This is a genomic window from Paenarthrobacter sp. 2TAF44 (genome assembly GCF_052114885.1).
Lineage (GTDB): Bacteria > Actinomycetota > Actinomycetes > Actinomycetales > Micrococcaceae > Arthrobacter.
In genome coordinates this window covers 56,405-114,075 of the sequence record NZ_JBFRFP010000008.1, presented here as the reverse complement: position 1 = coordinate 114,075, position 57,671 = coordinate 56,405, and the positions used below count along the sequence as shown (strand labels likewise).

At 61.9% G+C, this 57,671-nt stretch carries 47 protein-coding genes, 5 tRNA genes and 1 pseudogene (2 of these 53 running past the window's edge); 25 read left to right on the top strand and 28 right to left on the bottom strand.

Annotated elements, in window-relative coordinates:
• The 10 genes from AB4Z15_RS10040 to AB4Z15_RS09995 all read right to left on the bottom strand — a co-directional run.
• Positions 1-905 carry the 5' portion of a GTPase gene (locus AB4Z15_RS10040; RefSeq protein ID WP_442017141.1) on the bottom strand. The gene continues 715 nt to the left of window position 1, outside the view, so 905 of the gene's 1,620 nt are visible here — the first part of the coding sequence; its start codon is at positions 903-905; the stop codon falls past the left edge of the window.
• The gene (locus AB4Z15_RS10035) at positions 902-2,701 is read right to left on the bottom strand and encodes a dynamin family protein (RefSeq protein ID WP_442017140.1); all 1,800 of its coding nucleotides are present in this window, start codon (positions 2,699-2,701) and stop codon (positions 902-904) included. Before AB4Z15_RS10035 ends, AB4Z15_RS10040 begins: the two co-directional genes overlap by 4 nt.
• Before the next feature lie 133 nt (positions 2,702-2,834).
• A tRNA-Glu gene (locus AB4Z15_RS10030) sits at positions 2,835-2,907 on the bottom strand.
• A 127-nt stretch (positions 2,908-3,034) separates the two neighbouring features.
• A tRNA-Gln gene (locus AB4Z15_RS10025) sits at positions 3,035-3,106 on the bottom strand.
• A gap of 137 nt (positions 3,107-3,243) precedes the next feature.
• Complete coding sequence (locus AB4Z15_RS10020; RefSeq protein WP_442017139.1) at positions 3,244-3,972, bottom strand: HAD family hydrolase; 729 nt, start codon at positions 3,970-3,972, stop codon at positions 3,244-3,246.
• A gap of 12 nt (positions 3,973-3,984) precedes the next feature.
• A complete protein-coding gene (gene gltX / locus AB4Z15_RS10015; RefSeq protein WP_442017138.1) occupies positions 3,985-5,505 on the bottom strand; it encodes a glutamate--tRNA ligase in 1,521 nt (506 codons plus the stop codon).
• Between the two features lie 121 nt (positions 5,506-5,626).
• Complete coding sequence (locus AB4Z15_RS10010; protein ID WP_442003923.1) at positions 5,627-6,403, bottom strand: fumarylacetoacetate hydrolase family protein; 777 nt, start codon at positions 6,401-6,403, stop codon at positions 5,627-5,629.
• A 39-nt stretch (positions 6,404-6,442) separates the two neighbouring features.
• Positions 6,443-7,264, bottom strand: coding sequence for an MBL fold metallo-hydrolase (locus tag AB4Z15_RS10005; RefSeq protein WP_442017175.1), 822 nt, complete (start codon positions 7,262-7,264; stop codon positions 6,443-6,445).
• 344 nt (positions 7,265-7,608) lie between these two features.
• Positions 7,609-8,721 carry a branched-chain amino acid aminotransferase gene (locus tag AB4Z15_RS10000; RefSeq protein WP_442017137.1) on the bottom strand — a complete coding sequence of 371 codons (1,113 nt, stop codon included), beginning with the start codon at positions 8,719-8,721 and terminating at the stop codon, positions 7,609-7,611.
• Positions 8,722-8,838: 117 nt separating this feature from the next.
• Positions 8,839-9,891 (bottom strand): 3-isopropylmalate dehydrogenase, encoded by a 1,053-nt coding sequence (locus AB4Z15_RS09995; protein WP_442017136.1) that lies wholly within the window; start codon positions 9,889-9,891, stop codon positions 8,839-8,841.
• A gap of 123 nt (positions 9,892-10,014) precedes the next feature.
• On the opposite strand from AB4Z15_RS09995, the gene AB4Z15_RS09990 reads away from it, so the two are divergent.
• The 4 genes and pseudogenes from AB4Z15_RS09990 (at position 10,015) to AB4Z15_RS09975 (ending at position 15,301) form a co-directional block, all read left to right on the top strand.
• Positions 10,015-11,199 carry a sensor histidine kinase gene (locus AB4Z15_RS09990; RefSeq protein ID WP_442017135.1) on the top strand — a complete coding sequence of 395 codons (1,185 nt, stop codon included), beginning with the start codon at positions 10,015-10,017 and terminating at the stop codon, positions 11,197-11,199.
• 3 nt (positions 11,200-11,202) lie between these two features.
• On the top strand, positions 11,203-11,916 hold the full coding sequence (locus tag AB4Z15_RS09985; RefSeq protein ID WP_442017134.1) for a response regulator: 714 nt from the start codon (positions 11,203-11,205) through the stop codon (positions 11,914-11,916).
• Positions 11,917-12,021: 105 nt separating this feature from the next.
• A complete protein-coding gene (locus AB4Z15_RS09980; protein WP_442017133.1) occupies positions 12,022-12,816 on the top strand; it encodes an ABC transporter ATP-binding protein in 795 nt (264 codons plus the stop codon).
• Between the two features lie 3 nt (positions 12,817-12,819).
• Positions 12,820-15,301 (top strand): annotated as a pseudogene (locus tag AB4Z15_RS09975) (ABC transporter permease).
• Between the two features lie 119 nt (positions 15,302-15,420).
• Here the strand turns inward: AB4Z15_RS09975 and metG are convergent.
• From metG to ilvD, 8 genes are all read right to left on the bottom strand, one after another.
• Positions 15,421-16,980: a methionine--tRNA ligase gene (metG, locus tag AB4Z15_RS09970; RefSeq protein WP_442017132.1), complete on the bottom strand. Its 1,560-nt coding sequence runs from the start codon at positions 16,978-16,980 to the stop codon at positions 15,421-15,423.
• Positions 16,981-17,018: 38 nt separating this feature from the next.
• Positions 17,019-17,774 (bottom strand): ABC transporter ATP-binding protein, encoded by a 756-nt coding sequence (locus AB4Z15_RS09965; protein WP_224090846.1) that lies wholly within the window; start codon positions 17,772-17,774, stop codon positions 17,019-17,021.
• On the bottom strand, positions 17,771-20,581 hold the full coding sequence (locus AB4Z15_RS09960; RefSeq protein WP_442003914.1) for an FtsX-like permease family protein: 2,811 nt from the start codon (positions 20,579-20,581) through the stop codon (positions 17,771-17,773). Before AB4Z15_RS09960 ends, AB4Z15_RS09965 begins: the two co-directional genes overlap by 4 nt.
• A gap of 210 nt (positions 20,582-20,791) precedes the next feature.
• On the bottom strand, positions 20,792-22,387 hold the full coding sequence (gene serA / locus AB4Z15_RS09955) for a phosphoglycerate dehydrogenase (RefSeq protein ID WP_442017131.1): 1,596 nt from the start codon (positions 22,385-22,387) through the stop codon (positions 20,792-20,794).
• A 267-nt stretch (positions 22,388-22,654) separates the two neighbouring features.
• Positions 22,655-23,680, bottom strand: coding sequence for a ketol-acid reductoisomerase (gene ilvC, locus AB4Z15_RS09950; RefSeq protein ID WP_442017130.1), 1,026 nt, complete (start codon positions 23,678-23,680; stop codon positions 22,655-22,657).
• Between the two features lie 99 nt (positions 23,681-23,779).
• Positions 23,780-24,292 carry an acetolactate synthase small subunit gene (gene ilvN / locus AB4Z15_RS09945; protein WP_216923893.1) on the bottom strand — a complete coding sequence of 171 codons (513 nt, stop codon included), beginning with the start codon at positions 24,290-24,292 and terminating at the stop codon, positions 23,780-23,782.
• A gap of 2 nt (positions 24,293-24,294) precedes the next feature.
• Positions 24,295-26,199, bottom strand: a complete 1,905-nt coding sequence (locus AB4Z15_RS09940) for an acetolactate synthase large subunit (protein WP_442003911.1) — start codon at positions 26,197-26,199, stop codon at positions 24,295-24,297.
• 290 nt (positions 26,200-26,489) lie between these two features.
• Positions 26,490-28,211: a dihydroxy-acid dehydratase gene (gene ilvD, locus AB4Z15_RS09935; protein WP_442017129.1), complete on the bottom strand. Its 1,722-nt coding sequence runs from the start codon at positions 28,209-28,211 to the stop codon at positions 26,490-26,492.
• Positions 28,212-28,442: 231 nt separating this feature from the next.
• Here ilvD and AB4Z15_RS09930 point away from each other — a divergent pair, with 231 nt between their 5' ends.
• From AB4Z15_RS09930 to AB4Z15_RS09915, 4 genes are all read left to right on the top strand, one after another.
• A complete protein-coding gene (locus AB4Z15_RS09930) occupies positions 28,443-29,399 on the top strand; it encodes a sunset domain-containing protein (protein ID WP_442017128.1) in 957 nt (318 codons plus the stop codon).
• Between the two features lie 71 nt (positions 29,400-29,470).
• On the top strand, positions 29,471-30,616 hold the full coding sequence (locus tag AB4Z15_RS09925) for a PQQ-dependent sugar dehydrogenase (RefSeq protein WP_442017127.1): 1,146 nt from the start codon (positions 29,471-29,473) through the stop codon (positions 30,614-30,616).
• Between the two features lie 119 nt (positions 30,617-30,735).
• Positions 30,736-30,811, top strand: a tRNA-Lys gene (locus AB4Z15_RS09920).
• Between the two features lie 194 nt (positions 30,812-31,005).
• Positions 31,006-31,078, top strand: a tRNA-Lys gene (locus AB4Z15_RS09915).
• A gap of 51 nt (positions 31,079-31,129) precedes the next feature.
• Here the strand turns inward: AB4Z15_RS09915 and AB4Z15_RS09910 are convergent.
• A complete protein-coding gene (locus AB4Z15_RS09910) occupies positions 31,130-31,588 on the bottom strand; it encodes a MarR family winged helix-turn-helix transcriptional regulator (protein ID WP_442003908.1) in 459 nt (152 codons plus the stop codon).
• Positions 31,589-31,673: 85 nt separating this feature from the next.
• Here AB4Z15_RS09910 and bcp point away from each other — a divergent pair, with 85 nt between their 5' ends.
• The 7 genes from bcp (at position 31,674) to AB4Z15_RS09875 (ending at position 40,808) form a co-directional block, all read left to right on the top strand.
• Positions 31,674-32,147 carry a thioredoxin-dependent thiol peroxidase gene (bcp, locus tag AB4Z15_RS09905; protein WP_442017126.1) on the top strand — a complete coding sequence of 158 codons (474 nt, stop codon included), beginning with the start codon at positions 31,674-31,676 and terminating at the stop codon, positions 32,145-32,147.
• A gap of 63 nt (positions 32,148-32,210) precedes the next feature.
• Positions 32,211-32,292, top strand: a tRNA-Leu gene (locus AB4Z15_RS09900).
• A gap of 243 nt (positions 32,293-32,535) precedes the next feature.
• A complete protein-coding gene (locus tag AB4Z15_RS09895) occupies positions 32,536-34,203 on the top strand; it encodes an ABC transporter substrate-binding protein (RefSeq protein ID WP_442017125.1) in 1,668 nt (555 codons plus the stop codon).
• Positions 34,204-34,282: 79 nt separating this feature from the next.
• Positions 34,283-35,788 (top strand): malate:quinone oxidoreductase, encoded by a 1,506-nt coding sequence (locus tag AB4Z15_RS09890; RefSeq protein ID WP_442017124.1) that lies wholly within the window; start codon positions 34,283-34,285, stop codon positions 35,786-35,788.
• Positions 35,789-35,854: 66 nt separating this feature from the next.
• Positions 35,855-39,070: an efflux RND transporter permease subunit gene (locus AB4Z15_RS09885; RefSeq protein ID WP_442017123.1), complete on the top strand. Its 3,216-nt coding sequence runs from the start codon at positions 35,855-35,857 to the stop codon at positions 39,068-39,070.
• A gap of 137 nt (positions 39,071-39,207) precedes the next feature.
• Positions 39,208-40,332, top strand: a complete 1,125-nt coding sequence (locus AB4Z15_RS09880; protein WP_224164618.1) for an LLM class flavin-dependent oxidoreductase — start codon at positions 39,208-39,210, stop codon at positions 40,330-40,332.
• On the top strand, positions 40,332-40,808 hold the full coding sequence (locus AB4Z15_RS09875) for a MarR family winged helix-turn-helix transcriptional regulator (protein WP_442017122.1): 477 nt from the start codon (positions 40,332-40,334) through the stop codon (positions 40,806-40,808). Before AB4Z15_RS09880 ends, AB4Z15_RS09875 begins: the two co-directional genes overlap by 1 nt.
• Positions 40,809-40,858: 50 nt before the next feature.
• Here the strand turns inward: AB4Z15_RS09875 and AB4Z15_RS09870 are convergent, their stop codons facing one another.
• Both AB4Z15_RS09870 and AB4Z15_RS09865 read right to left on the bottom strand, forming a co-directional pair.
• Entirely contained in the window at positions 40,859-41,665 is an 807-nt protein-coding gene (locus AB4Z15_RS09870; RefSeq protein ID WP_442017121.1) for a transglutaminase-like domain-containing protein, read from the bottom strand.
• 69 nt (positions 41,666-41,734) lie between these two features.
• Positions 41,735-42,598 (bottom strand): hypothetical protein, encoded by an 864-nt coding sequence (locus AB4Z15_RS09865; protein ID WP_442017120.1) that lies wholly within the window; start codon positions 42,596-42,598, stop codon positions 41,735-41,737.
• 62 nt (positions 42,599-42,660) lie between these two features.
• Between AB4Z15_RS09865 and AB4Z15_RS09860 the strand changes: the two genes are divergently transcribed.
• From AB4Z15_RS09860 to AB4Z15_RS09845, 4 genes are all read left to right on the top strand, one after another.
• On the top strand, positions 42,661-43,335 hold the full coding sequence (locus tag AB4Z15_RS09860) for a DUF1684 domain-containing protein (RefSeq protein ID WP_442017119.1): 675 nt from the start codon (positions 42,661-42,663) through the stop codon (positions 43,333-43,335).
• 90 nt (positions 43,336-43,425) lie between these two features.
• Positions 43,426-44,028: a DM13 domain-containing protein gene (locus AB4Z15_RS09855; RefSeq protein ID WP_442017118.1), complete on the top strand. Its 603-nt coding sequence runs from the start codon at positions 43,426-43,428 to the stop codon at positions 44,026-44,028.
• 25 nt (positions 44,029-44,053) lie between these two features.
• A complete protein-coding gene (locus AB4Z15_RS09850; protein WP_442017117.1) occupies positions 44,054-44,902 on the top strand; it encodes a fumarylacetoacetate hydrolase family protein in 849 nt (282 codons plus the stop codon).
• Between the two features lie 18 nt (positions 44,903-44,920).
• Positions 44,921-45,406 carry a GtrA family protein gene (locus AB4Z15_RS09845; RefSeq protein ID WP_442017116.1) on the top strand — a complete coding sequence of 162 codons (486 nt, stop codon included), beginning with the start codon at positions 44,921-44,923 and terminating at the stop codon, positions 45,404-45,406.
• Positions 45,407-45,424: 18 nt separating this feature from the next.
• Here the strand turns inward: AB4Z15_RS09845 and AB4Z15_RS09840 are convergent, their stop codons facing one another.
• The 6 genes from AB4Z15_RS09840 to AB4Z15_RS09815 form a co-directional block, all read right to left on the bottom strand.
• Positions 45,425-46,591 (bottom strand): cysteine desulfurase family protein, encoded by a 1,167-nt coding sequence (locus AB4Z15_RS09840; RefSeq protein WP_442017115.1) that lies wholly within the window; start codon positions 46,589-46,591, stop codon positions 45,425-45,427.
• A gap of 5 nt (positions 46,592-46,596) precedes the next feature.
• Complete coding sequence (nadC, locus tag AB4Z15_RS09835) at positions 46,597-47,505, bottom strand: carboxylating nicotinate-nucleotide diphosphorylase (RefSeq protein ID WP_442017174.1); 909 nt, start codon at positions 47,503-47,505, stop codon at positions 46,597-46,599.
• Positions 47,506-47,515: 10 nt separating this feature from the next.
• A complete protein-coding gene (nadB, locus tag AB4Z15_RS09830) occupies positions 47,516-49,261 on the bottom strand; it encodes an L-aspartate oxidase (protein ID WP_442017114.1) in 1,746 nt (581 codons plus the stop codon).
• 45 nt (positions 49,262-49,306) lie between these two features.
• On the bottom strand, positions 49,307-50,614 hold the full coding sequence (gene nadA / locus AB4Z15_RS09825; protein ID WP_442017113.1) for a quinolinate synthase NadA: 1,308 nt from the start codon (positions 50,612-50,614) through the stop codon (positions 49,307-49,309).
• Positions 50,611-51,330 (bottom strand): NUDIX hydrolase, encoded by a 720-nt coding sequence (locus AB4Z15_RS09820; protein WP_431115590.1) that lies wholly within the window; start codon positions 51,328-51,330, stop codon positions 50,611-50,613. The genes nadA and AB4Z15_RS09820 overlap by 4 nt, the downstream gene beginning before the upstream one ends.
• 112 nt (positions 51,331-51,442) lie before the next feature.
• A complete protein-coding gene (locus tag AB4Z15_RS09815; RefSeq protein ID WP_216923913.1) occupies positions 51,443-51,916 on the bottom strand; it encodes an Lrp/AsnC family transcriptional regulator in 474 nt (157 codons plus the stop codon).
• 176 nt (positions 51,917-52,092) lie between these two features.
• Here AB4Z15_RS09815 and AB4Z15_RS09810 point away from each other — a divergent pair, with 176 nt between their 5' ends.
• The 5 genes from AB4Z15_RS09810 (at position 52,093) to AB4Z15_RS09790 (ending at position 56,901) form a co-directional block, all read left to right on the top strand.
• The gene (locus AB4Z15_RS09810; protein ID WP_442017112.1) at positions 52,093-53,478 is read left to right on the top strand and encodes an amino acid permease; all 1,386 of its coding nucleotides are present in this window, start codon (positions 52,093-52,095) and stop codon (positions 53,476-53,478) included.
• A 138-nt stretch (positions 53,479-53,616) separates the two neighbouring features.
• Complete coding sequence (locus AB4Z15_RS09805) at positions 53,617-54,669, top strand: thiamine pyrophosphate-dependent enzyme (RefSeq protein ID WP_442017111.1); 1,053 nt, start codon at positions 53,617-53,619, stop codon at positions 54,667-54,669.
• Positions 54,662-55,747, top strand: a complete 1,086-nt coding sequence (locus tag AB4Z15_RS09800) for an alpha-ketoacid dehydrogenase subunit beta (RefSeq protein WP_442017110.1) — start codon at positions 54,662-54,664, stop codon at positions 55,745-55,747. The genes AB4Z15_RS09805 and AB4Z15_RS09800 overlap by 8 nt, the downstream gene beginning before the upstream one ends.
• A complete protein-coding gene (locus tag AB4Z15_RS09795) occupies positions 55,740-56,069 on the top strand; it encodes a biotin/lipoyl-containing protein (RefSeq protein ID WP_442017109.1) in 330 nt (109 codons plus the stop codon). The genes AB4Z15_RS09800 and AB4Z15_RS09795 overlap by 8 nt, the downstream gene beginning before the upstream one ends.
• Before the next feature lies 1 nt (position 56,070).
• Complete coding sequence (locus AB4Z15_RS09790; protein ID WP_442017108.1) at positions 56,071-56,901, top strand: alpha/beta fold hydrolase; 831 nt, start codon at positions 56,071-56,073, stop codon at positions 56,899-56,901.
• 18 nt (positions 56,902-56,919) lie between these two features.
• On the opposite strand, the gene AB4Z15_RS09785 is transcribed toward AB4Z15_RS09790, so the two are convergent.
• Entirely contained in the window at positions 56,920-57,333 is a 414-nt protein-coding gene (locus AB4Z15_RS09785) for a MarR family transcriptional regulator (protein WP_442017107.1), read from the bottom strand.
• 69 nt (positions 57,334-57,402) lie between these two features.
• Between AB4Z15_RS09785 and AB4Z15_RS09780 the strand changes: the two genes are divergently transcribed.
• Positions 57,403-57,671: the start of a phosphoribosyltransferase gene (locus AB4Z15_RS09780; RefSeq protein ID WP_442017106.1), read on the top strand. Its footprint extends 415 nt past the window's final position; only the first 269 of its 684 coding nucleotides appear in the window; its start codon is at positions 57,403-57,405; its stop codon lies off the right edge, out of view.

Here is a 57,671-nt window from a genome sequence, read left to right as displayed (position 1 = left end):
ACCAGAGGTACGTTGGCCGCCGTCGACAATTCATTCGCGAGTTTGGCTTTGGTGTTTGCCTTGACGCCGCGGGCCTCGCCGTTGCCTGACACCTGGGCCAGTTCCGCAGCAGACTTGGCGACGTCGGCAGCCAGGCGCTTAGTGGCGGCCTCCCGCTGGACCACGACGTCCCTGATAGCACTACGGACGGCGTCGACGCCGTCGCCAGTCAGTGCTGAGGCGCCCAGGACCCGAACATTATCCAGACCGTCGCGCTGCAGGATGCCTTTCAGGGAATGAAGCACATCAGCGGTGTCGGCGTGATTGAGCTTATCTATTTGGTTCAAGACAACAAGGGTGACTGCTCCATGGGTGGCCATCGGGCGCAGAAAGTCGTTGTGCACGGCGGCATCTGCATACTTCTGTGGGTCCAGCACCCAGACCAGGACGTCCACCATCCCGACCATTCGCTGGACTACCTCCCGGTTCTCCAGTTTCGTTGAGTCAAAGTCGGGAAGGTCCAGCAGGATCAGGCCGCTCTCCGCAGCGGCCAGGCCGGGCATCCCAGGCAGGCTGTGCCGCTCCTGCACACCGAGCCAGTCCAGCAACGGCCCGCTGCCTTCCTCGCCCCAGATTCCTGCCAACGGCGCGGACGTCGTGGGACGACGGGCTGCCGCGGTTGCGAGATTGCTGCTGGAAACGGCATTGAACAAGGATGACTTGCCACTTCCTGTGGCCCCGAAAAAGCCCACCACAGTGTGCCCTGCCGACAACGAGCGTCTGGACGTGGCCCGTTCAAGGACTTCATACACCGAATCCAGTTCCTGCTCGGGCAGCACCCCTTCGGCCAGTTCGCGTGCTGTATTCAGCGCTTCAAGCCGCCGCTGGAGTTGAGACGATTCCCGGATTTGGCTGTGCCGGCTCATGCGGCCCCAGCCAAGCGGCGGAGGGACTTGGCGTGGAGGGCGAGGTCCATGCCGCTATGCACGGTGTCAGCGTCCAGACCAGTGGCCTCCAGCCGGCCAAGGAACCTGTCCCGCTCCTCGTCGAGAAGGCGCTGGCAGTACGTATGGAGATCGGCCCTGGCCTGCTGGGCCAGCCGACGCACGGCATCTTCACCGAAGACAGCTTCAAGCAGCTTCTGTCCAACAACGGCCGTTCCACCGGCAATGCCTAGCTCCAATCCGGTCAAACCGGCAGTCATGGAGAAAACCACCACCATCAGCGCTGCGCCGAGCCCGTTCACGCCGAAGGAGAGCCAACGGGCCTGGGTGCGTTTTTCCTGGCCCTGGGTGCGGATCAGTTCCATGAGTCCCTCCTGCCAGGAACGGATGGCGGCAGCGGCCTTCGCGTCAAAGCCAGGACTGGTGCCGGAAAGGTCTGCCACACCCAGGAGCTGGCGGCCTGCCGTATCCGAGCGCCAGCGCCGGTCCACGTTTTCTGCGGCATTGGCGGCCTCATCAAGAATCACGGCTTGCAAACCTGTTTCGATCGCGGTCTCGACTTTCACAGCCGGGGCTGGTTCACCTCTGAAGAATGCCCCCATCCGGTCCCGCATGCGCCCTATGTTTTGCTCCAGCGCACGGAAGAATTCACCCGTGCCCACAAAATCCTGCCATCGAGCGAGCACTTCCCCGCGGAGCAGCGCACCGTCCTTGGTTGCTTCCAGAATGCGGAGTAGGGCGCCGTCGTATTCGTGAACGCAGACGGAGCGCAGCTCGTGGGCCGCAGCATCCTGGGCCGCAGCCGCAACTGCAATACGTTCAAACCGGTTACTCACGGCGTTAACTGCACCATTGAGCGTGCGGCGCGCGACCTCCGCCCGCCCGGCGGCATCCGCCGCCAGGTTCGCAAGCCAAAGACGCAAGCCGCTGACAGCTTCGGCCGGCAGCATTCCCAAATCGTCCAAATCGCTTTCCTGCACCACGAAGAGTTCCGCACCAGCCAGTCCCTGGCGGTCCAACATTGCCTTAAGGTCCGTCCTGACTTCTTCCTCCGCTGCCGGTGGCACGCGGTCCAGCACCACGGCTACCGTGATGTCCCGCGACGCCGCATCCACGAGCAGGCGCCAAGGCACGGCGTCGGCGTATCTGTTGGCCGTGGTCACGAACACCCAAAGGTCGGCCGCGGCCAGCAACTGGCCCGCGAGCCTTCGGTTGTCATCTGAAATCGAGTCAACGTCGGGCGCATCCAGAATCGCGATGCCCCGGGGGACCTGATCGTGTGCCAGGAGCACCAGCGAGGCAATCGACTGGGCATCCGGTGTGACACCGGCTTGACGTGCAGGCAGCGGATCCGCGGACACTCGGCCCCTGACCCGGTCCAGGTTGGGAAGTATGCGCTGGCCCTCAAACCACTCCGCGTCCTGCGGGTGGTGAAGGAGGATGGGCTGGCGCGTCGTGGGTCTGATGGCCCCGGCGCGTGTCACCGGGTAACCCACAAGGGCATTGACCAGCGTCGACTTACCGGCACCAGTGGAACCGCCGACGACGGCCAACAGTGGAGCGTCCAGGCTGCGGTACCGGGGAATCACGTAGTCGTCGAGCTGTGCCAGGGTCTCCCTGATCCAGTGGCGCCCCTCTTCGGCGTCGGGCAGGGCGAGGGGCAACGCAACGCCGGCAAGTTCCGTCCGCGCAGCTTCAAGGGTGTTGACAGCGTCAGCCTGGGCTTTACTGGTGACAGGACTGACCCCTGCTCTTGGCGGCTCTTCATGTGCGGTCACAGCATCATCATGCCAGCCCAAAGAGTGTCAGCGGGTCAGCCGGGGGTCGACTTAATGTGAATGTCGGGTTATAGGACAAAATGCGCTGAAACCAAGAATTCCCCCGGAACCGAAGTTCCGGGGGAATTGTTTGTGACCCCAGCGGGATTCGAACCCGCGTTACCGCCGTGAGAGGGCGGCGTACTAGGCCGCTATACGATGGGGCCTTGCACTTTTTTGTCGCCGTTTCCGGCGAACAAGCTGAATGAGTATTTCATACTTTCAGCTCTCTTCCAAATCGACTATGCGATGTGAAATTCCGATTTTCCGCTGCAATAATGCGGAATTTCAGAGCTGGGATACCAGGACTCGAACCTAGAATGACGGTACCAGAAACCGTAGTGTTGCCAATTACACCATATCCCAAAGTGACTTTCGGACCGGAGTTCGTCGCCGTGGTTTCCCTTGGCTTTTTCCTCCGTGCCCCTCAGCACGAGTAATGACTCTACCGGAGTCTTGTCACCTGCACAAATCGCTGGGCCGTTACCTGCATCACATGGATATCAGGCTGCCGAAGGTGCCGTAACGAGCAGTCTCGACAACGAATCCACCTGACGCCCATCGAACCCTTCGACCTCTTCGCCGGTCCTGTTCAGCCAGACGCCAATCAGGCCGGCCGCCGTCGCGCCATCGGCGTCAAGAAGCCGGTTGTCCCCGACATAGAGTGTTTCGCCGGGTTCTGTCCCCAGCAGCCGCACGCCCTCCAGGTAGATGGCAGGATCCGGCTTCGGCACGCCCACCGTATCCGTTCCTACCAGGATCTTGATCCTGGACAAGCCCGCCCCATCCAACTTTGCCCGCTGGTAGTCATGAACGTTATTGCTGACAGCGCCATACGGAATGTCCGCATCGTCAAGCGCATCGAGCACGCCAGCGACGTCGTCGAAAGCGCGCACGTAGGCCGTTTGCCGCTGATGGTACTCAGCAACCCACGACTGCGATTCCTCACCGTCTCCGAGCTCCACGCCAAAGTGGCCCAGGGCAGCCCGGCCCCTCAAAAGGCGCTGCTCATTGAAGGTCAGTTCGCCAGCAAGGTAGCGGTCATAGAAATGCGTTGTTTCGTGGGTGAAGATACGGCCGAACTTCACCCACCCGGCCTGGTCAAGGCCGGGCAGGAGATGTTCGCTGACATCACGCAGAGCCGTTGTCATGGCGTACTCAAGGTCCACCAAGGTGTCGTCGATGTCGAACAGCACACCGCGGATGATTCCGAAAGAGCTTGCAATAGCCATGACCGTTGCCGCTTAGCCGCGGAAGGCGCGAACGCGGGCCAACGAGGAATCCTTGCCAAGGATCACCATTGACTCGAACAGCGGCGGAGAAATGCGTCGGCCCGAAATAGCGGTGCGCACCGGCCCAAAGGCAGCGCGGGGCTTGATGCCAAGGTCCTCGACCAATGCCTGCTTAAGTGCCGTCTGAATGTTCTCAGCGGTCCAATCCTCGATGGGCTCCAACGCAGCAAGTGCCGCGTCAAGCACTTCCTGCAGGTTCTCCGGGAGCCCCTTACGGGCGTCGTCAGCAACATCGATCGCGTCGTCGGCCTTGAAGAGGAAGGCCAACATCTCAGGAGCTTCGCCCAACAGGGTAATACGTTCCTGAACCAGCGGAGCCGCCTCCGCGAGGATCTCCTCCTGGCGGGCGGTAAGGATCTCCCCCACGAAGCCTGCGGCACGGAGGTAGGGGACGAGCCGCTGCTTGAAATCCTCCGGCTCGAGCAGGCGGACATGGGTCCCGTTGATGGCCTCGGCTTTCTTGAGGTCGAAGCGCGCGGGGTTACCCAGGACATCGTGGATGTCGAAGTTGGCCACAAGCTGCTCCACGGTGAAGATGTCTTCGTCCGCGCTCAGTGACCAGCCCAGCAGGGAAAGGTAGTTCAGCAGGCCTTCAGGGATGAAGCCACGCTCGCGGTGCAGGAAGAGGCTGGATTCCGGATCCCGCTTGGAAAGCTTCTTGTTTCCCTGGCCCATGACGTAGGGCAGGTGGCCGAACTCCGGCATGTACTCCGCCACGCCGATGGCGTAGAGCGCCCGATACAGCGCGATCTGCCGGGGAGTGGAACTCAGGAGGTCCTCGCCACGCAAGACATGGGTGATCCCCATGAGGGCGTCATCCACCGGGTTCACCAGCGTGTACAGCGGAGCACCGTTGGCGCGAACCACGGCAAAGTCGGGAACGGAGCCGGCCTTGAACGTGATCTCGCCGCGGACGAGGTCGTTGAAAGTCAGGTCCTCATCCGGCATGCGAAGACGCAGCACGGCTTCGCGGCCTTCGGCCTTGAACTGGGCAAGCTGTTCCTCGGTCAGGTGGCGGTCGAAGCCGTCATAGCCAAGTTTGGGGTCGCGGCCAGCTGCCCGGTGGCGGGCTTCGATCTCGTCCGGCGTGGAGTAGGACTCGTAGACGTGTCCCCCGGCCTTGAGCTTGGCAATGACGTCCTGGTAGATATCTCCGCGCTGTGACTGGCGGTATGGCTCGTGCGGTCCGCCTACCTCGACACCCTCATCCCAGTCGATGCCGAGCCACTTGAGGGCATCCAGCAGCTGGTGGTAGCTCTCCTCGCTGTCGCGGGCAGAGTCCGTGTCCTCAATGCGGAAGATCAGCTTGCCACCGGTGTGGCGCGCGTAAGCCCAGTTGAACAGGGCGGTGCGGATCAGGCCAACGTGCGGCGTTCCCGTAGGCGACGGGCAGAAGCGGACGCGGACTGGAGTCTCGGCGTTGACGGCAGGGATGGCGCTGGAGGCAGCGCTGGACGCAGAAGCAGTAGTCATAGTGCTTCAACTTTACCGCTTGATATCGGCCCGGTTCCCCGTCGGAAAGGCTCGACGACGGCCCGCACCTTTCGTGCGAAAGGCTCGTGCCGCCGTCGGGCCTTATGCTCTGGCCCCGCAGCTAGCGGCGAACCACCGGGTTGGACAAACGCCCGATGCCTTCGATCTCCACTTCAAAGCGGTCGCCCTCGCTGACCAGGCCGACACCGGCCGGGGTTCCCGTCATAATGACGTCGCCCGGAAGCAGGGTAAACGCGTGCGAAACGATCGAGACGAGCTCGCGCACGCCCCGGATCATCTGGCTGGTGCTGCCGTCCTGACGGAGTTCACCATTCAGCCGGCCCTGGATGGACAGGTCCTCGTGGTCGAGATCGGTTTCGATCCACGGGCCCAGCGGAGCAGAGGTGTCAAAGCCCTTGGCACGGGCCCACTGAAGATCCGTTTTCTGGACGTCCCGGGCAGTGAGGTCGTTTCCGCAGGTGTAACCAAAAATGACGTCGTCAGCACGTTCCTCAGGGACGTCCTTGCAGATACGGCCGATGATGACGCAAAGCTCCGCTTCGAAGGAGACTTCATCGGAGAACTCCGGGAGGACGATCGGATCGTTTGGCCCGATGACCGAGGTGTTCGGCTTGAGGAAGAGCAATGGATGCTGCGGAACCTCGTTGCCCAGCTCAGCAGCATGCTCGGCAAAGTTACGTCCAACGCCGATCACCTTGCTCCGCGGAATGATCGGCGCAAGGAGCCGCACATCCTCAAGCTTGTGCTTCGTGTGAGTACGTTCGACGCCATTGAAGAAGGGGTCGCCGTTGATGACAGTGATTTCCTCACTGCCGGGCTCGCCTTCAACAACGCCATAAAGGGGATCAGAATCAACTACAAACCGGGCGATACGCATGGGCTCAAGCCTACCGTCCAGCGCTTGGGCGTTTGCCCGCTAGCTTCGAAGGTAATCCAACTGCGCCGCAACCGAAGTCTCAGCCGCCCATCTGACGGAAGGGTCGACGTCGGGATACACCGCATCCGTGACTGCGGCAATCGGCGGGTCCTGGCCGAGCTGTGCAAGGGCAGCCCGGATCTGGTCGAGCCGCTGGTGGCGATGTTCGCGGTACTCGCGGCATTTCGCGTCCAGGGCAGCGAGCACCGGGCCATGGGCGGGAAGGAGCGTAGCCGGGCCCAGCGATTCGAGTCGGTCCAGACTGGCGAGGTAATCGCCCAAGCGGCCATCGGGGTAGTCCAGCACCGTGGTGCCGCGGCCCAGGATGGTGTCACCGGTGAGGACGGAGCCTGCGGGACCGTCTGCTGGGAGATGGAAGCAGAGGGAATCCGATGTGTGGCCAGGCGTTGCCAGGACACGGATCTCCACTCCTCCGGCATGGAGGACTTCGCCGTCCACGAGGGGATCTCCGCCGTGGCAGTACTCCGCGGCAGCAGCCCTGACTGGAGCACCTGTCAGTTCATGGAACCTGGCTGACGCGGCTGTGTGGTCAGCGTGCCGGTGCGTAATAAGCACGACGTCCACCACGCCTGACGCTGCCAGCTCGGCCAAGTGCCCTTCGTCTTCCGGGCCAGGATCCACCACCGCAACGTGGCCGGAATCGGCGGTGCCGATGACGTACGAGTTGGTGCCATCCAGGCTCATCGGGCCGGGATTTGGTGCCAGCCGGAAGCGGGTGAGGCCGCTGCTCCGTTGCAGCGCAGAGGTGCCGGCACGTGAAGAGGTGTAGTCGCCGGCAGGTGAGTCGTTGGAAGTCTCCATTGATTCTGAAGTCACTGTCCCATCTTGCACCACTTCCGATCCTCTCTCACATCCGGGTCCTTTTCCGGCGATGTTCTCTCACATCGGAACCGTTTTCCACCGATGCCCCGTCAGTTCGAATTCGACGGCGGCCGCGCCTTTGATGTCCCCATATCAGGATGTGAGAGAAGATCCCGGTGGAACGGTCAGGATGTGAGAGAAGATCCCGGTGGGACGGTCAGCATGTGAGAGAAGATCCCGGTGGAACGGTCAGGATGTGAGAGAACATCGGGCTATGACGACGGCGGCCCTTCCGCTTGTCACCAAGCAGAAGGGCCGCCGTCGTTCGCTTCAGTTATGCCGTATTAGACCAGGCGGGTCAGCCAGCCGTGGGTGTCCTCCACGGTGCCGGTCTGGATTCCCAGGAGTTGCTGGCGGATGGCCATAGTGGTTTCGCCAGCCTTTGCGTCCTCGGATCCGATGAATTCCGTGGCGTCCTTGAGGACACCGATCGGGGTGATCACTGCTGCCGTACCGCAAGCGAAGACTTCAACAATGTCGCCTGAAGCTACCCCATCGCGCCACTCATCGAGCGTGATCTTGCGCTCGGAAACCTCGCGGTCCATGTCCTTGGCAACCTGGATCACGGAAGAACGGGTCACACCTTCCAGGATGGTGCCGGTCAGTGCGGGAGTAACCAGCGAGCCGTCCTTCATGACGAAGAAGACATTCATACCGCCGAGTTCTTCCACGGCGTCGTCGTTGAAGTGGTCCAGGAAAAGTACCTGCTTGCAGCCGTTGGCCTCAGCTTCCTGCTGGGCAATGAGGGAGGCGGCGTAGTTGCCACCGCACTTGGCTGCACCTGTTCCACCGCGGCCCGCGCGTGCATACTCACGGGAAATCCAGATGGAAACGGGCTTCAGTTCGCCACCGAAGTAGTTACCGGCGGGAGAGGCAATGACACGGAAGGACACTTCCCGGGCAGCTCGCACGCCGAGGAAGGCCTCGGTGGCAATCATGAAGGGGCGCAGGTACAGGGCTTCACCGTCGCCCGAAGGAACCCATTCCTTGTCAGCCTGCACGAGCTCGCGGATAGCACCCAGGAAGTATTCCTCGGGCAGTTCCGGGAGAGCCAGGCGGCGGGCCGATTTGTTCAGGCGTGCCGCGTTCGCTTCCGGCCGGAAGGTCCACACGGAACCGTCGGCGTGGCGGTATGCCTTAAGGCCCTCAAAGATCTCCTGGCCATAGTGCAGCACTGCAGCCGAAGGATCCAGGGAGATAGGTCCATAGGGCTCGATCCGGGCGTTCTGCCAACCGCCATTGCCATCGGCGTCAACTTTGTAGTCGACGACGGCGGTGTGGTCGGTGAAGTAATCGCCAAAGCCTGGGTTCGCCAGGACGGCTGCACGCTCCTCAGCAGACTTCGGGGTTTCCGAAAGCTGCTGGCTGAATTCGACGCCGTGGGCAGTCTGAGTCATGTTTCCTCCACAGTCAGCTACCTGGTGGCGCGAAACGGGTCCCGGAGGAAGCGGTTCGGCGGTGGACCAGGGAAGCAGGTAAATAATTCAACACAAGCTTACGCCTGAGAAATGGGCCTAAAGTGCGGCCGCAATGGCATCGCCGATGGCCGCAGTAGTGCGCGGCACGCCGGTGCGGCTTTCGACGTCGGCGACAACTGCCGCCTCGATCTTACGGGCCGCCGTGGTGTAGCCAAGGTGGTCCAGGAGGAGCACTGCGGAGAGGATGGCCGCGGTGGGATCGGCTTTCTGCTGCCCGGCGATATCCGGTGCTGAGCCGTGGACGGGTTCGAACATGGACGGTGCTGTGCGGTCCATGTTGATGTTGCCCGATGCCGCCAAGCCGATGCCGCCCGTAACGGCAGCCGCGAGGTCGGTCAGGATGTCGCCGAAAAGGTTGTCCGTGACGATGACATCGAAGCGCGAGGGATCGGTAACCATGAAGATGGTTGCAGCATCGATGTGCAGGTAGTCGTGCGTGACCTCGGGGAATTCGCTGGCCACAGCTTCAACGGTGCGCTTCCACAAGTGTCCGGCGAAGACCAGGACGTTGTGCTTGTGGACAAGAGTGACGTGCTTGCGTGGTCGTTCGCTGGCGCGGCGGAATGCATCCCGCACCACGCGCTCCACGCCGTGTGCAGTGTTAAGGGAGACTTCCGTGGCAACCTCATGCGGCGTGCCACCGCGCAGGGTGCCGCCGTTGCCGACGTAGGGACCTTCGGTGCCTTCGCGGACAACAATGAAATCGATGATGCCGGGGTTTGCCAGTGGGCTCCCGACGGTTCCGTACAAGCGTGACGGGCGCAGGTTCACGTAGTGGTCCAGGCTGAAGCGGAGCTTGAGCAGCATCTCGCGCTCGATGATGCCGGAGGGAATCCTGGTGTCACCCGGAGCGGCTCCCACTGCACCAAAGAGAATGGCATCACGCGTGCGGAGGTCTGCGAGGACCTCGTCCGGCAGGGTCTCGCCCGTCTCAAGCCAGTGCTGGGCACCGAGCTTGTAGTGGGTCTGCTCAAGGGCTACACCTTCTGCGGCGACAGCCTTTTCGAGGACCTTGACGGCTTCGGCGATGACCTCGGGGCCAATGCCGTCGCCGGGGATGACAGCGAGATTGATGGACGATGCACTCATAGGTCTATCTAGCCAAGCAATCCACATGCTGGTCAAAATCGTCTCACTCTTCGAACATTTGAACGGTGCGAATCAGACCAGGGCATGACGCCCGGGCCCATAGCCAGCACATAGAGTCTTACCGTGGATAGAAGGCACGAGATATACGAATGGTTCCGGATCAACCGCTTCAAGGTAGACATGACGGCCATGTGCTTGCTGGTCCTCTTATTCGGACCCGTCTATCTTGTGGCCGACCGCCCCTTGCTCTTTTTCATCTCCTGCGGCCTGCTGTTGCCCCTGGCGTGGCGACGCACGCGTCCCGTGGTCGCGGCCGCCGTCGTGGTTTTGGTGTGCCTGATCCAGTGGGCGATTGGCGCGGAGCCCGTGGCCGGCCAAATCGCCGTTCCCCTGGTCGTCTATGCCACCGCTGCCTATGGACCGGCATGGGCGAGCCGGACGGTCCTGCTGCTTGGTTTGCTGGGCGGCGTCATGCTCACCACGCGCGAATACTCGAGCCCCGCGGAGTCCGGCATCATGGGCCTAACGATCGGGGCCCTATACACAGTCCTCATCTGGATGCTGGTGCTGGTCAGTTGGACGCTGGGCGACCTTACCCGAGTACGGCGGCTCCAGCTCCAGGCCCTCGAGGACCGAACCCGACGCCTTGAAATCGAGCAGCAACAAGAGCGCCAATTGGCCGCAGCTGATGAACGCTCCCATATTGCTCGGGAAATGCACGACATCGTGGCGCATTCCCTGTCCGTCATCATCACCCAGGCCGATGGTGCCCGGTACGCTGCCGCCGCAAAGCCGGAACTGGCCACCGAAGCGCTGGCCACGATCGCTGCGACGGGCCGGGATTCCCTCGGTGAGATGCGACGGCTGCTCGGCGTGCTGCGCTCGGACCAGGAGGCGCCGACAAGGCCCCAACCGAGGCTTTCCGATCTTGATGAACTCCTTCTGGGCTTCCGTGCTGCCCGGCTCAAAGTCTCCTTCGAGCAACTCGGCACGCCTCGCCGGGCACTGCCGGCAGGTGCCGAACTCACGGCCTACCGGATCATCCAGGAAGCCCTCACCAACGTCGTCAAGCATGCCGGACCGCAGGCGGGCGCGAGTGTGATTCTCACATGGCAGAGTCGCGGCTTAGAGCTGAACATCGCCGACGACGGTCGCGGCGCCGCCGCTGATCCGCCCACCTCGGGTGGGGGAAACGGCCTCCGGGGCATGGCCGAGCGCATCTCGCTCTACGATGGTTCCTTGACCGCAGGCCCTTTGCAGGGCGGCGGTTTCCGTGTGTCCGCTTTCATTCCCTATTCGGAGGCCTAAGCCATGCTTGAACACCCCGCACCCATCAGGGTGGTGCTCGTCGATGACCAGCACTTGGTCCGCTCGGGGTTCGGCATGCTGATCAATTCCCAAGCCGATCTCCAGGTGGTGGCCGAGGCAGGCAACGGAATCGAAGCAGTCCAGGCCCTCAGCGCCACCACAGCGGATGTGGTCCTGATGGATGTGCGCATGCCAGGTATGGACGGCATCGAAGCCACCCGGCGCATTTTGGAACAGGCCGCCACCCAGCCATCGGGCTCCCAGCGGGCGGAGGTCAAAATCGTGGTCCTCACCACCTTCGACCTCGACGAATATGCGTTGGCTGCGATCCAGGCAGGCGCCAGCGGATTCCTGCTCAAAGACGCTCCCCCAGAGGAACTGCTGGAGGCCATCCGGACGGTCCACCGTGGCGACGCCGTCATTGCCCCACCCACTACGCGGAGATTGCTGGACCATGTCGCTCCGCTGCTCAGAAAGCAGACGTCGGAACAAAGCGGGCACGCGGCCGCAGTGGAACGCCTCACCGCTCGTGAACGCGAGGTTTTCCAACTGATCGCCCAGGGCCAGTCCAATCCGGAAATAGCCGCAGGATTGTTTCTGTCAGAGGCCACGGTGAAGACCCACGTGGGCCACATTCTGGCCAAGCTTGGAGCCCGGGACCGCGTGCAGGTGGTGGTCATCGCCTATGAGACAGGCGTGGTCGCCCCAGGAAGCTAGCGCATCGCTTTAAGCCTCGGTCTCAGACCACAGTATGAGCTGACCTTGCCTGGAATGGGTCCCTGGCCCGATCCAGCAGCGCATCCCGGCACATAGCGTGAAAACATGACAACTTTCACGCCCCTCCCCCACCCAACAGGCAACGGCCGTCCCGCTGAATCCGATGCAGCCAGGCCACGCGCAGCAGTTGAGGCTTTCGCCCTGACAAAGAGCTATGGACGCGGCGATACAGGTGTCATGGCCCTGAACGAGGTATCGGTGGGTTTCGCCGCAGGCAAATTCACCGCAATCATGGGACCTTCCGGATCAGGCAAATCCACGCTCATGCATTGCCTCGCCGGCCTTGATACGGCGGACTCCGGACGGATCGTCCTGGGCGGCACAGAGCTCACCGGGCTCAACGACCGCCAGCTCACCGCGCTTCGACGCGAGCGCATTGGCTTCGTGTTCCAGGCCTTCAATCTGGTGCCCACCCTCACAGCGGAGCAGAACATCACACTGCCGCTCGCTTTAGCGGGAACAACCGCCGACGCCGCGTGGCTGGATACCGTAGTCAGCACCCTCGGGTTGAAGGACCGGTTGAAGCACCGACCACACGAGTTGTCCGGCGGACAACAGCAGCGTGTCGCCGTAGCCCGAGCGCTGCTGACGCGTCCCGACGTCGTGTTTGGCGACGAGCCGACCGGCAACCTGGACTCCAAAGCCGGCGGCGAAGTGCTTGCGCTCCTGCGTCGCAGCAGCCAGGAGATGGGCCAGACCATCATTATGGTCACCCATGATCCCGTCGCCGCAAGCTATGCAGACCGCGTGGTGCTGATGAGCGACGGCGGCTTGGTAGGCGAGATCCAGGAGCCGACAGCAGAATCAGTTTTGACGGCCCTCGGCAAGCTGGGGGCCTAGGGCATGCTGCGCGTAGCTGTCTCCCAACTGACGACGCACTTCCGACGATTCGTCGCAATCGGGCTCGCTGTGATGCTGTCCGTTATGTTCCTCTCCGCCACTCTTATGGTGGGCGCGAGCACCAATGCTTCACTTGGCGCCAGCATCGGCGAGGCCTATCGAAACGCCGATCTTATTGCTACATCCAAGAACGGTGAGGCCTTCAGCCAGGCTGCGGTGGATGCCGCGACGTCTGCACCCGCAGTCAAGGACCACTACGCCGAACGCTCCACGTACGTGACGTTCGTCGCCGGCGGTGGTGAGCAGCAGGGCCGGCTGCGAAACACGGCACCGGCTTCCTTGGAGGGCGCCGTGTTGTCCTCGGGTTCCATGCCGTCGCAGGCCAAGGAAGCCGTCATCGACGTCAAGACCGCAGAGCATCTCGGACTCACTGTTGGAAGTACGCTTGAGCTGCACGGTGCCGGACCCGTCAAGAACGCCAAGAACGTCAAGAACGCCAAGGTGAAAGTTATCGGCCTGATTCAGGCCACGAATGATCCCTTCTCGTCCTCGGCGGCCCAGCTTGTCGCTTCCGAGTCTGTCCTGAACGCTGTGCAGGATGCCGGAGCAGGCTATTCGGGCCTGCAATTCATCCTCGAACCCGGCGAAGACGTCTCCGCAGCGAAGGAGTACATCGCGCACCGCATGGAAGCGGCAGGCGCCGATGCCCCCACCCTGGAAACCGCGCAGGAGAAGGTCACATCCACGGTCGCCATGCTGAGCGCCGGCCAGGATCAACTCACAGTGGTACTGCTCGCCTTTGCCGGCGTCGCTATCCTCGTCTCCACTCTGGTGGTGGCCAATACATTCTCGGTGCTGGTAGCCCAGCGAACAAGGGAACTTGCGCTTCTTCGGTGCCTCGGAGCGGGACGGTCCCAGATCCGCGGATCCGTCATGCTCGAGGCCCTGGTGGTCGGCTTCATTTCCTCCGTGCTGGGCGTGCTTGCCGCAACCGCCCTCATGTACGGGCTCATCGCTTGGGCGAAGACACAGCCTGAACAGGCTTTTGCCACCCTGGCTGTACCACCGTCGGCAATCATCGCGGGCCTTGTGGCCGGAACGCTGCTGACCGTCATCGCAGCCCTCGTCCCCGCCAAAGCCGCTACCGCCGTCGCTCCCCTCGCTGCCCTAAGGCCCGCCGACGACGCTGCTGTTGGCAACCGGCGCGGCAAGGTCCGCCTGATTCTGGGTCTGGTGGCTCTCCTCGGAGGCGCGTCACTGCTGATTTTCGGCAGCACCACAGTCTCACTGCTGATTGCCTTGTTCGGCGGAGCCCTCTCCTTTGTCGGGATCCTGCTGTGCTCAACCCTGTTCATCCCCACGGTGGTGGCCGTGGCAGGCCGCTTGGCCGCGCCTGTGGGTGTTCCCGGGAAGCTGGCTGCAGTCAACGCCACGCGCAACCCCGCCCGAACGTCGGCTACCGCCGCCGCACTGCTGATTGGCGTCACACTGGTGTCCCTGATGATGACCGGCGCCGCAACCTCACGGCAAGCTTTCGACGATACCCTCGCTGAAAATTATCCGGTGGACCTCGCAGCGATGACCGCGGCGGATGCCATCGGCTCCGGCGATGCGGCCGTATCCCGCATCAAGGCAATCGACGGCGTCAATACGGCAGTCCTGCTCCCGGCAGTCGGGACTCTTGCGCAGGCCACCCCTGATGGCGGAAATACCATCTATGCAATCTCCGCGGCCGATGCCGCGTCCGTGCTGCGCGACGGCGCACTGCAGCCGGGGCCCGGTACCGTCTTCCTGCCCGAGGACTCCGGAGGCGGACCCGCGAAGATCTCGACGGCGGCCGGTTTCGTATCGCTGGATGCCAAAGTCCTGCGGACGCGCCATATTCCGCCATTCGTTGAGAAGTCCAGTCTTGCTTCCACTCCCCTGCTGGAAATGCCCGGCATGGTGTGGGTGAAACTGGACGACTCGGTATCGGCGGACCGTGTCCAGGCCATTCAGAAGGAAGTGGCCACAGCCTTGGGCGTGCAGGAACGCACTGTCAGTGGCGCTGCCATCGAGCGTGTGACTTTTAACAGCATCATCGATGTCCTGTTGCTGGTGGACAGGCTTGCTGGGCGTGGCCGTGGTGATTGCGCTGATCGGCGTGGCGAACACGTTGTCCCTCTCCGTCCTTGAACGAACGCGGGAGAGCTCCTTGCTGAGGGCACTGGGCCTGACGACGGGCCAACTCCGGGGAATGCTCGCGATCGAGGCCGTGCTCGTAGCCGGTGTGGCCGCAGTCCTGGGTGCGGGCATCGGCGTCGTCTATGGTTGGCTGGGCGCCCAGGCCGCTCTTGGCGGTGTGGCTGATGTTGTGCCAGCAGTTCCGTGGCTGCAACTCGCTACGGTGTTCGGCGTAGCCGTAGTGGCGGGTTTGCTGGCCTCCGTGATTCCTGCCCATCGTGCAGCGCGGCTGTCCCCCGTGGAGGGTTTGGCCACGGCCTAATCCCTCTCCCACATCAAACCTGCCCAATGAGAAATGCTCTCTCACTTCCTTCTCCTGAACGGGAGGATGTGAGAGAGCATTTCTGCTTTAAGGCTGCTATGTGAGAGAGCGAATGGTGCCTACGCTTCCGCTGGTTCCTCGTAGCGCGGGAAGATCGGGGCCGGAGCCGGAAGTTCAGTTCCCGGGACGATCGGCGTGGCGATGGCAGCAAACTGCCTGGCATCGCCTTCGGGCTGTCCGAGCACCTCAAGGAGCTTGGCGGACGAGGAAGGCATCACCGGCTGGGCGAGGATCGCCACGATGCGGACAACTTCCAAGGTGACGTACAGCACGGTATTCATCCGCTCGACGTCGGTCTTCCGCAGCACCCACGGGGCCTGATCGGCGAAGTAGGCGTTGGTGTCGCCCAGCACCGTCCAGATAGCTTCCAGAGCGCGGCTGAACTCCTGCTTGTCAAAAGCGCCCCGGGCGGTAGCCAGCAATTCTCCGGCCTTGGCGAGCAAGGCGTGGTCCTCGGCCGTGAACTCTCCGGGGACGGGAACCTTGCCTTCACAGTTCTTCGCGACCATGGACAATGAACGCTGGGCAAGATTGCCGAAGTTGTTGGCCAGGTCCGAGTTCATGCGGCCCACGATTGCCTCATGGTTGTAGCTGCCATCGGCGCCAAACGGGACTTCCCGGAGGAAGAAGAAGCGGCACTGGTCCAGCCCGTACTGCGCCACGAAGTCCTGTGGGGCGACAACATTGCCGAGGGATTTGGACATCTTCACGCCGTTGTTGGTCAGGAAGCCGTGGATCATGACGCGCTTGGGCAATGCCAGGCCGGCGCTCATGAGGAAGGCAGGCCAGTAGATCGCGTGGAAGCGGGAGATGTCCTTGCCGATGACGTGGACATCGGCAGGCCAGAATTTCCTGAAGGACTCGGACTCCACGTCCGGGTATCCGGCACCGGTGAGGTAATTCGTCAAGGCATCCACCCAGACGTACATGACGTGCTTCTCGTCGCCGGGAACAGGAACACCCCAGTCGAAAGTGGTGCGGCTGATGGAGAGATCATCAAGTCCGCGCTTCACAAAGCTGATGACCTCGTTGAACCGGGACTGCGGCGCACCAAACTCAGGCTGGGCCTCATAGAGGGCCAGGAGTTTCTCCTGGTAAGCGGACAAGCGGAAGAAGTAGCTCTCCTCAGCAGTCCACGTGACGAGGGTGTCCGTCTCTTTCGAGTAACGTAGGCCGTCTTCCTTGACGACAGTATCGTCCTCAACGTAATACGCTTCGTCGCGGACCGAGTACCAGCCCTCGTACTTGGACAAGTAGATGTCACCGTTCGCTTCCATCTTCTTCCAGATGGCTTGCGACGCCGTGTAGTGGTCCGGGTCCGTGGTCCGGATGAAACGGTCATGGGAGATTCCCAGGTGCTGGCTCATCTGCTTGAACGCCGCGGAGTTGCGGTCGGCGAGCTGCTTGGCGGTAATGCCTTCCTTCTCGGCCGACTGCTGCATCTTGAGCCCGTGCTCGTCCGTGCCGGTCATGAAGAACACCTCATGTCCGTCGAGGCGCTTGAAGCGCGCCATGGCATCAGTCGCGATGACCTCGTAGGCGTGTCCGATGTGGGGCACGCCATTGGGGTAGCTGATAGCGGTGGTGATGTAGAACGGGGATTTCTCTGCAGACGTCACTCTAAGAAGTTACCTTTTTTTCGGATGGAATGACTGGACTAGTTCAGTTCGGTCAGCGTATCGCTGAGCCGGACCAGTTCGTGGTCGTGTGAAGCCACGAGCACAGCGATGCCATCGTTCGTGGTGTCCTTCAGGATGCCGATGATGCGGTTGGCTGCAGCACGGTCCAGGCTGGCGGTGGGCTCATCCACCACCAGTACGCGGGTTCCCAGGATGAGGGCCCTCGCGATTGCCACACGCTGGCGCTCACCGCCGGAAAGCTGGGCGGGACGGTGCCGCATGCGGCGCCCGAGGCCCACCAGGTCCAGGAGGTCCTTGGCCATTTCCGTGCGCTGTTCCACTTCCCCATCCGGGACTGCGGGCAGCAGCACGTTCTCGAGGGCGCTCATGCCGTCGATCAAGGCACCGCCCTGATCGACGTAGCCGATCAAAGCACGACGCCGGTCAGCGATCTCGTCGTCGCCCATGGATGCCAGGGACTGGCCTTCCCAAAACACGGTGCCTGACGTCGGCAGGGTCAGCCCGGCGCTGACGGTCAGGATACTGGTCTTACCCGAGCCGCTTCGGCCGGCGATGCAGTGCATCTCGCCTGCGTGCAAGGTGAGGTTGAAGTCATCCACGACGTCGACTTCCTCGGCGCCGCCCTTGTCTCCGCCGTAGTGGATAGTGACGCGGCTGAGCTCCAAGGGAGTGGCGTGGTCGGATGCCCGGACGATGGTGTTGGCACGTGTCTGCAGCGACTCGTCCGTGGATTCCGGGGTCGCCGTCAGCTCGGGGTTGAGGTTGTCAGTCATTTGACTACTTTCGTTGCAATCGGAATCCAGCAAATTACGGCCAGCAGCCCGGCCAGACCGGCCCAGAGTGCTGCGTACGGAGCAAGGAGCAGCCCCAGTCCAAGGGCACCAAGGACGCCCAAGGGAAGCGCCACGGTGCCGACAAGTGCATTTTCAAAGAAGCGGACCTGGCCCAGCATGTCCGGGTTCCAGCCCATGGCACGCAAAGTGCCAAGATACTCGCGCTTGGCATGGAGCTCGAACCGCCCGGTCACGAGTGTGAGCAGCAGACCCACAACTACGCCGAACACAGCGAGGATCACGCTGGGCAAGGCGATGCTCGCGGCGGCCAGCCCACTCAAGGCACTGGCTCCTGCTGCCCGGGGGATGTCGATCAACAGTGCGATCAAGGCTCCGACTGCGGCACCAAAGACGCCTACGGCCACGGCCAACGAAACAGAGTTGAACCGGTTGGTAGTGAGCTGCCTGTTGGCGAACGTCAAGGGCGAATCAACAGTGACGAGGCGCTCATCATGCTGCGGTTCCTGGTCTACCTCCACGCGGTGACGCAGCTGCTGGGCAGCCAGCAATGCAGCACCCACATAGATGATGAGCATGGTCACGGAAACGATGACGGTAGCAAGGTTCCAACTAAGCAGGCTCAAGATGATCCCTGCCGCGGCCAGGGCAGCCGCGCCCACGGCGAACTCTTCGAGCACCCAGGACCTGACGCGCTTCTGCGTCCAGCCCATTGCCCTCAGGATGCCTGCTTCGCTCCGGCGCTGCCGGATGTAGCTGACGGTCGAGGCACCAGTCAGGAGCGTGGCGCCAAGAAGCGTCAAGAAGAGGAGGGTGATGTTGGTGCCTGTCAGCGAACCCGAAACGGCGTCAGCCGCGTCCTGCCGAACCCAGGACTGCTGGACTGTGCCCAGCGGAGATTCCTTGCCGGCGTCGTCCTTGCTGTACCCAGGGACGAAGATGTTGGCATCTTCGCGGGCGGAACCCGCCACGACGGTCGCTTCAAGGCCCAGTTCACGGATCTGGGCGGCCAGCTTTTCAACGTCCGGCTGAGCCTGCTTCCACGTTCCGGTGGCGTTGGCGCGGACACGAATGGCATCGATGACGTCGGCATTGGTGTCATAGCCACGGGCTGCGGCCAGGCCGTAGTAGTCAGTGATGGCGCCGGCGGACTGGCTGACCAGACCTGTGGCGCTCAGTGATGGCTTCAGGACAGTGCCATTGGCGTCCTTGCCCTCGGCGTCCTTGCTCAGTGTCAAGGGAGCTGGGTCATAGCCACCCAACGGGAGCTTGTTGACGTCACCGGCCGCGGCCTGAACGTCTGCCGGGTTAAACGTGCCGTACACCATCGGCATGGGAGTCGCGGGCTTTTTTCCGGTTTCCAGGTCTTCACGGTAGGAGCGCTCGTCCACAGGCTTGCGCTGGGTCTGGTCCACGGCTGCGCCGAAGGACGACTTTTCCGGAAGCCGGTTGACTGTCACCCAGTCCCCCGGCGTTGCCGTCTTGTCCGAAGCACCATTGGAGGCTTCGTCGCCCTCCTTGTACTTCGGGGCTGCAGCAAAAGCTGTACTCCAGGTCGCCGGGTTGTAGAGCCCTTGGCTGAAGGAGGCAGTACTGCCCAGGAGTTGGCTGTGATCCGTGGAACCCGGCCATTCAAGGGCAAACGGGGCCTTGGAAACGAACGGCAGGTAGTCCTTGTCCAGGGACCGCGTTGCAGTGCCGACATCCTTGACTACTTTGCCGTTGTTGTCGATTTCCTCGATCTTGACCGAGTACTTCAAATCCAGCGACGTTCCCGAGCGGACAATCAGGGGAATGGCCTGGGAGTCATCGGTCAGCAGTCCGTCACGCTTTGCCTGCTGGTACTGCGTCATCAAGGGAGCCCAGTACTTCAGCTTCACACCGAGGAAATCAGGTCCTTCTTCAAGCTGGTTCATGCTGAGGCCGCTGGTGAAGAGGCTTTCGAAATGCCGGCCAATAGCGCCTGCATTGCGGGCGTCCGCTGGCGGAGCCTTCTCCAAGGGTGCAAGGAAATCACCTGCGGAGCCCAAGAGCGCCCGCTCGGAGGCAGGATCGACGGCGACGACGGATTCCGTCACCTCCGGCGCCAGTGGAAGCGCCACCGAAAGATTGAAGAGGTTGTGCTCCGATCCGAGTGCTGGAGCCGGGAACTTTATCCCGGTCTCGCCGTCCGGACCTGCAATCCGGACGTTCGAACCACCAGCAGCTTGTTCCTGGATCAAACGGCCCTTGCCCAGGGTGCCTTCGGCGCTGGTCTTGAAAAGGGTCTGCTGGTTGACGCCATCTGAGCTTGTGGCGGAGGCCGTCAGCCGGTACTTCTTGGGCGTGTCGGACAAAACAGATTCAGCTGCGGGCCACTTGCTGGAGTCCATGGCCGAGGGGTCGCCTGCAGTTATGCCACCGGCAAGGCCTGCGTTGTACCCAAGGTAGTCCATGGCATTGAGGCGCGGAGCCTCGAGGTTCTGAGAAACCCGCGAAACGAGGCTGATGGGGGCAGCGACAGCAGTCTGGCCCATGGTGCGGATTTTCTCCAGCTGCTCAAAGCTGATGCCGCCCTGCCCATTGGCAATTTCCGGCTGGATCAGCGCGCCGCCGTCCCCGTCCTGTGAGGGGTCCGGCTTCGCCTGGACCAGGATGTCGTAGAGTCCCCGCGAGTTCTCATCCACAGTCCTGTTCAGAGCGGCCTGTGACTGGCTCTGGACTAGGACGGACAAGCACATCGCGACGATCAAAATGGCCGCGGTCAGCAGCAGCACACGGCTTCTGATGAACCTTTGGACGGCGTTCATTGGGCTCCCTGAGACCTTGATTGCGGGCGCGCACACATGCTCCGTGAATCCTTGAAAAACACAAAGGAATCCCGGGCTCTATGTGCAAAAAGTAGTGGCCGGCCTGCTGCCGGGTCCGAATCCCGGACCAAGCCATTGTAAGCAGACCGGCCACCGTTGCGTGTCAGTGGTGTGTCTCCGGCACGCGAACTTGGCTGATGAGGAGCAGTCCTAGTCCTCCAGGTCCACCTCGCGGACCATGTCCGCGCCAATGCCCGCCTTGATGGCTTCCAGTACCTGCTGCGGAACAGAACTGTCGATTGTCAGGAGCGCAAGCACCTGGCCCCCCTCGGTCTGGCGTGCAACCTGCATGCCGCCGATGTTGATGTTGTTCATGCCCAGGATGTGGCCGATGGTGCCAATGACACCGGGACGGTCCGCGTAGGCCACCACCACCAGGTGCTCACTGATGGGGATTTCCACGTCATAGCCGTTGACGCCGACGAGCTTCTCCACTTGCTTGGGTCCGGTCAGGGTACCGGCAACGGAGATCTGGGAACCGTCGCTGAGCGCACCACGGATCGTGAGGACGTTGCGGTAGTCCTCGGCGTCCGGGGTGGTGATCAGGCGGGTATTGATACCGCGCTGCTCTGCGATGACGGGGGCGTTGACGTAGGAGACCTGCTCCGTGACGACATCGGCGAAGACGCCCTTCAAGGCAGCGAGCTCAAGCACCTTGACGTCCAGCGCGGCAATCTCGCCGGCAACCTCGACGTCGATCTGGGTCAGCGACGCATGGGTCAGCGCCGTGAAGATCCGGCCGAGCTTTTCGATCAGCGGGATGCCCGGTCGGATGTCCGGGGCGATCACACCGCCCGCAACGTTCACGGCATCCGGCACGAGCTCGCCGGCAAGGGCAAGGCGTACGGACTTGGCCACCGAGACACCAGCCTTTTCCTGGGCCTCGTCCGTGGATGCGCCGAGGTGCGGGGTGACTACCACGTTGTCCAGTTCGAAGAAAGGCAGATCCGTGCTGGGTTCCTTGACGAAGACATCCACGCCGGCACCGGCAATCTGGCCTTCCTTCAGGGCGATGTAGAGGGCTTCCTCATCAACCAGGCCGCCACGGGCAACGTTGACGACGTAGGCCGTTTCCTTCATCTTGCGGAAAGCGTCGGCGCCAAGCATGCCCACAGTCTCGGGCGTCTTGGGCATGTGGATAGTGATGAAGTCGGAGTTTTCCAGGAGTTCATCCAAGGTGACCAGCTTGACCCCGAGCTGTGCGGCACGAGCGGCCGTGATGTAGGGATCGTACGCCAGGATCTCGGTTTCGAACCCCTGCAGGCGGGCTGCCACGAGGGCGCCGATACGGCCCAGGCCGATGATGCCGATCTTCTTCTCGAAGAGTTCGATGCCGGTGTATTTGGAACGCTTCCACTCACCGTTCTTCAGCGCGGAGCTCGCCTGGGGAATGTGCCGGGCGAGGCTCAGGATGTGGCCTACCGTCAACTCGGCTGCTGAAACGATGTTGGACGTCGGTGCGTTGACCACCATGACACCGGCCTGCGTCGCGGACTTGATGTCCACGTTGTCCAGTCCCACCCCGGCACGGGCGATGACCTTAAGGTTCTTCGCAGCGGCAATGGCCTCGGCATCAACCTGGGTGGCAGAGCGAACCAGGATTGCGTCAACGTCGGCGATGGCGGACAGCAGCTGGGAACGGTCGGCGCCGTCGATTTGGCGGATTTCAAAGTCCGGGCCCAATGCCTCGACGGTGGCGGGTGAAAGTTCCTCAGCGAGGAGGACGACGGGTTTGGTGGCTGACACGGGGTGGCACCTTACTTTGGACAACTTTGGGACAGTACTGGACAAGGAGCGGATGCGGGGGGCCGGACACGACGCCGGACCAGCCCAGAATATCGAACCTGGGCAAGGATTCCGGTGCCGGTGAACGATGTTACGGCCCCGTTGAGGTTGTTGTGAAGAAATTCACAGGACGCTGTGTTGGGAGGAGCGGCTGCGAAACAGCGACGCCCGCCCGGCTTTGTTTGCCGGACGGGCGTCGGTTCAGTGCCCAGGGCACTGGGCAAAAGGTCAGCGGGCTGCGGAGCCTTCGACGTAGTCCTGGTCCTGCTGCTGCCAGGAGAACAAGGAACGCAGTTCGCGACCAACCTCTTCGATCGGGTGCTGCTCTGCCTTGGCACGCAGTTCCTTGAACTCGACGGCGCCGTTGTCCTGGTCCTCGATGAAGCGCTTGGCGAAGGCACCACTCTGGATGTCCGCGAGGACAGCCTTCATGTTTTCCTTCACCTCGGGAGTGATGACGCGGGGGCCGGAAACGTAGTCGCCGTACTCTGCGGTGTCGGAGACGCTCCAGCGCTGCTTGGCGATGCCACCTTCCCACATGAGGTCAACGATGAGCTTGAGCTCGTGAAGGACCTCGAAGTAGGCGATCTGCGGCTGGTAGCCGGCTTCGGTGAGGGTTTCGAAGCCGTACTGGACCAGCTGGGAAACGCCGCCACAAAGGACGGACTGCTCGCCGAAGAGGTCCGTTTCGGTCTCTTCGGTGAAGGTGGTCTTGATGACGCCGGCGCGCGTGCCACCGATTGCCTTGGCGTAGGACTTGGCCAACTCCCAAGCGGAACCGGATGCGTCCTGCTCAACAGCGATGATGTCCGGGATGCCTCGGCCGGCTTCGAATTCGCGGCGCACGGTGTGGCCCGGAGCCTTCGGAGCGATCAGGATGACGTCGACGCCTGCGGGCGGCTCGATGTAGCCGAAGCGGATGTTGAAGCCGTGGGCGAAGGCGAGTGCCTTGCCTTCGGTCAGCTTGTCCTTGATGGAGTCGTTGTAGATCGCGCGCTGGTGCTGGTCCGGCGCAAGGATCATGATGACATCGGCCCATTCAGCGGCGTCGGCAACGTTCTTGACCGTGAAGCCTGCGTCCTCTGCCTTGGCGGTCGACTTCGACCCTTCCTTCAGCGCGATAACAACCTCGACGCCGGAATCGCGCAGGTTCAGTGCGTGCGCGTGGCCCTGGGAACCGTAGCCGACGATGGCAACCTTGCGGCCCTGGATGATCGACAGGTCTGCATCGTCGTCGTAGAACATTTCAGTCACTTGCGTAACTCCTCTTGAGTGGTTTCTGGATATGATGTGGTGCTGCGGTACTGGACGCAACGCTCGGCATGGCATGCTAACGCAGGCCTTGCCTGTTTCCTACGCGGAGCGGAGCGCCCTGTCACTCATGGAGCGGGATCCCCGTCCAACGGCCAGGGTGCCGGACTGCACGATTTCACGGATGCCGAATGGCTCGAGCACTGAGAGCAGTGCAGCGAGCTTCTCGGGGGTACCGGTTGCCTCGATCACCAACGAGTCTGTAGACACGTCGACGACGGCGGCACGGAACAGGTCTGCAGCTTGGGTTACCTGCAGGCGTGTCGCGGCATCCGCACGTACCTTGACCAGGATGTGGTCGCGTTGTACGGAAGATTCGGAAGTCAGTTCAACGATCTTGATCACGTTGATCAACTTGTTGAGCTGCTTGGTGACCTGCTCGATGAGGTCGCCGTCGGCATCGACGACGACTGTCATGCGGGACATGCCGGGAACTTCAGTGGGTCCCACGGCCAGTGAATTGATGTTGAACGCGCGCCGGGCGAAGAGGCTGGCTACGCGGGTCAGCACGCCGGGCTTGTCTTCGACCAGAACGGACAGTGTGTGGCGGCTCATGCCTAGTCCTCCTCTTCCCATTCCGGGGTCATATTGCGGGCAACCTGGATTTGGTCATTGCTGACACCTGCGGGGACCATCGGCCACACCATCGAGTTGGGGCTGACGACGAAGTCGATCACGACAGGACGGTCATTGATTTCCAGTGCCTTTTGGATGGTGGCATCGATGTCTTCGTCCCGCTCACAACGCAGTGCAGCACAACCATATGCATCTGCCAGCTTGACGAAGTCCGGAATGCGGACGGTGTCGTGGCCGGTGTTCAGATCGGTGTTCGAGTAGCGGCCTTCGTAGAACAGTGTCTGCCATTGGCGGACCATGCCCAGCGAGGAGTTGTTGATGATAGCGACCTTGATCGGGATGTTGTTGATGGCGCAGGTGGCCAGTTCCTGATTGGTCATCTGGAAGCAGCCGTCACCGTCAATGGCCCAGACCACACGGTCCGGCTCACCAACCTTGGCACCCATTGCTGCCGGAACCGAGTATCCCATGGTTCCGGCTCCACCGGAGTTCAGCCAGGCGTGGGGACGCTCATACTTGATGAATTGCGCAGCCCACATCTGGTGCTGGCCAACGCCGGCCACATAGATACCTTCCGGACCTGTGAGCTCGCCAATGCGCTTGATCACGCGCTGCGGTGCCGTCAGTCCATCCTCGGGCTCAGTCCAACCCAAGGGGTAGGTGTCGCGCAGATTGCCCAGGAACGCCCACCATGAGTCCAGATCCGGTGCGCCGCTGAGCTCGAACTGCGTCTTCACGGCCTCAGTCAGTTCCGGGATGATCTCCTTCACGGAACCGACAATCGGGACATCGGCCGTCCGGTTCTTGGAGATCTCCGCCGGATCGATGTCCGCGTGGATCACCTTGGCAAAAGGAGCGAAGGTCTTCAACACACCGGTGACGCGGTCATCGAACCTGGCGCCGAGGGTGATGAGGAGGTCTGCCTGCTGCAGGGCGGTAACCGCAGATACCGAACCGTGCATGCCCGGCATTCCAACGTGGAGGGGATGCGAGTCCGGGAAGGCGCCGCGGGCCATCAGCGTAGTGACTACCGGCGCTCCGGTTGCCAGGGCCAATTCCATGAGTTCGGCAGAGGCATGTCCCTTGACCACACCGCCACCCACATAGAGAACGGGCTTGCGGGAGGCTGCGATCAGCTTGGCAGCTTCACGGACCTGCTTGCTGTGGCCACGGACCACAGGACGGTAGCCCGGCAAGTCAACCTTCGGCGGCCAAGAGAAGGTCATCTGGCCTACCTGGGCATCCTTGGCAATATCTACCAGGACGGGTCCCGGGCGGCCGGTAGAAGCAAGGTGGAAGGCTTCGGCCATGACATGCGGGATGTCGTTGGGATCGGTTACCAGGAAGGAGTGCTTGGTGATGGGCATGGTGATGCCCACGATGTCCGCTTCCTGGAACGCGTCCGTACCAATGACGCCACTGGCGACCTGGCCGGTAATGGCTACCATCGGCACGGAGTCCATATGGGCGTCCATGATGGCGGTAACGAGGTTGGTGGCACCGGGTCCCGAGGTGGCGATGCAAACGCCAACCCGTCCGGTAACCATGGCGTAGCCTTGCGCGGCGTGGCCGGCTCCCTGTTCGTGACGGACCAGGATGTGATTCATGCTGGAGGCCATCAAGGGGTCGTAGGTGGGCAGGATCGCGCCACCGGGCAAACCGAAAATATCGTCCACGCCGAGTTCTTCGAGCGAACGGACAATTGCTTGCGAGCCGGTCATCACCGTTGGGGGTACAACGTTGTTCGGCCCAAGTACAGGAGAGAGAGGTGCAGCAGTGTCGACGACGACGGCCTCAGCCGTTCGGTCGACCTTTTCCGGAGCCTTTGGGGCTCCAGCGGACTTTGCAGCCATCAGCGAGGGGCTGATCGGCGATCCTTTGCTCATCGGACTCTTCCTTAGTGGATCTTCAGTTGATGGGTCTTGCTTCGGGGAATAAAAAAACCCCTCAGCCTTGCGGCTTTTCGAGGGGTTGCGCGTGACAGTTCGTTACCAGTCGGGCTAAGCCACGCGCTTGGTAAGTACGACGACGCCGACGGTAACGAATGAGATCATGCGTTCAGTGTTCCCTCTAAGTGAGATACGTGTCAATTGACCATCATCGTATCTCACCATATGGACAGGGCTGTCCGCCTGCCGGACTCCCCTGCCAAGGCCGGGGAGTCCGGGGTCCGGCATCAGCCGCAGTAAGCGCCGGTCGAGGCGCTGTGGACCAGCTTTGCGTACTTGGCCAAAACACCCTTGGTGAACTTCGCTGGAAGGGGCTCCCAGCCAACCTTGCGGGCTTCAAGCTCAGCTTCCTCCACCAGGAGGTCGAATGAACGTGCCCCGATGTCCACCCGGATGCGGTCACCGTCCTGGACGAAGGCGATGGGACCGCCGTCGACCGCTTCAGGCGCAACGTGGCCGATGCACAAACCGGTGGTCCCGCCGGAGAAGCGGCCATCGGTCAGCAGCAGCACATCCTTGCCCAGTCCAGCGCCCTTGATGGCACCGGTGATCGCAAGCATTTCGCGCATGCCGGGACCACCCTTGGGTCCTTCATAGCGGATAACCACAACGTCGCCCTTGTGGATCTCGCCATTGTCCAGTGCGTTGAGGGCCCCTTGCTCGCGCTCAAAGACGCGGGCTGTGCCCTCAAAGACGTCGGCGTCGAAGCCGGCGCTCTTCACCACGGCCCCTTCCGGAGCCATGGTGCCGTGGAGGATGGTGATACCACCGGTCTTGTGGATGGGGTTGTCCAGTGCCCGAAGGATCTTTCCGTCAAGGTCCGGCGGGTTGATATAGGCAAGGTTCTCAGCAAGCGTCTTGCCGGTGACGGTAAGGCAGTCGCCGTGCAGCAGCCCGGCGTCGAGAAGTGCCTTCATGATGACCGGCACGCCGCCAATCTTGTCCACATCAGTCATGACGTAGCGGCCGAAGGGCTTTAGGTCACCGAGGTGCGGGATTTTGTCGCCAATGCGGTTGAAATCGTCCAACGTCAGTTCCACCTCGGCTTCGCGGGCAATGGCTAGCAAGTGCAGGACTGCGTTGGTGGATCCGCCGAACGCCATGGTGACCGCGATGGCATTTTCGAACGCCTTCTTGGTCATGATGTCGCGGGCGGTGATTCCGAGGCGAAGGAGGTTCACCACAGCTTCGCCGGACTTGCGTGCAAAGTCATCACGACGGCGGTCTGCCGAGGGCGGAGCGGCCGAACCCGGGAGTGACATGCCCAGCGCCTCGCCAATGCAGGCCATGGTGTTGGCCGTGTACATCCCGCCACAGGCGCCTTCGCCCGGGCAAATTGCCTTCTCGATACGGGTGAGGTCCTCCACGCTCATCTTGCCGGCGGCACAGGCGCCGACGGCCTCGAAGGCGTCAATCAGAGTGACTTCCTTCTCGGAGCCATCCTCAAGCTTGACCCAGCCGGGCATGATGGAGCCTGCATAGAGGAATACGCTGGCCAGGTCCAGGCGGGCAGCAGCCATGAGCATGCCTGGAAGGGATTTGTCGCAGCCAGCCAGGAGCACCGAGCCATCAATGCGCTCGGCCTGCATCACGGTTTCCACGGAATCGGCAATGACCTCGCGGGAAACGAGCGAGAAGTGCATGCCCTCGTGGCCCATGGAAATACCGTCCGAGACGGAGATGGTGCCGAACTGCATGGGGAATCCGCCACCGGCGTGGACGCCTTCCTTAGCGCCCTGCGCAAGTCGGTTGAGGGAAAGGTTGCAGGGCGTAATTTCATTCCACGAACTGGCGACACCAATTTGCGGTTTGGCGAAGTCGTCATCCCCCATCCCCACCGCACGGAACATGCCACGCGCGGGCGCGGCGTGAATTCCGTCGGTTACGACCCTGCTGCGGGGCTTGATGTCCGGTTTGGTATCTGTCGCAATTTGGGTGGCGTCGCTCATGGTCCAAAGTCTATGTGTCCACGGCAGCGGCCCACGACGTAATCCTTCCGGGTTAAGCACGAAGGTAAGAATATTTCCTCGTCAGCGCTGAAAACCTGAGCCCCTTTTCATGGGATCACCAACTCCATCACAACCCAGGTTGGACGGCCCCTAAACGCTGGACACCCCATTAGCAGCCACGTAACGTCGGAAATACCACTAACTGCACCCTGTGAGCAGAAGGGCTTCACCATGGACTGGTTGATTTGGGTCATTGTAATTGTGCTGATCGTCGCGATTGTTTGGTGGCTCCTGAGCCGCAACAGCGCCAGGAATTCCTCACCTGCACCATTGGGCACTGCCCCTGGCACCGGGACTCCCGGACGGACAGGCACTGCCGCACCAGCTGCCATGGAACCCAGCGACACGATGTCGATGCCCGATACAGCCGCGGCGGTGGCTGGCGTAGCGGGCCTGGCTGGGGTTACGAATATGGGGAAGGCAGCGGCTGAGGGCAGCGGCCCCGTCGAATCCAGCATGGAATCACGCGTCGAAACCGAAGCTCAGGCTGGACCGCCCGTGGACGAGCCTGTCATTGAAACGCCCGAGGTCGACGAGCCAGTGGTCGATGAACCAGTGGTGGACACCGATGCACAGGTCACTGCCGGTGATGTCGATGACTGGGAGGCTGCCGGAACGCCAGCATCTGAACCCCTGGCGGCCGAGCCTGCGATTTCTGAGCCAGCGGCTTCCGGATCCGGGGACGGAGTGACAGCGGATGACGTGACGCGCGCAGATGACACGCCAAAGGTGGAGGAGTCAGCGGACACCAACGCAGCAGACAAAGCTGAGTGGGAATCCTCGTGGACTGACGCAGGCGGCACTGCGATCCACCATCACGAATACACGAATGCACACTCAGCCACCCTCGCCGGCGCCGAGACCGCGGCTGCTGAAATGGACGACGAAGATTCAATGACACCAACGGGCCATCTCGCCGCTGAACATCCATATGGGGTTGGCTCAGCCAGCGCCGCAGCAGACGGCAGCGGCCCCGAGGGCTACCCGGTGAAGGCCGACGCTTCAACCATGACCTATCACGATGAAGATACCCCCGGCTATGACGAAGCCACCGCGGATGTGTGGTTTGAATCGGCCGCACATGCGGAAGCGGCCGGGTTCCGCCCTCCCCCAAGGAACAGGCACTAAACGGAACAAGCGATATGGGCAGAGGTGCAGTAAGAGCTGACGGCCGACCCGCCACCGGTTTCTGCTGGTTGATGCCCGCCCGGACTGCGGTCAGGCTTCTGGCCGCTCTTTTACTGGCGGCCCTGTCAGCGGCTTGTACGGGTAGTCCGTCGTCGCCAGGTTCGGCCGCCACGCCTGAGGGCTCCATCAGTTCCAGTGTCCCCGTATCGCCAGGGACGGGCCCTGCATCGGAGTCAGCGCCGCCTGCTGTCCCACGAAAACTGGAGGTACAGCAAAAGCTCGACGCCGGCCTGGAGCTGCCTTGGTCCATCGTCTTCCTGCCGGACGGCACAGCCATCGTGTCGGAACGCGATTCGGCCCAGGTCAAGAGCATCCGCGACGGCCGGACAACAACCATCGGCGAGGTTGCCGGCGTCGAACCTGGTGGTGAAGGTGGGCTTCTGGGCCTTGCCCTGTCTCCTGCCTTCGCCAGCGACCGATGGCTTTACGCCTATTTCACGTCAGCCACCGACAACCGGATCGCCAGAATGCACTTGTCGGAAGAGCCGGGAGGCGCTTTGAGGCTTGGCGGCCCTGAGGTGGTCTTTTCCGGCATATCAAAGGCTTCTACCCATAACGGTGGCCGGATCCGTTTTGGCCCTGACGGATTCCTGTATGTGGGCACCGGCGATTCGCAGCGCCGGGAACAGCCACAGGATACACACGCCTTGGGTGGAAAGATCCTGCGGCTGACTCCCGAAGGACGCCCCGCTCCGGGCAACCCGTTCGGTGAAAACCCTGTCTATAGCTATGGACACCGGAATGTTCAGGGCTTGGCGTGGGACAACGAAGGAAGGTTGTGGGCCAGCGAGTTTGGTCCGGACGTGGATGACGAACTAAACCTCATTACCCCTGGCGGCAACTATGGTTGGCCCACAGTGACAGGAGCCCCCGGCCGCAGCGGGTTCATCGACGCCAAAGTTGTTTGGCCTTCAACCTCCGATGCATCGCCCAGCGGATTGGAAATTGCCGACGGCGTGGCCTACACCGGAGCCCTTCGCGGCCAACGGCTTTGGGCCATCCCGCTCAACGGCAACAAGGCGGGTTCACCTGTGGCTTACTTCACAGGCGAGTATGGTCGGCTGAGGGATGTCGCCAAGGCTCCCGACGGGTCGTTGTGGGTCCTCAGCAACAACAGAAACCCTGATTTTGCGCTGATTTTGAGGCGCTCTTCGTGAACCCAGGACCCTTGGCGCCGCCGATTTCCCTCATCCGCCGAAGTCGTGTAGAGTTACATGTCGTTGCGGAGATCGCCGAGGGAACAAAAGCCCCCGGGTTTGGGTCGAAATCAACAGCTGCACCTCTAGCTCAACTGGCAGAGCAATTGACTCTTAATCAATGGGTTCCGGGTTCGAGTCCCGGGGGGTGCACCAACGAAAGGCCCTGGAGTGATATTCACTCCAGGGCCTTTTTTCGTTGCCTTGTTCCGCTCGAACACTGCTCTTCGTGGAATGCATCACGCCGGGATAATTCTGGTTAGCCGCCGTCAAAAAGTGGTGTAGAGTTATTTGTCGTTGCGGACGTCAATGGAGAATATGACTCCTTCGTATTGACCGAAACAATAGCTGCACCTCTAGCTCAACTGGCAGAGCAATTGACTCTTAATCAATGGGTTCCGGGTTCGAGTCCCGGGGGGTGCACAGAATAGGAAAGGCTCCGGATCGTTGCTACGATCCGGAGCCTTTTCTTATTCAAGCCTGAGGGTTGGCGTCCCCCGCTGGGCGGTCGAGCGCAGGCATTCCGGCAAGTCCCCGGACGACGATCTTGAGTTCGTCGCGCAGCCGGGCGGTGTCGACCTGAACCAGTGCGAGCACGTCCTGCTCAAGCCGCACTGCTTCGGCCAAAGCTGCGGATCCGGCGTCCGTGAGCGTCACAACGTGACTGCGACGATCCGAGTCGCTGCGCTGGCGACTCACATGACCGTGCAGTTCGAGCCTTGAAAGGGTAGTGCCCATGGTCTGCGCCTTGACCCTGGCAACTTCAGCCAAAGCCGCCTGCGTAATGGGCCCTTTCGCAGCAAGGACTTCCATGGCGATCACGCCGGCATGTGTCAGTCCGATGTTCTTCAATTTTTCATTCCACGAGATTTCCACGAGTCGCGCAGCCGTTGAAAGCAATCGCGTGGTGGGCCATCTCTCCATATCTGGCATGCCGACAGTATATGCGCGTGGCAGCTGTTGCCGTTGATTCTGGCCACTAAACTGGGGAGTCGCGAACGCTAGCAAGGAGCAAATTATGGTGGAACGTCTTATTCAAGGTGATGCAGCCCCGGACTTCACACTTCAAGACCAAGATGGCAACGACGTCAGTCTTTCGGACTTCCGAGGACGGAAGACCATCGTCTACTTTTATCCGGCGGCATCTACGCCCGGCTGTACCAAAGAGGCTTGTGATTTCCGGGATAGCCTCGCGTCCCTGCAGGCTTCGGGTTATGAAGTAGTAGGAGTCTCTCCGGATTCAGTCAAGGCACTGGCCAAGTTTGCGGCGGAAGAACAACTGACGTTCCGCATACTCTCGGACGAAGATCATTCGGTGGCCGAGGCCTATGGCGCCTGGGGCGAGAAAAAGAACTATGGCCGCACCTACATGGGCCTGATCCGTTCCACGATCGTGGTTGACCCGGACGGAAAGGTCCACCTGGCCCAGTACAACGTCAGAGCCACAGGGCACGTCGCCAAGCTTCGCCGCGACCTCAAACTCGACAAGTAGCGGGTACACTGGAGGCCGGAAGAAGGCTACGGTCAGCCCATAGGGCAGCCCAGTGGCCAGCCAGCGCGAGTGGTGAAATTGGCAGACACGCAGGATTTAGGTTCCTGTGCCTTCGGGCGTGGGGGTTCAAGTCCCCCCTTGCGCACAGCAGTTGGAACAACAGCAGTTGGAGCAACACGGCCGCAACACAGTGGTGAAGAACCACGGATTCTTCAAACACCCCCGGTTCACTGAGCATTTCATTCGGACCGGGGGTGTTCTTTCCTCAAGCAGACGGGGACTATGCCCCGCAACGCGCCCGAACCGGCACCGGGGGCGTTCAACTAGACTGGAATGCGGTCTGGCCGAAGCCGGCCACAGCACTTCCGACCGGCTTGAGGGGACAAGAGTGGCAAGCAGCAAGATACGGCGGCTGGGAATACCGTTCACGGCAGTCCTGCTGATTTTGGGACTGGCATCATGTACCGGAACGCCGGGGCCCGCAGCGTCATCATCGGCAAGCAGCACGGCAGCTGCGGAGCCGACGGCTACCTTCAATTTCGGTACAGCATCCATGCCGCTGGGGCTCGACCCTGCGATGACAGCGGATTCGGAGTCATACCGTGTGACCCGCCAGGTCCTTGAGGGACTTGTAGGCGTGGACGGCACCACCGGGCAGACTACCCCGCTGCTCGCCACGGAATGGAAAGACAGCAACAACGGGCTGAGCTACGACTTCAAGCTCCGTGAAAAAGTGACTTTCCATGATGGAACTCCGTTCGATGCCGCCGCCGTTTGCGCCAACTTCAACCGCTGGTTTACGTTTCCCGCCGACCTCAGGAAACAAGCGCCCGGGATCTCTTTCCAAAACGTCTTCAAGGCCTATTCGGACGAGCCAGTGTTTTCGATCTTCAAGGACTGCAAGGTTGTTTCCGCCAGCAACGTCCGGATCAACCTCACCCGACCCTTCACTGGTTTCCTGCAGGCCCTGACGCTGCCCGCCTTTGCGATCTCCTCGCCCACCGCCCTTGAAGGGCAGAAGGCCAACGTCCTGGACAAGGTGCAAAATGGCCAGGCGGTGTCCGCCTACGCCAGCCATCCGGTGGGGACAGGTCCTTACGCATTCACGGCCTGGGACGAACACAAGATCACGTTGGCCAGCTACAAGGGCTACTGGGGCAACAGGGGCCAAATCGGCGTTATCAACTTCATTCCTTACGACCACGCAGAAACGCGCCAGCAAGCGCTCCTTGACGGCAAGATCGACGCCTACGATCTCGTGACGTCCGGAACCTTTGATCAACTTGTCAAAAAGGGTGTCCAGATCATCCAGCGTGACCCGTTCTCGGTGATGTACCTCGGTATGAACCAAGCGGTTGCGCCGTTGGACAAGCTGGAGGTCCGCCAGGCCATCGAGATGGCTATTGATAAGGAATCACTGATCCGCAGGTTCTTCATCGACAATACGGCGCAAGCTTCACAATTTGTTCCCCCGAAGCTCAGTGGTTTCAACAACAACGCCCCTTCTTTGGGATACAACCCTGAGAAGGCCAAGGAGCTTCTGGAGAAGGCCGGCTACAAGGGCGAGGAACTGAAGTTCTACTATCCGCTGAACGCCACTCGGGCTTATATGCCCACACCAGAGAAGATCTACGCCGAGATCAGCCGCCAACTGGTTGCCGTAGGAATCAACATCAAGCCGGTTCCCGTGGACTGGGAGGATGGCTATCTTCAAAAGGTGCAGTCCCCTGGCGACCACGCCCTGCACCTCCTGGGCTGGAATGGCTCCTATGCCGATGCTGACAACTTCCTGGGCCCGCTTTTCGGAGAGCCCAGGGGCGAGTTCGGATACACGGATTCGGAAGTCTTCCACAAGATCGAGCGAGCCCGCGCCCTGCCCAACGGCGATGACCGCAACACCCAGTACCAGTCCATCAATGCCGAGATAGCGGCGTCGGTACCGGCCGTGCCCATAGCCTTCCCTATCTCTGCGCTGGCCCTGTCCGACAAGGTGGAAAGCTACCCCGCTTCACCTGTCCTCAACGAAGTTTTCACAAACGTCCGCTTAAAGCCTTGACGATTCCCTGCAATTTCAGTATTGCGTCTGCGCGGGGATATTCTGTGACAGCCAGTGCCGCCGCTAACGGAGATTGATCGTGACCTTCATTTCCAAGACTCAACATGCCGACGTCGTCCTTATTGGCGGCGGAATCATGAGTGCCACCCTTGGTGCGTTCATCAAGCAACTCGAACCCACCTGGACCATCTCCCTCTTTGAACGACTCGACGAAGCGGGAATCGAAAGCTCCGGACCATGGAACAACGCCGGCACCGGACATGCTGCGCTGTGTGAGCTTAACTACTCCCCCGCGGCCAAGGACGGCTCCGTGGATCCTTCCAAGGCCATCCACATCAATGAGCAGTTTCAGCTTTCGCGCCAGTTCTGGTCCTATCTGGTGGACAGCAATGTCATTGGCTCCCCCAAGGGCTTCATCAACACTGTTCCGCACATGAGCTTCGTCATCGGCGATGATCACGCGAACTTCCTGAAGACCCGGTACGAGGCCCTCAAGCCCAACACGCTGTTCCGCAGCATGGAATACACCGAGGACCAGGACAAGATCGCCAAGTGGGCGCCCCTCATCGTCAAGGGCCGGGACCGCAAGCAGCGCGTTGCCGCCACCCGCGCGGCGGAAGGCACCGACGTCGATTTCGGCGCACTGACCCGCGAACTGACCGGCTATCTGCGGAACACTGGCGCCGAGGTCAACTTTGGTCACGACGTCACCAACATCCATCGTGCATCAGGCGGCGGTTGGGATCTTTCCCTCAAACACCCCAAGTCGGGTGAGCACGGCCGCATCCACGCCAAGTTCGTCTTCGTAGGAGCCGGCGGTGGAGCACTCCACCTGCTTCAGGCCTCGGGCATTCCGGAAAGCAAGGGCTACGGCGGATTCCCCGTATCCGGCCAGTTCTTCCGCTGCACCGACGACTCCATCACCTCGCAGCACAGCGCCAAGGTCTATGGCCAGGCTTCCGTTGGCGCCCCACCCATGTCCGTCCCCCACTTGGACACCCGGTTTGTTGAAGGCAAGCGTTCCCTCCTCTTTGGCCCGTACGCTGGTTTCTCCACGAACTTCCTGAAAACCTCCAGCTACCTTGACCTCCCGCTGTCCATCCGCCCGGGAAACATTATTCCGATGCTGGCGGTGGCCAAGGACAACATGGACCTCACGGCGTACCTCATCAAAGAGGTGGCCAAGCGCCACGAGGCGAAGGTGGAGTCCTTGCGTGAGTACTATCCCGAGGCCGTTGGCGATGATTGGGAGCTGATCACTGCAGGCCAGCGTGTCCAGATCATCAAGAAGCACCCGCAAAAGGGCGGCATCCTGCAGTTCGGTACTGAGGTCATCGCGTCCCGCGACGGTTCCATCGGCGCCCTTCTGGGTGCGTCTCCGGGAGCTTCCACTGCTGTTCCGATCATGATTGAACTGCTGCAGAAGACGTTCCCCAAGAACTTCAAGGGTTGGCAGTCCAAGCTCAAGGACATGATGCCGGGCTATGGCGTGAAGCTTAACGAGAACCCTGAGCTTGCCGCCGAGCTTGAGGCAAGCACTGCACGGTCATTGCAACTTGAAGTGGCCAACGCCCTCCAGGGCTAAGCCGGCCGGGGCTGCGGCCGGGTTCCCGTCAGCCGAATTGTTCCGTAGATCTCAGGAGACTATGCAATGTTCCGTCTGGCCACTTTGTCCCTGGGAAACCGTGCCCTGATCGCGCTGATCACCGTCTTTGCGGCGGTGTTCGGCGTGATCACCATGGGCTCGCTCAAGCAGGAACTTATTCCCTCGATCGAGTTCCCGCAGATCACAGTTATCACGTCCATGCCCGGCGCTTCTCCCGAAGTAGTGGACAAGCAGCTGAGCAGGCCCCTTGAGACGGCCCTGAACAGCGTCGAGGGACTTGAGTCCACCACCTCCACATCCCGCAACGGTGTTTCGCAGATCACCATGGTGTTCACGTACGGCTCCAACCTTGACCGTGCACGGAACCAGATCGACCGCGCGATTTCCAACGCCAAACGCGTGCTTCCGGCCGACGTCGAGCCGCAATCCATTGCCGGCAACATCAGCGACTTTCCCATCGTGTTCCTGGCTGTCTCCTCTGACAAACCACTCAGCGAACTCAATGCCGACCTCCAGCGCTTGAGCGTTCCCCGACTGCAAAAGATCGACGGCGTCCGCGGCGCCGATCTGACTGGCGGCTCCAAGCAGCACATCCTGATCCAGCCCCGTCCTGCCGATCTCGCGGCGAAGGGTGCGTCCATCCAGTCGATCAGCAGCGCACTGAAGAACAACGGCACGCTGGTTCCTGTGGGCACCTTAGAGGACCAGGGCAAAACCCTATCCCTGCAACTGGGCAGCCCGGTTGATTCCCTTGAAGTCATCAAGGGCTTGCCGATATCGGGCGCAAAAGATTCCGCCACCATCGGAACTGTTGCCGACGTCAGCATCGAAGACGACCCTGCCACATCCATCACGCGCACAAATGGCAAGCCAACACTTGCGCTGTCAGTCACCAAGAAGCCCGAAGGCGACACTGTGGCGATTTCGCATGCGGTGCGGGATGCGCTTGCGCCGATGGAGGCGGAGCTGGGGAACAACGCTGCGTTCACGCCCGTCTTCGACCAGGCTCCTTTTATAGAGAAGTCCATCAAGGACCTCACTACTGAAGGGCTCCTGGGCCTGGGATTTGCCGTCGCTGTCATCCTGGTCTTCCTGATGTCCGTACGGTCCACGCTGGTTACGGCCGTGTCCATCCCCCTTTCCCTCCTGATCACGTTCATTGGCATTTCCGCCACGGGCTACTCGTTGAACATCCTCACTCTTGGTGCGCTCACCATCGCCATTGGCCGGGTCGTTGATGATTCGATCGTGGTGATTGAGAACATCAAGCGCCATTTGAGTTATGGCGAGCACAAGCTGGCCGCCATCTTGACGTCCATCCGGGAAGTTGCCGGCGCCATCACTGCGTCCACGTTGACCACCGTGGCCGTTTTCCTGCCCATCGCGTTCGTGGGCGATCTGGCAGGTGAGTTGTTCCGGCCCTTTGCGCTGACGGTAACCATCGCCCTGTTGTCATCCTTGCTGGTTTCCCTCACGATCGTTCCCGTCCTGGCTTACTGGTTCCTTCCTTCGCCTCGGCCAGATGCCGAATCAGCAATGACGCGCAGGGAGGCTGCAGCGAAGGCCCGGGAGGCCGAACAGCGGAGTCGGCTCCAGCGAGGTTACTTACCTATCCTCGCGAAGACGCAGAAGCACCCTGTCCTCACCTTGTCTGCGGCGGCCTTGGTGCTGGTGGCAACGCTCGCGGTGTCGCCGCTGCTTGCCACAGACCTGCTGGGGAGATCCGGCGAGAACAGCATGACAGTGCGTCAGGTCCTTCCGGCAGGAACGAGCCTGGAGGCTACCAGCGCTGAAGCCACCAAGGTGGAGGACATGCTCCGAGGCATGGAGGGCATCAAAGACGTCCAGGTGACCTCTGGTAACGCCCAGTCTGGCTTCGCCGCGCTAACGTCAACTGGCTCCTCCAACTCGACCTTCACGATCGTTACGGACGAGAAAGCGAACCAGAAGAAGCTTCAGGATGATGTCCGCTCCAAGCTCCAGGGCGCCGCAGGCAAGATCAGTGTGGGTTCGCAGCAGGGCGGATTTGGCACATCATCCACCGTGGACATCACCATCAAGGCCGCAAACTCGGCTGATCTTCAGTCTGCAAGTGACGCCATGGTAAAGGCGATGCAGGACGTTCCCGGCAGCACCGAGGTGTCCACCAACCTCGCCGCGAACCAGTCCGTAGTCCAGGTGCGCGTGGATCGGGCGAAGGCAGTGGCAGCCGGACTGACGGAGGAACAAGTGGGTGCCTTCCTGGCATCGACAGTCAGCCCGGTCCCCGCAGGGACAGTACGCATCGAGACCAACGACTACCCCGTCCAAATTGGAAAAGGGACACGCTTCACCAGCATCACCTCAGTCCGGGCACTGCCACTCCCGACGGCGCGTGGTCCCGTGACGCTGGAGAGTATCGCCACCGTCGAACAAGTCGATGCGCCTGTGTCCATCACGAGCAGCAACGGCCAGCGGACCGCGAAGGTAACCGTGACGCCCTCGGGTTCCAATCTGGGCAGCGTCAGCACCGAAGTGCAGAAGCGGTTGGCGTCCGTTGAGCTGCCTGCCGGCGTAACGGCCGCCATTGGTGGTGCTACGACGCAGCAAGCGGAGTCCTTCCGTCAGCTTGGCTTGGCTCTCCTGGCTGCGATCGCGATCGTCTACGTGATCATGGTGGCTGCCTTCAAATCGTTGGTGCAGCCGTTGATCCTCCTGGTTTCTGTTCCCTTCGCCGCGACAGGCGCTGTGGGCTTGCTATTGGCGACGGGCGTTCCCCTGGGGTTGCCATCGCTGATTGGCATGCTGATGCTGGTTGGCATCGTGGTCACCAACGCAATCGTTCTGATCGACCTCATCAACCAGTACCGCAAACCACACAACGGCACACCGGGCATGAGCGTGGCCGATGCCATCACCCACGGCGCCCGCCAACGCCTGCGACCCATCCTGATGACGGCATTGGCCACAGTGTTCGCGCTGACCCCTATGGCCCTGGGCCTCACCGGTGGCGGAGGGTTCATTTCGCAGCCGCTGGCAATCGTCGTGATCGGTGGCCTGGTGTCTTCAACGGCGCTGACACTCATCCTGGTCCCCGTCCTTTACAAACTGGTGGAAGGACGCCGGGAGAAAAAACAACTCCTGAAGCAGCTGCAGCACCGCCCCGAAGTCACGCCGGATACGGGAAATGGCGGGAACGGCCACGACGACTTCGTCGACTGGACCACCGGCATGGTGCCCCGGATTACGGGACGCCGGGCGGCGAACAACCCCGCGGAGTAGAGCCGCATCAGCAGCCAACAGGGCCGGGAACAATTCCCGGCCCTGCCCTGTTACAGGAACTGATACATGCAAATGCATCTAGTTTGAGATACACTGTTTACAGAGCCCGGGACCACGGGCAGGGAGAAAGGCACATCATGCAGATCGGCGTATTCAGCGTCAGTGACATCACCACTGACCCCACCACGGGCCGTACGCCCACGGAGAACGAACGCATCAAGGCCTCCGTTGCCATTGCCAAAAAGGTCGAAGAAATCGGCATGGATGTCTACGCCATTGGCGAGCACCACAACCGCCCCTTCTTCTCCTCCTCCCCAACGACCACCCTGGCTTATATCGCGGCCCAGACCGAGCGCATCACGTTGTCCACGGCCACAACCCTGATCACCACCAATGACCCGGTCAAGATCGCCGAGGACTTTGCGATGCTGCAGCATCTCTCCGATGGCAGGGTTGACTTGGTGCTTGGGCGCGGCAACACGGCGCCTGTATACCCTTGGTTCGGAAAGAACATCCAGGACGGGATCGAGCTCGCGATCGAAAACTACAGCCTGCTCCGCAAGCTGTGGGATGAGGATACGGTCAATTGGTCGGGCAAGTTCCGCACCCCCCTGCAGAACTTCACCTCTACACCGCGCCCGCTCGACGGCGTTGCCCCCTTCGTCTGGCACGGCTCCATCCGCACGCCGCAGATCGCCGAAGTAGCTGCCTACTATGGTGACGGCTTCTTCGCCAACAACATCTTCTGGCCCAAGGAGCACTACCAGCAGTTGATTGGCCTGTACCGCGAGCGCTACGAGCACTATGGGCACGGCACGGCCGACCAAGCAATCGTGGGCCTTGGTGGACAGTTCTTCATGAGGAAGAACTCCCAGGACGCCGTCAAGGAGTTCCGCCCATACTTCGACAACGCACCGGTGTACGGTCACGGTCCTTCCTTGGAGGACTTCACGTCACAGACACCCCTGACCGTGGGCAGTCCGCAGGAAGTCATCGAGAAGACGCTCACCTTCCGTGAATTCTTTGGCGACTACCAGCGGCAGTTGTTCCTGATCGATCACGCGGGTCTGCCTCTGAAGACCGTCCTGGAGCAGCTTGACCTCTTCGGCGAAGAAGTCCTTCCCGTGCTCCGCAAGGAATATGCTGCCCTGAAGCCGGCCAACGTGCCGGACGCGCCGACGCACGCTTCGCGCGTTGCTGCGGCCATGGAGGCCAGCGTCAACGAGTCCGCTCCAGCTGGAGCCCCGGGTCAGGAGGCCTGATGTCCAACCCTTCGGCGTCCTCCGCCGTTCGCCTCGCCGCCGAGACCTGGGAGTCGCTGTTCCGCTCCCAGGTGGCGGTGATGCGGAAACTTCAATCAGGTCCGGCGTTCAAGTCCCTGCCGGTCAAGGAGTATGACGTCCTGTTTACACTCTCGCGATGCCCTTCCGGCCAGCTGCGGTTGAACGAGATCAATGACAAAGTGCTGCTGAGCCAGTCCAGCCTGAGCCGTTTGGTGGACAGGCTGGAGAAGCGCGGTTTGGTGGAGCGGACAACAGCGCCCGACGACGGCCGTGGAGTACTGCTGTCCCTGACAGAATCAGGCAGCGAGTTGCAGAAAACGATTGGTCGGGAACACGTGCGCGATATTGCCCAACTCGTTGGGCCGGCGCTTACAGTCGAGGAGCAGCGGGAACTGTTGCGGCTGACGGAGAAGCTACGGGCCTCAGTGGCAGGACACCAGGCAACGCACAGGTAGGGGTGCCGCTCCCCGTCGTCTCAGGGGCGGTCATCTCAGGGCACGTCATCTCAGTGCAGGCGGACGAGGTGCCGTGGATCCTCCACAGGGAGCTCGCCGTTGACTGATGCGCTGACCTTGAGGGTCTTCAGCGACAGGCTCCCACCCACCGTGGACAAGAATGCTGTATCTGAAGAATCCCGTCCTGCCGTGATGCGAAGCATGGACTCGCGCGGCGCCAGCCCAGTCGGATCAATGATGTGCCATCCATCATCTATGTAGGCCTCTGCCACAGCGTGGAAGTCCATGGGACTCAAACCGGGTGCGTACACAGCTGCGAGGCGGGCCGGCACATCCTTGGCCCTCAAGAGGGCAATGGCCAAGTGTGCGAAGTCACGGCAAACACCGCGGCGGTGGAGGAGCGTCTCCACCGCACCGTCGGTTCCTCGCGAGGATCCACTGACGTAGCGCAGCTCTCCATTGACCCAATCACGGACAGCGTGGAGCAGTTCGGCCCCGCTAAGGCTGCCGAACTCGGCATAAGAGGTGGGCAGCAACCGATCAGATTCGGCGTAGCGGCTCGGCCGGACGTACCGGATGAGTTCCATGGGAGAGGGTGTGTCGCGGTCTGCGAAGCCATGGACCGTGGCTTGGTAGTCAACAGTCACTTCGCTGGGCTCCGTGAATTCCATGTATTGGAAGCGGCCCCCGTGATGGTCGCTGAGTTCAGCAAAGGGAATCTCGTTCCCATCAAGAGTGATGGAGAGTGTTTCCGTTACTGACTCGTACCCCGGATTGTTGGCCACGGCGATGGCCATTGCCACTTTCGTGTTGGCTACAGACTTGAAAACGAGCTTGGCAGCAACGTTGCGTTCCATTAATCTCCGGGGTGGGTTGCGGCGGGACAGCCCCGATGCCGCCGTTATATGGATCAGCCAACCGCAGGACTACAGATTGACCTTCAGAGACAGTAGCATCCGTTGGACGTTGGCGAATTCAGAATCATGGGCGACGTACTTCGCGGCCAGGTCCAAGGTGTCAAAAGTCTTTGCCGGGGCTACTTTTTCATCGGCGACGAAGGCATGGACCGCTGTAACATCCCCGAAAGAGTAGTCGCCCTTGCCGGAAGGTCCCTGAACGCGGTTCCTTAGTTCGCAAGCCTGGCCGTCGACGCCAGCCACCATGTTGGTGATGCCGAAGGAACCGAAGAATTTGTAGCCTTGGATCACGCGGAAAACGACGCGGGGATCGATGGTGTCCGGACCATCGGAGTGCGGAACATCCAATGGCGCACTGCTGATAACTATGTAGGGATGGCTTTGGCCAGCGGGGCAAGCGATAGGCCCTGCAGGAGGCAGTCCTGTCTGCAGGGTCGCGATGTATCGGCCCCCGCCATCTTTGACTTCGACCTTCAGGGCACCCGGAAGTGAGCCGGCTTCAGCCGTGACAGACTGGGCAATCCAATTCTCCGGGAGTTCGAAGCTGACCTTTTTGGCGGGATCCGTGTAGGTCTTCCAGGTCAATGCCGTGGCTGCCGGGCTGGGGTCCGAGGTGGATGCAGCAGTTGAACCGGGTGTCGCGGACGGCGTGCTGGAGACGGCGTCTCGTGACGGCGTCGTACTTTCTGATCCGGAGCCCTGGGACGGGAGGCCTGATTCGGAACTGTTTGGATGGGAACCGGAGGTCTGGGAAACCTGTGGGCCCTTGTTCTCAGTGGAACAGGCCGCGGTGGCCGTGAGCAGGATGACACTCAGTGCCACTGTGCTGAGCCGAAGCGTCGTCGTACGGTTCGGATGGGTGGTGCCGTTCATGCGCACAGCTTATCGGCGGGTAAGGCCCGACACGGGATTTGACGTCGTACTAGGCTGAAGACATGGCTCCCGATCAGCACGACGCATTCGAGGACAACATGCCCAACATGTCCGCTGTTGATATTGCGGATTGGCGGTTGCGGACCTTCGCCCTCTATGACCAAGTGCGGCAGCTCGCAGCTACAGATCCGTTCGATGCACACAACTATTGGCGCCAGGAGCGGGACCGGATGTTTGCCACCCATCCCGCGTCGGCTCTGACAGCAGAGATGAAAGCATCCTTCGCCGGGTTGCGCACGGCCGACTATGACCCCGCCTTCCGGATGTACGTTCCGCTGTCACCGGAGGGGACGGGACAGGAAATGAATGTTGAAACAGGGACCGACGGCGTAGTTCCGTTTGTGAGGATTGGAACCTTTGAGTTGCCTGGACTCGGATCCTTGGCCGTTTGGCGGCTGCGAAGCTACGGCGGCGGCATCTTCGTGCCTTTGCGCGACGCTACCGCCGGCAAAGCCGGTGGAAGCTACGGCGCCGGAAGATACCTTTTGGACACAGTGAAGGGCGCCTACCACGGTGTTCGGCGCATCGATGAACGGCAGGAGTTCATCGTGGACCTAAACTTCGCCTACAACCCGTCTTGCGCCTACAACGAAGCCTGGGCGTGCCCCTTAGCCGGACCGGCCAACCGACTCGCAGCCGAGGTACCAGTGGGTGAGCTGTATTTAGGAGACGGCTAACGCCAATTGGGCGAGGGGCCCGGCGCAGCGTCACGGAACCGTAAGTTCTGGAGCGCCCTCGGACAGACCGTAAAAGCCTAGCCTTGGAGCATGAACAGAATCGGCGGGATGATCCGTGCTCACAGGATCCTTGCCACCACGGTCGGCGCAACGGTCGTGTTCCTGGTCATCGTTGCCGCCGCCCTGTTCCAGCCTTGGCGGCTGTTTACGAGCAGCAGCGTGAACGAGGCCCTGCCGCTGGCTCCTCCCGCATCAACGTCGGCGTCCCCTTCGACTGCACCGACTACCGATTCACAGGGCAACGGCTCGCTTTCCCCCAACACGTCAGCCTCAGCGCCAGCAGGCAACACCGATCCTGTGGTGCTGGGCTTCGGCAATTTCCAATCCCAGGAGCATCAGACTTCTGGTACTGCACAGCTCCTGGAACTGCCCGATGGCTCCCGTGTGCTGAGGTTGGAAAACCTGGCCAGCAGCGATGGTCCGGACGTCAAGGTCTGGCTCAGCAGCCTTGAGGCAGGAGGCGATTGGTACAAGTATCGCTCGGATCGGTATGTGGACCTCGGCCCCGTCAAAGCCACGCACGGCAACCAGAACTATGTCATCCCCGCCGCCGTGGACCTCTCCGGCCTGCAATCGGTAGTGCTCTGGTGTGACCGTTTCAGCGTAGCTTTTGGATCGGCGCAGCTTGCCTGATGGCAGGAGGACGTAGGATGTCATCATGACTTCCCGCCTCCCCCGTCGCATCGCCCGCGTCCGCCCCCTGGATTCACAGGACCTGAACGAACAATTCTTCGTTTCCAACGACGCCCGGGACTTCGAATCGGAGGCGGGGAAGCGCTGGATTGTCATCGATTCGCCCTTCGGGGCATCAAGGGCAAACGCGAGTAGCCCGTCGCGCCATGGTTGGGAATCAGGGATTGGAGTGACTGAGGATGCTTTCACTTTCCTCGCGCCTTCAGTGCCTGCCAACGTCTTTGGTATGGCCCACAACACAGGGCAAGCCGGCAGGGACCTTCAACCACAGGCATTTCACAAGGCCGCGTCCAGCGTGATTGGTCCGGGGGAGGCGATCGAGCTGAGTTCGAACGTCGGTCATGTGGACCCGGAAGCGGAACTGACGGTCGTCGTCGGACGTACAGCGCGAGGCCTGACGCTGGAAACGGCGGGGTCGGCAATCCTCGGCTACACCATCGGGAACGATGTCTCTGCACGCGACCTCCAAAAGACCGACGAACTCTGGATCAGCGCCAAGAGCCAAGACACCTTTACGCCTGCGGGTCCCTGGATCGTCACCGAACTGGACGCCACAGATCTTTCCATCGGGATCGTCCACAACGGCACCGCGCTCAAAACCGCCAGCTCCGCGGACCTCGGCTGGAAAGTGGACGAGATCTTGGTCTACCTGTCCTCGTTCATGACCCTGCATCCCGGCGACCTGATTCTGACTGGCTTCCCCGCCGAGTGCGCACGCATTCAGCCAGGTGACACTGTGGTGTGCCGGGTGGAAGGAATTGGGGAGCTCTCCAACCCCGTCACGAAGGCTTCCTGGGAGGTCCTGCCCGCATAGTGTGTCAGGCTTAACCACATGGAGACAGCCGCAGACGCCACCGAACTGCGGCCGCCTCCCTTACAAAAGCCTCCCAGGAAGAGGCATCGCGGCCTCCTCAAGTACCCCGTGGTCCGGCAACTGCTTCGCTTCACCGGCGTCGGAATTCTCTGCACGGCGATTTCGCTTGCCCTCTACGCGCTGCTGCGTCCCTGGATCGACCCGCAGCTTGCCAACGCCGTGGCGTTGATCGTCACGTCGCTCATGAATACAGCACTGAACCGCAGGTTGACGTTCAAGATCAGCGGCAGCAGGAAACGCGGCCAGGACCACATGCATGGGTTGATTGTGATTGGCATTGCGCTGGTCATCACTGGAGGGAGTCTGGGCATCCTGCATCTCATCCACCCCGACGCTACCGTGAGTGAAGAACTCTGGACCACGACGCTCTCGGGCTTCGTCGCCACAGGCGTCCGGTTCACCCTGTTGAGGCACTGGATTTTCCGCCGCGCCCGCCACGTGTGACTAGGCGGCAACGTGTGACTAGTTGGGTTGGGGAGACGCCAGGTTCCGGACACGCCCGACGGCGGTTTCCACGGCTCCAGCAGCTTGCTCCAGTTCGGCTTCGGTGACATTTGAGGCGAAGCTGAAGCGGACGGCCGTCTGGGCTATCTCCGGGGCAATGCCCAACGCCACCAGCACCGGTGACGGCGCATCAGATCCGGCAGCACAGGCGGAGCCGCTGGAGCAGACCACGCCGAGGCGTTCCAGCTCAAGCAGGACTGATTCGCCGCTGGTTCCAGGGAAGCAGAACGATGCGATCGATGGCAGCCTCTGGCTTCGATGCCCTGTCAACAGGGCGCCTGGGACGGTTTGGAGGATGTGCGAGACGAACCGCTCCCGCAACTCAGAAACCCGCGAGGCCAGCTCCGGCTGCTCGCCAACGCTCAAAGTCAGGGCGGTGGACAACGCCACGGCCCCGGCTACATTCTCTGTTCCGGACCTCTTTCCCCGCTCCTGGCCTCCACCATGAACCAACGGCTCAACGCGCATCCGGCCCTTCGTGAACAAGACTCCGGATCCCTTGGGCGCGCCGAGCTTGTGCCCGGAAATGCTCAGCGCATCTACGCCCAGGGCCTTGACATCCAAGCTCAACCAACCGGCGGCTTGGACAGCGTCAGTGTGGAAGGGGATGCCAAACCCATGTGCTACGGCAGCAAGGTCCGCGACGGGCTGGACAGTACCAATCTCATTGTTCGCATACATGATGCTCACCATGGCTGTGTCCGGCCGAAGAACAGCTCGGAGCGCGTCCACTGTGACCACTCCGTCCCGGTCCACCGGCACCACGTCCACGCTGACGCCATGCACGCGTTCCAGGTAGCGGGCGGATTCTTCCACAGCCGGATGCTCGATGGCGCTTATCACTACCCGCTTCAGCGAGGGATCCGCTGCCTGCCGCGCGAGTGCGATTCCCTTGACGGCCAGGTTGTCCGCCTCTGTTCCACCCGACGTGAAGGTCACCTCACCCGCGCGGCAATTAAGCACCTTCGCGACGGCGGATCTCGCCCCTGCGAGCGCTGTGGCCGCCGCTTCACCCAGGCTGTGGTGGCTGGATGGGTTGCCAAACTCGCCGCTGAGGTAGGGCCACATGGCTTCGAGTACCTCGCGCCGGACCGGCGTGGTGGCTGCAGCGTCCAGGAAGATCATGGAAGTCAGACTGCTTTCAGCGCTGCATCCATGCGCGGCTCTGCGTCGGTTCGCAGCTCAATATCCAGCCCGAGATCCAGTGCCGAAACACTGTGCGTGAGCCCGCCGATCGAGATGACGTCCACGCCCGTTGCCGCGATCTCTGCCACGGTGTGAACGTTGACGTTGCCGCTGGCTTCCACGTTGGCCCGTCCATCTACCTGCTTGACGCCTGCCCGCAGTTCATCAATAGAGAAGTTGTCCAGCATGATCGTGTCCACTCCCGCGGCCAGCACGGGTTCGATCTGATCTGCGCGGTCAACCTCAACTTCAAAGTGCGTGGTGTGTCCCAGCTGGGCTTTGGCGGCTACGAGCAGTTCGGTCAGTTTTGCAGGGTCTCCGCCAGTCATGACAGCCAGGTGGTTGTCCTTTGCCAGCACAGCGTCCGAGAGGCTGTAGCGGTGGTTCGCTCCCCCGCCGCAGCGCACGGCATAGCGTTCCAGCACCCGCAAGCCGGGCGTTGTTTTACGGGTGTCCGTGATCCGGGCGCGCGTTCCTTCAACGAGCCTGACGAACTCTGCCGTCTTCGTGGCAATGGCGCTCATCCGCTGCACCAGGTTGAGTCCGACCCGTTCCGCCAGCAATACCGAGCGTGCGCTGCCGGTGACGCGGGCGAGGTGGGTGCCCGCGTCGAACGTTGCACCGTCGGCCAGCAGCAGCTGGACGTCCGTGTCCGGGTCGACGAGCTTCATGGCATCCCGGAACACGGTTCCACCGCTGAACACGCCCGGGACGCGGGCATTCAGGACCGCTGTGGCACGCGCCCCGGCGGGGATCAGCAGCTGTGAGGTGATGTCGCCGCTGGGCGCGTCCTCCGCGAAGGCCCTTTCCAGGATGTCTCGCACGGGCGCCGCGGGAAGGGTCAGATTGGTCATGGAGATCAGGTCAGTCATTGACGAGGCTCGCTTTCCGGCTCATGGTGTAACGCTTGTCAAAATCGTCGACGGCGGCTGGTTCCCTCACGCCGTCGCTGCGGTAGTGGGCCCCAAGCGACTCCCGCCGCCCCCGCGCCGCCCGGACCAACAGCTGCGCCGCAAGCAACAAATTGGAGTCCTCATGCACTCGAACATCAAGGGAATCAGGAACACTCAGAGGCAGATCATCGCTCTCCCCCGCCCAATTCCCAAGCTCGGCCTCGGCTTCAGCCAACAGCACCCCGGTCCGCAGGACCCCGGCCTTGGCAGTCATCAACCGGCGAAGTGCCTGCCGCGAAAACCCGCCTGGAAGTGCTGTCGCTGGGGCGGTTGCGTTGAAAAGGCCGCTGCGATAGTCGTCTGGCGGGGTCCCGGCAGCGTGCGTAAAAGCGAGGCCGCCCGCGGCCGAGTTAGCACGCAGAGGGACTCCGTTAGGCGACCCACCGCGGTCCCCAGCCAGGAAGGCAGAAACAGCCCGCCGCCCGAACACGAGCCCTTCGAGCAAAGAGTTGCTCGCCAGCCGATTAGCCCCTTGAACCCCGGTGCAGGCAACTTCGCCAGCGGCCAACAACCCAGGAACAGAGGTCCGGCCGTAAAGGTCGGTCACCACCCCACCCATCCAGTAATGCGCCGCTGGAGCGACGGGCACAGGCTCACGGCTCCAGTCAAAGCCGGCTTGGCGGGTGCGTTCGCTGATGGTGGGGAAGCGCTTCTCAAGGAAGCCCTTCCCCCGCTGTTCCTCGATCACGGTCGCATCGAGGAACACGTGACCGTTGGGGTCACCGAGTGCTGCAAGGTGCAGGGCTATGCTCCGGGAGACGACGTCCCTGGGGGCGAGCTCGCCGTCCGGGTGGTAATCGGCCATGAACCGGCGTCCAGTGGCGTCCACGAGAATGGCGCCTTCGCCGCGGACTGCCTCGGAGATGAGCAGGGGGTCAGTGTTGCCTTCGGCTTCGAGGGCATCCCCTGTACGGACCATGCACGTGGGGTGGAACTGGAAAAATTCGAGGTCGGCCACTGCGGCGCCGGCCCGCCATGCCAAGGCGAGCCCGTCTGCTGTGGCGACTGCCGGATTGGTCGTTTGTGCGAACAGTTGACCGGCCCCTCCTGTTGCGAGGAGCACGGCGTCGGCGTAGTAGCCAAGTTCCCTGCCGTCATGGAGGAAGTTGACGCCCACCACGCGACCGTCGCTCCGGGACAGTGAAGTCACCTGCGCATGCCCGATCACCTGGATTCTTCCAGCCGCCTGGAAGTCCAGCACGGTCTTGATCAGGGCGGCCGCAACACGGGCACCTGTGGCGTCGCCCCCGGCGTGGAGGATACGCGGGGCAGAGTGGGCGGCTTCGAGGCCCAAGGAGGGATCGCCGTCGTCGTCAAGGTCGAAACGGACGCCGAAGCGCTCAAGTCCCGCAATGTCCATCCGGGCCTCGGTGCACAGCACCCGCACGGCTTCCTCGTCGCAGTGGCCCGCGCCGGCATTGAGGGTATCGGCAATGTGGGCAGCAACGGTGTCCCCCGGAGCTGGCTCGTCCAGAACGGCCGAGATGCCGCCCTGGGCCAAGTATGTATTGCTGTCCGCGAGCGCGCCCTTGGTGAGCAGCACCACTTCGGCTCCGGCTTCGGCGGCCAGCAGGGCTGAGTACAGCCCCGCTATGCCACTTCCGACGACGATCAGCCGCTTGGGCTGGTGCCCTTCAGCGAGGCTTCCTGAGGTCATGTGAGGCTCGATTCGGATCGTCCGGAGAACCGGTGTGGGTAACGGTTAGGCAGGCTTTGCGGCCAGCATGCGCTCCAGCGCAATTTTGGCGTTGTCCTGTACGGCGTCATCCACAGTGATGCGGTTGACGATGCGTCCTTCGACGAGTTCCTCAAGCACCCAGGCAAGGTAACCCGGGTGTATGCGGTACATGGTGGAGCAGGGGCAGATCACCGGGTCCAGGCAGAAGATGGTGTGCTGTGGGTTTTCCGCGGCGAGCCGGTTCACCATGTTGATTTCGGTACCGATGGCGAAGGTGGTTGGTTCGGTGGCCGCAGCGATGGCCTTCTTGATGAAGTCGGTGGACCCGGCAGAATCGGCAGCGTCCACAACTTCCATGGGGCATTCTGGGTGCACGATCACGTTGACGCCGGGGAAGTCGAGCCGGGCTTTTTCGATCTGGCCCACGTTGAAGCGCTTGTGCACCGAGCAGAAGCCGTGCCAGAGGATCACGCGGGAGTCCAGCAACGTCTGTTCGTCGTTGCCGCCCAGTTCCTTGCGCGGGTTCCACATAGGCATCTGCTCCAGGGGGACGCCCAACGCCTTGGCGGTGTTGCGGCCCAGGTGCTGGTCGGGGAAGAACAAGACACGCTGCCCGCGCTCGAAGGCCCATTCCAGGACCACCTTGGCGTTGGAGGACGTGCAGACAATTCCGCCGTTGCGGCCACAGAAGGCCTTCAGCGCAGCGGAGGAGTTCATGTACGTGACGGGAATGACCGGGACCCGGCCGTGGGCATCGGTGTCCGTGCCGAAGATTTCTTCGAGCTGTTCCCAGCATTCCTCTACGGAGTCCTCATCGGCCATGTCTGCCATGGAGCAGCCGGCCGCCAGGTTGGGCAGGATGACTGCCTGTTCGGGTGTGGAGAGGATATCCGCCGTCTCTGCCATGAAGTGGACGCCGCAGAAGATGATGGCTTCGGCGTCGGGCTTGGTCAGTGCAGCATTTGCTAGCTGGAAAGAGTCACCCACGAAGTCGGCGTACTGGATGACTTCGTCACGCTGGTAGAAGTGCCCCAGGATCACGGCGCGGTCCCCGAGCGTCTTTTTCGCAGCCAGGATACGGGCATCCAGTTCGGCATCCGTCGCCCGCTTGTACTCGTCCGGGAGCTGTCCCTGGCGTGGCGTCTCCTTGGGAGCGACATCGCTGCTGGAGGCTCCCGGCCCGTAGGCGGGGGCACCGGCAAGAGCCTCGGCAAGGTCATACTCCCAGGGCCCTTTGGCCAGGGCCGGGCTGCAGGTGGATCCCGCGCGGGAAAGGCCCTTCTCGGCTTCCTCACGTGTGATCAGCTGGACGGCAGTGTTGACGCTGCTCATGGTGTACTCCTGTTATCTGGCCCGAGACCGGGCGTGCCGGTGAAGCGGTAGAGGCGTGGCGGACGGTGTTTTCCGCCCTGCAGGTATTCACCGGTTTCTTCAATGTCCGGTGTGGCTTTGATATGGCGGCGGAAGTTTGCCGGATCCAGTTGGCGGTCCAGCACGGCTTCATAGACTTCACGGACCTGCGCGAGGGTGAAGAACTCACCCAGCAGGTGGTAGGCGATGGAACCGTAGGCCATCTTGTTGCGCAGGCGCCAGAGTGCGTAGTCCACAATCGCGTTGTGGTCGAAGGCGAGTTCGCCGAGCCTGTCCGCCCGGAACCACCGGACATTTTCCGATTCGTCCGCGAGGGCGGCTTCGGTTGGCTGGACGAGTGCCCAGTAGACGATCGATACGACGCGCTGGCTGGGCGAACGATGCAGACCGCCGAAGGCGTAGAGCTGCTCCAGGTACTGCGGTGCCAGCCCCGTGGTTTCGCGGAGGTTGCGCGAGGCGGCGTCCTGGAGGGATTCATCGTGGGCCAAGGGTCCGCCGGGAAGGGCCCACAGATCCTTGTAGGGCTCGCGGATCCTTCGTACAAGCGGCAGCCAGAGTGTGGGGCGGCCGGATGTTTCGCTGGGACGGAGGGCGAAAATCACCGTTGAAATGGCCAACGACGGCGGCGCCAAGCGGCGTTCAGCAACGTTCGCTGAGATCGGGTTCACGGCGTTCACCTCGCTTCGTCGCCGCCTGGAGATCTTCCTCCACGCACTGGAATCTTAGTTAAAGTCATATTGACTAGAACTAATGGTACGACTTCGCAGCCTCTTGGCAAAATGCCCTGCGTCACACTGACTTGGCGGCAGCTTCCATCAGTGGCAGGGTCCGGCCCTGGATGTGGCTGTTGAGCACAATGACGGACGAGCAACGCACCACGGATTTGGTGGCGATCATCGCGTCCAGGACCCGCTGCATATCAGGATTTGAACGCGCTGCGATGCGAACCATCAGATCGGAATTTCCCGTCACGGTGTGCACTTCAATGATCTCCGGGATGGCGCTAAGGCTCTGGATAATGGCGTCGTGACCGATCTCCTGGGTAATGGTGACCGAACAGAACGCCACTACGGGGAACCCGAAGTTGGCCGGATCCGGTTGTGGGACCCAGGAGCCGATCACTCCGTTTTCGATCATTCGGTCAATCCGGGACTGCACCGTAGCCCTGGCAACCCTCAGCACGCGGGACGCCTCCAACACAGAGGACCTCGGCGAATCCGTGAAAAAACGTACAATTTTTGCATCAAGCGCATCGACCAGCATCAAAGTTCCTGTCCCCGGGGATTCTTACCCATCACATCGCCACAGCAAAAAGTGATGTATCTTACAAACTGCGAGAATTATTCCACGGCTCTTGCTGCGTCGTCGACGCCCAGCTTGCTCAGCCCAAGAGGCAAGCTCGCTACACCGAGTATGAAATCCATAGAAGGTAGACACGTATGACAACGAAGTCCATCGCGGCTCCTGCCCAAACATCCGGCCTTGGCCATTCACTCAAGCCACGCCAACTCACCATGATGGGGCTTGGGAGCGCCATCGGAGCAGGCCTCTTCCTCGGCTCCGGCGCAGGCATCCAGGCCGCCGGCCCGGCGGTCCTGATCTCCTACCTCGTGGCGGGAACCCTGATCATCCTGGTCATGTGGGCCTTGGGCGAGATGGCCGCGGCAAATCCCAACAGCGGAGCATTCTCCGTCTACGCCGAAAAAGCCATGGGCAAGACCGCTGGCGGCACCATTGGCTGGCTCTGGTGGCTTCAACTGGTGGTGGTCATCGCAGCCGAAGCACTTGGCGCGGCAGGCCTGCTCTTCACCGTGTGGCCAGTGATTCCGGTGTGGGTGCTCGCCCTGGTGTTCATGGTGGCATTCACGGGCATCAACCTCGTGGGCGTCCGCAACTTTGGCGAGTTCGAATTCTGGTTCGCGATTCTGAAAGTCGCGGCAATCGTCATCTTCCTCCTCATCGGCGCCGCCCTGCTGTTCGGCTGGCTGCCCAACGTTGCCTCGCCGGGCCTCTCGGCCTTCGGGGACTTCGCCCCCAACGGAATCGGCGGCATCGCGGCTGCTTTGTTCGTGGTGATCTTCGCGTTCGGTGGAACGGAAATCGTCAGCGTCGCCGCCGCTGAAACCGAGAACCCCGCACACAGCGTCGGCAAGGCCATCCGGACTGTGGTTTGGCGCATCCTGGTCTTCTACATCGGCTCCGTTTTCGTCATCGCAGCAGCTCTTCCCGTTGGTTCAGAAGGACTGAAGTCCCCGTTCGCGGGAGTACTGGACCTTGCGGGTATCCCTGGTGCCGGCACCGCCATCACCCTGGTGGCCGTAGTTGCCCTGCTTTCCGCCCTGAACGCCAACTTGTACGGCGCTTCAAGGATGATCTTCTCCCTCTCAGAGCGCGGCGAGGCTCCGGGCTTCCTGTCCAAGCTGAGCGACTCCAAGGTGCCGGTGGCCGCCGTCGGGATTTCCGTTGCTTTCGGCTTCATCGCAACCGTCCTGGAACTGCTCTTCCCCGAGCACGTACTGCCGGCGCTCCTGAACCTCGTGGGCTCCACGTGCCTGGTGGTGTGGGGCACAGCTTTGGTCTCCCAGTTCATCCTGCGCCGCAGGGCCGACCGCGAGGGAACCGAATTGCCGCTGCGCATGAAGGGCTTCCCGGTCCTCACGGTCGTTGGAATCGTCCTGCTGGGCATCATCCTCGTGGTGGGCTTTGCCAACCCTGAGAGCGCCGGCCAGCTGATCGGTACGTTCATCCTGATCCTGGTTATCGCCGCTGGATGCTTCCTCAACGCCAAGTCGAAGGCCGGTAAGCAGCCACTGCATACCAAGTAGCCGCCTGCTTATTGAAACCAAGAGGTCCTGCGCAGTTTGTTTTGCGCAGGACCTCTTTCCGTATCCAAATTGTACAAAGTGTTTCGTCGAAACTTAGCTGATTGCGCACGCCCCTCGCTGGTGACTAGGGTCACAGCCATGACTACCAAACCCGTGCTCGGCGCCGTCGATGAGGATGCGGCTCCGCTTACGCACGAACAACTGCGTGAGCTCTACTCCCTGATGGCCTCCGTCCGTCACCTGGACACCGCGGCCGTTGCCTGGCAGCGCCAAGGCATCATTCCCGGCTATGCGCCCCAGCTGGGCCAGGAAGCCGCGCAGGTAGGCAGCGGATATGCCGTTGACCGGACCCGCGACTTCGTGTTCCCCACATATCGCGAGATGGGCGTGGCCCGGGCCATGGGCCTGGACATGGTGGGCTATATGTCCACGCACAAAGCCACGTGGCATGGCGGAATGTACAACCCGCTGGAATCCCGCTTCGCCCCCATCCAGGCCGTTGTGGCCGGATCGGTATTGCATGCTGTTGGCTGGGCCCACGGCCAAACCCTCTCCGGAAAGCCCGACGGCGAACGCGGCGTTGCCATGACATACTTCGGCGACGGCGCATCCTCCCAGGGCGATGTCCACGAGGCCATGAACTTTGCTGCTGTGATGAAGGCGCCAGTGGTCTTCTTCATCCAGAACAACGGCTGGGCAATCTCCGTGCCCACAGAGCGCCAGGTTGCCGGCGGCTCAGTCGCTGCGCGCGCAGCCGGATACGGGATTCCTTCGCTGCAAGTGGACGGCAACGACGTCGTCGCAGTCCATGAGGCCACGCGTTCGGCTTTTGCCCATTGCCGCGCCGGTAACGGTCCTGTCGTCATTGAAGCCATGACCTACCGCCGCGGGCCCCACTCCACGGCGGACGACCCCGGGCGTTACCGCAGCCTGGAAGAGGAACGGCTCAGTGCGGGCGAGGATCCCCTTGAGCGCTTCAAGCAGCGCCTCCTCGACGACGGCATTGCGGATGACGCATTCTTCGCCCTGGCACAGCAGCAGGCCCAGGAGGAAGAGGAAGCCATCCGCGGCGGCATCGAAGCACTTGGGCCCCGTCCCGGTGCCGAGATGTTCAGCCTCGTCTTCCAGGAACCAACGCCCAACCTTCAATCCCAGGCCACTGCATGGCGCAAGGAGTCCGAACATGTCTGAGACAGCCACGGTACTATCGTTCGCTCCCGGGTCAGTCACGATGGACACCGAACCCGTGCTGCACCTTTCCATGCAGCAGGCCCTGAACCGCGCGCTTGACGAGATTCTGGCCGACAATCCCAAAACGATCATCTTCGGCGAGGACTGCGGCCGCTTGGGCGGCGTGTTCCGGATTACCGACGGCTTGCAGGCCAAGCACGGTGAAGAACGGGTCTTCGACACCCCGCTGGCCGAGTCTGCCATCCTGGGCATGTCGGTAGGACTGGCCATGGCAGGCTTCCATCCCATCCCCGAAGTACAGTTCGATGGCTTCGCCTACCCGGCCATCAACCAGATCGTGTGCCAAATCGCCCGGATGAACTACCGCAGCCGTGGCACACTCCCGATGCCAATCACGCTCAGGGTTCCCAGCTTCGGCGGAATCCGCGCTCCGGAACACCACGGCGAAAGCCTTGAAGCGCTGTTTGCGCACGTTCCCGGGCTGAAGGTGGTTTCGCCCTCCAACCCACACGACGCCTATCACCTCCTCAAGTACGCTGCCACGCGGCCGGATCCTGTCATCTTCATGGAACCGAAATCCCGCTACTGGCAGAAGGGTCCGGTGGACTTCAGCACTGCGACTCCGGGTCAAGCACCTCAGGATCAAGAAACGCCCGACGGCGGCAGCCTCACCGGTGCGCGGGTTGCGCGGGAAGGCGGTCACCTGACACTCGTCGCGTGGGGCGCCATGGTTGCACGGTGTCTTCAGGTTGCCGAACTCGCAGCGGAAGATGGCATCGACGTCGAAGTCCTGGACCTGCGTTGGCTGAAACCAATCGACGCCGAAGCTCTGGCGAAGTCCGTGGGAAAGACGCGGCGCGCCGTCGTCGTCCACGAAGCTCCCTTGACTTCAGGCCTCGGCGCCGAGGTCGCCCAACTGATCACGCAGCATTGCTTCCAAACGCTGAAGGCGCCCGTGGAGCGCGTGACCGGATTCGACGTGCCTTATCCCTCCGGTGATCTGGAGGACGAATACATTCCCAACATCGACCGCATCCTCTTTGGGATCCAACGCGTACTGGAGTACCGCCGTGGCTGAAATTTCCTTCCCGCTCCCGGATCTGGGCGAGGGCCTCATCGAAGCGACCGTCCTGGATTGGCTCGTATCACCGGGTCAGCAGGTGGAGCGCAACCAGCCAATTGTGGAGCTGGAAACCAGCAAGTCCGCACTCGAATTGCCCAGCCCGCAGGCGGGTAAAGTGGTGCGTATTCACGGGGCGCCGGGCGAGACCATCAACGTCGGCGAACCGCTGATTGTGTTCGAGGTTCCGGACGACACCGCCGGGATCGTGGGCACTGTTCCGAAGGACGAAGCACCCAAGCGCCGGGTCCGCCTGAGCGCCGTACTCGATGAGGACTGACATGATGACCGGCAGGCACACCGTGGAACAGCACAGGCACACAGTGGAGGGCACAGACCCCGAATTGTTCGTGGAAGTCCATGAGCCGGCCACCGACGCCGGCCTCCGCCCCATCCTGCTGATCCATGGCTTTTCGTCCTCGAGCAAACTGAACTGGGCCGACAGCGGCTGGATCACCACCCTCCAGGAGGCTGGCCGCCGGGTGATTACGGTGGACCTTCCCGGCCACGGTCAGAGCCACTCCCCCGAGGATCTGGACTCGTACACGCCCAGCCGGATCCGTGCGGACCTCCTCCAGATTGTCACGGACGCCGGGGCGCGTCCGTTGCGCGACGGCGATCCTTCCACGGGACTGGACATCGTGGGCTACTCCTTGGGATCCCGGTTGGCTTGGGAGTTCGCCGCAACCCAGCCGGACCTGGTTCACCGGATCGTCCTGGGCGGACCGAGTTCAGCAGATCCGTTGGCAGCCTTCGACCTCGTCGCAGCACAGCGGCACTTGGCCGATGGCACACCCATTGAGGACCAGTCCACCGCCGGGTTGCTGAAGATGGCACAGTTGCTGCCCAGCAATGACCTGTTTGCCATGCTGTCGCTCATCGAGGCCATCAAGGGTGAACCGTTCGATCCTGCCGAGGCTGCACCGCACGTACCTATCCTCTTGGTTGCCGGCGAAAAAGATGATCGTGCGGCCACCATGCCGGAACTTGCGCACCTCGCCGGCAAGCGGGGGGCGCTGGTAGAGACCCTCGTGGTCCCGGGACGCACCCACACGAACGTAATCACAAGCAGGGCTTTCAAGGACGCTGCCATCGAATTCCTTGGCGTGTAGCGATGTGCGCCAGCGGCGCTAACGGCTCAACCGCTCCGCGTTAAGGCTCATTCGCTCCAGGACGCTCAATGCCATGGCATATTCATCGATTCCTATGCCCATGGAAAGGTCCTGGCGGGCGGCTTCCACATAGCGGAGGGCCTCGTGGTATTTCTCCCGGCCGAGCTCGCTGAGCGCCAGGCGGTCATCAATCATGGTGATCATGCCCCTGCCCACCAACGAGGCAAGCTCACGCTCCCGCAGTCGTGTGTCATCGCCCCAGAACGGGCGCAGGATCTCATCCAGCTCATCAGGACGAACCGTTCCCTCGGCCAGAGTGCCCAGGGCCTGCCACTGGCGGCGGCTCAGCTTGACCCGGGCCAGCGTGGCATCGAGTTGGAGTTCCAGGGCGGCGTCGAGCCTCTTGATCCAATATCCAATGGGCTTGTTCACAAGCCCATGCTTCCAGCGGATGCCTTAACCGGCAAGCTTTGAACGGTAGGCTGGAAGCAGCCAAATTACGTGGAAGTGGGGCAAATGGGCATGCGTTTCAAGGACCGGGCGGAAGCCGGGCGGCGCCTGGCCGAAGGACTCCCCCAGTTCAGGGAACGGCCGGACACGATCGTCCTTGGCCTCGCCCGCGGAGGTGTCCCCCTGGCCGTGGCCGCCGCCTCGGCGTTATATCTGCCCTTTGGTACCATCTTGGTCCGCAAACTGGGGATACCCGGGCGCGAGGAGACTGCCTATGGCGCATTGGCGTGGTGCCAGGGAGACGTCGTCCGCATCGTCAA

Bases quoted from the DNA above. Each gene is read 5' to 3' on its own strand.
- AB4Z15_RS10020 (WP_442017139.1), bottom strand. From the start codon at position 3,972: ATGGCTATTGCAAGCTCTTTCGGAATCATCCGCGGTGTGCTGTTCGAC.
- gltX (WP_442017138.1), bottom strand. From the start codon at position 5,505: ATGACTACTGCTTCTGCGTCCAGCGCTGCCTCCAGCGCCATCCCTGCC.
- AB4Z15_RS10010 (WP_442003923.1), bottom strand. From the start codon at position 6,403: ATGCGTATCGCCCGGTTTGTAGTTGATTCTGATCCCCTTTATGGCGTT.
- AB4Z15_RS10005 (WP_442017175.1), bottom strand. From the start codon at position 7,264: ATGGAGACTTCCAACGACTCACCTGCCGGCGACTACACCTCTTCACGT.
- AB4Z15_RS10000 (WP_442017137.1), bottom strand. From the start codon at position 8,721: ATGACTCAGACTGCCCACGGCGTCGAATTCAGCCAGCAGCTTTCGGAA.
- AB4Z15_RS09995 (WP_442017136.1), bottom strand. From the start codon at position 9,891: ATGAGTGCATCGTCCATCAATCTCGCTGTCATCCCCGGCGACGGCATT.
- AB4Z15_RS09985 (WP_442017134.1), top strand. From the start codon at position 11,203: ATGCTTGAACACCCCGCACCCATCAGGGTGGTGCTCGTCGATGACCAG.
- AB4Z15_RS09980 (WP_442017133.1), top strand. From the start codon at position 12,022: ATGACAACTTTCACGCCCCTCCCCCACCCAACAGGCAACGGCCGTCCC.
- AB4Z15_RS09965 (WP_224090846.1), bottom strand. From the start codon at position 17,774: ATGACTGACAACCTCAACCCCGAGCTGACGGCGACCCCGGAATCCACG.
- AB4Z15_RS09960 (WP_442003914.1), bottom strand. From the start codon at position 20,581: ATGAACGCCGTCCAAAGGTTCATCAGAAGCCGTGTGCTGCTGCTGACC.
- ilvN (WP_216923893.1), bottom strand. From the start codon at position 24,292: ATGAGCCGCCACACACTGTCCGTTCTGGTCGAAGACAAGCCCGGCGTG.
- AB4Z15_RS09940 (WP_442003911.1), bottom strand. From the start codon at position 26,199: ATGAGCAAAGGATCGCCGATCAGCCCCTCGCTGATGGCTGCAAAGTCC.
- ilvD (WP_442017129.1), bottom strand. From the start codon at position 28,211: ATGAGCGACGCCACCCAAATTGCGACAGATACCAAACCGGACATCAAG.
- AB4Z15_RS09930 (WP_442017128.1), top strand. From the start codon at position 28,443: ATGGACTGGTTGATTTGGGTCATTGTAATTGTGCTGATCGTCGCGATT.
- AB4Z15_RS09925 (WP_442017127.1), top strand. From the start codon at position 29,471: ATGCCCGCCCGGACTGCGGTCAGGCTTCTGGCCGCTCTTTTACTGGCG.
- AB4Z15_RS09910 (WP_442003908.1), bottom strand. From the start codon at position 31,588: ATGCCAGATATGGAGAGATGGCCCACCACGCGATTGCTTTCAACGGCT.
- bcp (WP_442017126.1), top strand. From the start codon at position 31,674: ATGGTGGAACGTCTTATTCAAGGTGATGCAGCCCCGGACTTCACACTT.
- AB4Z15_RS09885 (WP_442017123.1), top strand. From the start codon at position 35,855: ATGTTCCGTCTGGCCACTTTGTCCCTGGGAAACCGTGCCCTGATCGCG.
- AB4Z15_RS09880 (WP_224164618.1), top strand. From the start codon at position 39,208: ATGCAGATCGGCGTATTCAGCGTCAGTGACATCACCACTGACCCCACC.
- AB4Z15_RS09875 (WP_442017122.1), top strand. From the start codon at position 40,332: ATGTCCAACCCTTCGGCGTCCTCCGCCGTTCGCCTCGCCGCCGAGACC.
- AB4Z15_RS09870 (WP_442017121.1), bottom strand. From the start codon at position 41,665: ATGGAACGCAACGTTGCTGCCAAGCTCGTTTTCAAGTCTGTAGCCAAC.
- AB4Z15_RS09865 (WP_442017120.1), bottom strand. From the start codon at position 42,598: ATGAACGGCACCACCCATCCGAACCGTACGACGACGCTTCGGCTCAGC.
- AB4Z15_RS09860 (WP_442017119.1), top strand. From the start codon at position 42,661: ATGGCTCCCGATCAGCACGACGCATTCGAGGACAACATGCCCAACATG.
- AB4Z15_RS09855 (WP_442017118.1), top strand. From the start codon at position 43,426: ATGAACAGAATCGGCGGGATGATCCGTGCTCACAGGATCCTTGCCACC.
- AB4Z15_RS09850 (WP_442017117.1), top strand. From the start codon at position 44,054: ATGACTTCCCGCCTCCCCCGTCGCATCGCCCGCGTCCGCCCCCTGGAT.
- AB4Z15_RS09845 (WP_442017116.1), top strand. From the start codon at position 44,921: ATGGAGACAGCCGCAGACGCCACCGAACTGCGGCCGCCTCCCTTACAA.
- AB4Z15_RS09840 (WP_442017115.1), bottom strand. From the start codon at position 46,591: ATGATCTTCCTGGACGCTGCAGCCACCACGCCGGTCCGGCGCGAGGTA.
- nadC (WP_442017174.1), bottom strand. From the start codon at position 47,505: ATGACCAATCTGACCCTTCCCGCGGCGCCCGTGCGAGACATCCTGGAA.
- nadB (WP_442017114.1), bottom strand. From the start codon at position 49,261: ATGACCTCAGGAAGCCTCGCTGAAGGGCACCAGCCCAAGCGGCTGATC.
- nadA (WP_442017113.1), bottom strand. From the start codon at position 50,614: ATGAGCAGCGTCAACACTGCCGTCCAGCTGATCACACGTGAGGAAGCC.
- AB4Z15_RS09815 (WP_216923913.1), bottom strand. From the start codon at position 51,916: ATGCTGGTCGATGCGCTTGATGCAAAAATTGTACGTTTTTTCACGGAT.
- AB4Z15_RS09810 (WP_442017112.1), top strand. From the start codon at position 52,093: ATGACAACGAAGTCCATCGCGGCTCCTGCCCAAACATCCGGCCTTGGC.
- AB4Z15_RS09805 (WP_442017111.1), top strand. From the start codon at position 53,617: ATGACTACCAAACCCGTGCTCGGCGCCGTCGATGAGGATGCGGCTCCG.
- AB4Z15_RS09800 (WP_442017110.1), top strand. From the start codon at position 54,662: ATGTCTGAGACAGCCACGGTACTATCGTTCGCTCCCGGGTCAGTCACG.
- AB4Z15_RS09790 (WP_442017108.1), top strand. From the start codon at position 56,071: ATGATGACCGGCAGGCACACCGTGGAACAGCACAGGCACACAGTGGAG.